A 49,115-nucleotide genomic window follows, 5' to 3' on the forward strand; every position below is an offset into this window, starting at 1 on the left:
CGTCTGTCCGCCCCCTTTCAACTCCGATTAGTGTGAGACGGCAACCACGGACAGGTAATCGAAACAGTTTCAAGCCTGGAATGGGGGAGAACTATGCCCGGACGGAATGAAAATCTTCGGTACAGGCCATGGTTTGTGTAGGAAGAACTACCTTTCCGATGCCTTCTGAAAGAAGGAAAGGCGGAATTTTCCCAAAAAGGAGTGGGCGGAACAACTTCGGCCGACCTTTTATTATTTATGCGTCAGCACTGATGAAAAACTTTCCGTATACCCAAATAATTTGAAATGTGATATACGTTTTGCATTAGCTTCAGCGCTTAGTCTGTAAATAAAATATCAAGGTGATACATTCACAATCCCCCTTGGGGCGCGGATGCAATGGGGGGCTGGTTTAAACACCGGAATCGTAAAAAGTAACTGAACATAAGATATAGTATCTTCAATAAAGAGAATTCGGAGTGTGAAGTGGATATCAACATAGACGACCATCCTGATGCACTTGTAGTTTCCGTTGCAGGGAAAATAGATGCATCTAATTCCCCAAAAATAGAAAAAGAGATTGCGACATACACGGCAACGGTTCAAAAAATTGTGATCCTGGACCTTCAAGGAATGGAATACATGAGCAGTGCAGGCCTCATGGTGGTTCTCATATCAGCCAAAAATCTTAAGACAAAGGGTCAGGAACTTTTTATTTCAGGTTTACAGGGATCTGTCAAAGAGGTGTTTGAACTGTCAGGGTTTTATTCCATTTTTAAAATATTTAAAACCGTTGAAGACGCCTTGAGCAATATTGGGTGATAATCGCCCGCAGCGGGTGCTCTGCCCCGTCAGATGATATTGCTAAGCTGATGATCAAATACCGAAGTTAGGGCTTCATTGAACAGGAAGAAGGACCCGGCCCCGGGATGTGAAAGAAGACCTTGAGCCGATCATGATGGTTTCCATGATCGGAGGATTAACTGAATTTTCAGATCGCCATTCAACAATGAAATTGGCCCCGGAACCGCCGGTTTTATCATCGTAGTCCACGACATAGCGTATGGATTCAAGGGCCTTGAGAAAAACAGATGAGGGCAGGTATTTTTTTATAAGGACTCCCTTGGTGTCATAGTAATCCACGGACACAATTTCAATGGCGTGGCGCATATCTGTATTGCGGATACTTAAAGTTACGGTTAAAAGCGAAGGGATTTGTCTATTGCCCGTGTAAATATGTGAATATGCCGGGACATAAATTTTTTGTCCTTTTGAAAGCGTTGGGCTTTCCTGGGTAAAAGCCGTACCTTTTGCCCATAATAACAGTCCAATCAACAACACCGGGTAACCTATCAAGTATTTTTTTGCCGTCATTCGTAACCACCTTTAAGAGAGCCGTTTTAAACAGGAACGCGTTTTCTCTGATTTTATGAAGACTAACCTGAGTGTGCGCATTTTTGCAAGCCTGGCCGGTAAAATTTCTCACCCGTTTTTCATTTTAGACTCAGCATACCCGATGAAACCAACCGGCCTGTTTGCCCTGTTCCTGCCGTGCAAAAAACGTAATTCGAGATGAAATCCTTGTAACCTATCCTTCGATCTCACCGGTATTGAATGTTAAATTATCTTTAATTTTAGTTGATTATCATTGTGGCATGGGGGTTGCTCTCTACTGGCATGGCAAGGACGCGGAAGAATTTGGTCTTTCGCCTTAACCTGAATTTTAAGAAAGGAAATGAACAATGAAATGCAACAGTGAAAAAGCAACACGTCCGGCTATGTTTTCAATTGCTTTGGCTCTGACGGCAGGATTTTTGGTTTTCACTCTCTGCGTACCCATCACAGCCACGGCAACCGATGCCGACGCCATTGAACGGCAGGACTCTTCAATCAACGTCGAGGCGCCCGTGCCATCTGAGGCCATTGCCACTGAAAATCAGAATATCGCCACACCTGTCCCTGAAGAACAGGATGCCGCCGCACCCGCCCTTGAAGCAGAGGCCTCTGAAACCGATGAAAATTTAGTTGACGAAAGTCCCATGCCAATGGATTCGGAACAATCCCCTTTGGACAAACAAAGGCAGCAGTTTTTGTCCAGGCAGATCTTTTTTGCCTTTAACAGCTGCCAACTGGATGAACAGGCCCAGGCACTGGCCCGGGAACAAGCCGCATGGCTGGCGGCCAATCCAGAGGTAAGTGTTGAAATCATCGGCTATTGCGATCAAAGTGGTCCCCAGGATTATAACATGGCACTGGGGGAAAAAAGGGCCAATGCAGTGAAGACCTTTCTTGTAAATCTTGGAATTGCCCCCCAGCGCCTGACCGAAGTCAGCTATGGGGAAAAATCTCCTATCCGCACCACAACGGATCAGACCGCCGCCCGGATCAACCGGCGGGTTGAATTTAGAATTCAGCCGGCAGCCTGATTTCCCGCCTAAAGTGGCCCGGACCTTTGACATCCTGTACAGGGGAGGGGGTGGAACCAATCATCCCCTGGCAGGAAAAGCGTTTTCCCACCTTTGTCAAATGTCCGGGTGCTTTTTTATGATTTGATGGTTTTAAGCCCGTTTTGAATGATTTCCATCTCATGGGCGAAACGTTCTAATCTCGCGTCATCAAAAGGCGCTCCTTCTTTCAGGTGCATCTCCAATTCCAAACTTGCAGACTGTAACGCATTGGCTCCCAGGTTCCCGGCAACGCCTTTAATCGAGTGTGCAAGACGCTGGGCATCTTCCATTTGCCCTTTTTCTATTAAGTCGCGGATATCTGCCGCGGCATCAGCATAATTTCGACGGACTTTGAGAAGCAGCTTCCGGTATAGTTGCCGGTTACCGGCAACACGTCGTAAACCATCCTCTATATCAAATCCTGGCAGTTCGGACGGAAGATCATCCAAGACGTTTTCCTTTGGCATTTTAGCGCCTGTGCCGGAATTGATTTTTTCTGAAAGTTCCCTGTTTACCGGCGGTATCCAACGGATCAGCGCATTGAACAGTTCCTTGGGGTCAATGGGTTTGGTAACATGGTCCTGCATACCTGCGGCAAGGCTTTTTTCCCGGTCGCCGGCCATGGCATGGGCCGTCATGGCGACGATGGGCAGCTGCCCGGCTGTTTTAAATTCACGAATCCTGGCCGTGGCTTGTATGCCGTTCATCTTCGGCATCTGAATATCCATGAGCACAAGATCGTATTTCCGGGTTTTTACCGCATCCACGGCTTCCCAGCCATTGTCGGCAACATCAACGACTAACCCTGCACTCTCTAAGATTTCCAATGCGATCTGTTGATTGATTTGGTTATCTTCTGCTAATAAAATACGTGCCCCCTGTCTGTCTTTTGCCTTGGTCAGGTAATCATCAAGTTTTTGTTTTCTGCTTGCCGCTTTGCGTCCGTAAGCCGCCATGATTGAGTCGTAAAGCGTGGATTGGGTCACAGGTTTGGTCACAAATCCGTCCAAACCTACTTTAAGGGCCTGATCCTGGGCTTCTGACTTGCAATAGGCTGTGGCCATGATGATTTTGGGCATCGGCACAAGGCCTGTCATGGCGTGTATACGGCGGCAGGTTTCCATACCGTCCATGACCGGCATTTTCCAATCTAACAGAATAATTTCAAAGGGATCAATCCCAATTGACGTTTCAAGCCTGTCAAGCCCGGACATGCCACTGACAACAGTTTCAACCCTGAATCCCATGTTTTCCAGATAAGATTGAAAAATTTTCCTGGCGGTTTCATTGTCATCTATTACAAGCACTTTTTTCTGGTGCAGATCATCGTCGGCCGTTACCTGCTTACGACCACCCTGATCGTTACCAACTGCCAACCGAACCGTAAAAAAGAATGTGGAGCCCTTGCCACGTTCCGACTTGACGCCGATGCCGCCACCCATTAACTCCGAAAGGCGTTTGGAAATGGTAAGCCCTAATCCCGTACCGCCATATTTTCGGGTAAAGGAATTGTCAGCCTGGGAAAAGGCATGAAACAGCCTCTCCTGCTGGTCCTGTGTCATGCCAATTCCGGTGTCCCGCACACAGAACCGCAGGACAGCCTTGTCTGCCTCCTGCCCATCCAATGTGCAGGAGAGCTCTACTTCACCCTGCTCGGTAAATTTACATGCATTACCTGCCAGATTAACCAGGATCTGCTTTAAACGGAGAGGATCTCCAATAAGGCAGCGGGGAACTTTCGGAGATATATGCACCAACAACTCCAGACCTTTTTCCGTTGTCTTGATGGTCGTCAAGTCTGCGGCAGCAGCCATGACATCGTCGATATCAAATTTCACGGATTCAATGTCCAGTTTCCCGGCTTCAATTTTGGAAAAATCCAGAATGTCGTTTATTAAACCCAACAGTGAATTGGCAGCCGCGTCTATTTTATTGATATAATCCCGCTGCTTGAAAGTCAAATCGGTCCTCAGTGCCAGATGACTCATGCCGATGATGGCGTTCATGGGCGTGCGGATTTCGTGGCTCATATTCGCCAGAAACTCGGATTTCGCCTTTTCGGCCTCTTCAGCGGTTTTCTTTGCCTTTTCAAGTTCAGCATTCTGGCTTCTCAGGGATCGGTTAAGATCATTCAACGCCTGGGTTTTTTCCTGTACGCGATTGTCCAATGAGAGGATCTGTTTTTTCAGCTTCTGTCTCATGAATTCAAAGGATTGGGACAGTTTGCCAAACTCATCATTGCTGAATGCTTTGACCGGCTCATCAAGCTCATTCCGGGCAATTTTACCGGAATGTTTTTCAAGATAATGGATCGGATTGATAATTTTATAACGGATAAATTTCAAAAATATAATGGAAGAGATTGCCAAGGGAACAATCAAGATTAAAATCGTAATACCGAAGATTTGAAAAAACTGGTCCTGAATATCATCACTGAAATCAACTTCTATCCTACCGATAACTCTTTTTTGATAGATCACATCCCGGCTTATTGTTTTGCTTTTTTCACTCGTCTTGTTACCGGAGGAATAATTTGAAAACGGCAGATTTTCAAAATCATATACCCTGATTGCCAGAACCCGTTGGTCATTTACCATATAATCAATCAACGGCAGATCAATTTGGGGGGTAAAATCATACAGCGGCTGCTGCATGGCTGATGCAATGATTTTTGCCGTATTTTCTTGAAACTTTTTATTTTTATTTTCTATTTTATTTTTATCAATTACCAATAGAGCCGTTCCGATCGTTGCCGTCGGGGCAAAGATCACAACGATCATCAAAAGGTAGACCGCACGGGAAATGGAAGAATGTTTCAGTGAGAACATGATGACGGTATCCAGCTTTTAACTGTATTCTGGTGACGGCTTATCCAAATTTGGGCAGCTTGATCATGGGTTTTTTTTTCTATATCTACAAGATAAGCCGCCTCTGCAATCATGCGGTTGGTCATTTTCATGTTTTTAAGTATCTGGTAGGCGCACGGCCACTCTTTTTCCACGCCTTTCCAAGCCCCTTTGAACAACCGCCCGTCTTTTGGATTACCACAGTCATGGGTGAACAAGGGATTTATACCCCACTCGGGATTTGTTTCGCACTTCTTTTCATACGCCGGAAATTCTACAAATTCGCCATCATAGGCAAAGTCTGTCCAGTTGGGTGTCCAGTTGAACATCAAAATGGGGTGTTTGTTTTTTACAGCCGCCTGGAGTACGGCAGTCAGTTCGTCAGAATTTTTGGCTAATTGAATCACAAAATTGAGTCCAAGCGCCTTTATCCTCTTGGCATCCGGTTTTTCCCAGGGGCCTCCCAGATAAACGCCCTTTCCATGACTTGTGGGTGTGGCAAATAGTTGTGCACATTTATTCAGTGCTTTGTAGTCAGGCAAACCAGGGCATAATTTTTTTACATAAGACGGATACCACCACTCTTCTCTTGTCTGAGCCGGATGCAGACCGACCTCAACAACGTTTTTTCGTTTAACGTTTTCAAAGGCATCAAGCATTGTGCCTTCCCAAATTTCTACCTGTATGTGAGCCCATCCAAGATTCATTGCCCCGAATTGCTTATCCGCAGCATAAAATGGGTACTCGACCTTATAACCGATGGATTCGTAAATGCGACCAAGAATTTTGCTGTTTACGATCTGACTTGTCCAATCATTGATTATTATTTTAATGGGTTCAGAAGATTTTACCTCTTCCGCCTCGATCGGAAAAATGTAAAAAAGGGAAAAAAGAATCAATACGGATGCTGTGAGTAATTGTTTTGAAATCATAAAAATTACCTCCTGTTCGGCTCCTTTCCCATAATGGTTTCTTTGTTTAAAAAACAGCAGTCAAAAAAGAGCGTGTCGGTTATCGCGCGCCAAAAGATTATGGATGGTACACTATCCCAGCTCTATTTACAGAATGATTAAGGAAGTTTTGTCAACGCATTAAATTTATCGGAAATTATAATAAAAATTTAACACAGTTTTTTCAGCCTGTCGACAGTTTGGTAAATTATAGTTAAATGGTTGAAAGGGATGGTAAAAATTGACGACAATGTCTAAGATCAGGACAGTTTTAATCCTTTTCTTCATGAATGGCCGCCTGCTTTAATCTTCGCTGGGATTCGGTCCAGTCAATGCGGCTTAAAAGTCCCCTGATGATTCTGACATCCCTGGATGACAACCCGGCGTTGGAAAAAATCCTGCGATAGGTGTGCAGCAGATGATCCGGGTTCTGGGGATCAAGATAATCAATATCCAAAAGCGTCTTTCTCATGTGGGCAAACATGGATTCAAGTTCTGCTCCCGGGGCAGGGTCTTTAACCTCCGGGTCATGGAAATTTTTTCCGGCACCGGATTTAAGGGATGCTTCGTAAAGCAGCACTGCCAGGGAGTGGCTCAGGTTCATGGACGGGTAGCTGTCGTGGGTGGGGATGGTAATAAAATACCGGCACAGGTCCAGATCCTTTGTCTCAAGTCCGGTATCCTCCGGTCCCATAACCAGGGCACTGTGATGTTCCTGTCTCTGGGCTTGGATCTGTGCCCCTGCCGTGGCAGGGGTTAAAAACCCTTTTCTGTATTTGCCGAACCTGCGGGTGGTGCCGTAGGCGGAATGGATGTCAACTAGTGCCTGTTCCAGGGTGTCAAATATTTGCGCCCGTTCAAGGATATGAAATGCAGACAGGGCCATTTTTTTTGCTTCAAGGGATTTGTAGGCACTGCAGGGGCTGACGAGACGCAGCCGGGTGCACCCAAAGTTCATCATGACCCGGCACACTGCACCAATATTGATGGGGCCTTGGGGACGGACCAGGATAATCGTGAGGTGATCCATATTATTTTTATCCTTGGGCATTGGATTTTAATTCCCGGGGGATTCCAGAATCAGGGTCACAGGCCCTTGGTTAATCAATGATACATCCATATTGGCCTGGAATTTCCCTTTTTTCACTGGAACGCCTAACGAGGCCGCCCTGTCGGCAAAGAAGCGGTAAAGCCGGCATGCAGGCTCCGGGGGTGCGGCATCCGTAAACGAGGGGCGCCGCCCTTTGCGGCAGTCTGCCATAATTGTGAACTGGGAGACCACTAAAAGTTCTCCTTTGACATCAAGCAGAGACCGGTTCATTTTTTCCTGGTCATCTTCAAATATTCTTAAGTTGATGATTTTGTCCACCAGGTATTGGGCATCTTTTTCCGTGTCCCCATGGGCCACGCCCAAAAGTACCACAAGGCCTGCGCCAATGCTGGATATCATTTTGTTGTCTACGGTAACATGGGCTTTTTTAACCCGTTGAACAATGGCTTTCATCGGTTTCCTTAAAATTTGTGGTCTGTTTTCAATTTGAGGATAAGAAATTTAGGCGGGCGTCATGCACCGGGGCCTGGGCCAGGTTGTGGGAAAGCCCATCTCTTTTAACGACCGGACTGCTGTGTTTACAAACATGCCTGCCTGTTCTTTGCTGTGTGCGTCGTCTCCGGGAACCACGGGAATGCCCAGCTCCTTTGCCCTGGCCAGAATTGCCGGGGTCAGGTAAGGTGTTTTTTCTCCTTTGGCAAGGGGCCGCAGGTTATAATCCAGCACCAGTCCCAGGTCCTTGATCGCAGAAAGATTGCGCTGGATGCGTTTGCTGATTTCAGGTTGGTCAAGCCGGGCTTCAAAGTCCGGATCATAAATGCGGATAAGATCAAAATGACCCACAACAAAGGGGTGCAGATCCAGGATCATTTCATACTGGGCGTCAAAATAGGCCATATACATGCGATCAAGACCGTTAAATTCCGCTGCAATGGCCTCATACTCCTGCCTGGAATAGTCAAAACATCTGTCCTTGAGATGATGGATCGAGCCCACAATATAGTCGGGATTAAATTCCCGGATCAACGACCGCACCAAGGCCGGGCTGCCAGTAACGGTTTCGGTCTCAAACCCCTTAAATATCCGGATATCTGACTTATATTTTTGTTTAAGCCTTTCCAGTTCCAAAAAATATTTTGAAAACCGATCCCCAAGATCCTTGACCGAAAGGCCTTGCTCAAGCTCATCCGGGTAGAGGAACCGGTGTTCGGGCGGGGGCATGTGCTCGCTGATGCCCACGGCTTTAAATCCTTTGCTGATATAGGCTTTTATCAGGTCTTCAAGACTGTCCTGGGCATGGCAGCAGAACTGGCCTGAATGGCCACCATGCAGGGATATGAGTTCAGAATCAATCATGGGGCGGACTTTACCATCAAGCCGGTAGTAAAATCAAGATCCGGATGATCCGGTTGCAGAAGAGAAGCACTACCAAAGGCGGATCACATTTGACGCGGAACGATCAAGGCGTCCAGAGCCATGGCTCCCTCACCCCGGGGAAGCACCAGAAACGGGTTCAAATCGAGACTTTCCAGACGATCGGCATTGGCTGCGGCAAAGGCAGATAGGGTCGTCAGCGCATGGATCAGGGCCTCGATATCCGCCGGCCTCTTCCCACGCACCCCTTCCAGCAGCGCAAAGCCATTGATCTCACGGATCATCTGTGCGGCTACGTCTTCTCCGAACGGCGCCAAACGCATGACTACATCCTTAAACACTTGGACGAAAATGCCGCCAAGGCCGAACAGCACCACCGGACCAAAGACGGGATCTCGCTTAACACCTAAGATCGTCTCCACCCCATCCGTTACCATCGGTGCAATCAAGACGCCTTCCAACCGGGCTTTCGGCGTTGCCTTCCGGGCTCTGCGCATCAACGTGTGAAAGCCGTTGACAACCGCCTTAGAATTATTGATATCCAGCAGCACACCGCCGATTTCGGTTTTGTGCAGGATGTCGGCAGAGGCGATTTTCATCACCACCGGGTACCCTAAGGCCTCAGCCGCGCTGCGAGCCTCTTGGGCAGAGCTGGTTAATCGCTCTGTAATCACGGGAATCCCTGCTTTTGCCAGCAGTTTTTTTGCCTCGTACTCGCTCATGGCGTGCTTCGGTACCAGCACTGTTGATTCCATTACTTTTGCCTGCTGCACCTGGGCGAAAGAACGGCCGTAGTTAAACAGCGCTGCCACGCTGCGCAGAGCCCGGGTCGGATCTTCAATGACCAGAAAACCCGCCTCTTCGTAAGGTTGTTTTTCCTCCGGCCGTTCGCTGCTGCACAATACCAGTACTTTGTCGGGATATTGCTGCCGTAACCGTTTCAATTCGGGAGGCAACATCTTTCGAAACTCAGGCGTACGGGCGGGAGGCAGGAAACAGACCAGAGAATCCAAGTTGTCTTGTCCCAGCACCACCTCTATGTAATCCTTTACCACCATCTGGTTATAGGTGGCCTGGGCGGTCATGTCCACCGGGTTCCGGGTGGCTGAAAACGGGATCAGCTGTTTCAACTTGGCCTGGGCCTCCTGGGATAGCTCCGGCGCTTCCAGACCAAAGCCGGGTGCCGTATCCGCCATCAGCACGGCAACCCCACCGGAACCGGAGAGGAGTCCCACACGGTTGGATTTGGGAAAGATACCGGCAGAACAGACGTAAGCCACATCCAAAAGCTCTTCAATGGAATTCACCCGGTGTACGCCGTATTGCCGGAATACGGCATCGTAGACCGCATCAGTGCCCACCAGCGACGCTGTATGAGATGCTGCAGCCATAGCTCCCAGCTGTGTGCGGCCCACCTTGAGCATGACCACCGGTTTACTGCGGCTACGGGCCATTTCCAGGGCATGAATGAGCCGATCGCGGTTACGGCAGCCCTCAATGTAACACAAAATGACTTTTGTCTGCTGATCAAGTGCCATGTACTCCAGGCATTCGGCCACGTCCACATCGACTTCGTTGCCTGTGGTGCACCATAGGTTGATGCCCAGGCCATGCTTTAAGCAGAGATACAAACCGTAGGAGCCAAAGGCGCCACTCTGGCTTGCAAAACCGATTACCCCGGGCGCGGGTAAGCCCTGATCAAAGGTCCGTGCAAACGTCCCCACCATGCCGTTATTGATGTTGATGACTCCCATACAATTGGGACCTAACACGCGCATGCCTGATTCGTGGGCGATATCGGCAATTCGTTGTTGTGCCGCGGTGCCCTCAGTGCTCATCTCGGCAAACCCGGAACTGAAAATTATCGCAGCCTTCACTTCACGTTCGGCAAGTTTCTCCATAATCTCAACCACGGCCGGTGCCGGTACCATGACATAGGCCAGATCCACACCGGCCGGCAGATCGGCAATGGAGGGTAACGTGGGCACCCCCTGTACGTTACGATGCTGAGCGTTGATTGGATACAGCGTACCGGCATAGCCGTTGTCTTTGGTATAGCGAAAGATACGGCCACCGATCTTGGAGGGATTGCTGGACGCACCCACCGCGACAATCGCCTTTGGTTTGAATAGAATATCCAGATTGTGTGAATTCATCATCATAGATATCCTTTCTCTTTAGCCGCGTAAAAGCAATGGATGAACTTTTATCTTGGCAGGATATGTATTGTCTTAACAAGTTAAATGCTGTTGAACAATATAGGTTATAATACCATAAGATTGCCATATTTTCAATGTCAATCCCATGCACCCTGAATCGGTGATTAAGAAAAGAACGATATGAAAAAAAACTAAGGTATGAGATAGTAGGCTGCCCAAGATCCAAAAAATTCATAACCAAAGAGGTGGATTACATCACACAAATATGCACTATGATGAGAAAAGATCAGATCCCAGTGTGAAATATAAACAGTGGATTACCGATAACACACTGAACTCTTTGTATGGTAATGCACCGGCCTCTATAATCGGCAGTCTTGCCGTATTTTTGGTTGTTTCCGGGTCCATATGGACTCAAATCGCCTCGCTGTCATTATTAGTCTGGTCGATTTCAGGGGTTTTGATTGGCGTCGTCAGGCTGGCATTGTGGCATGGATATAAAAACAAAAAAGAGCGTTTGACACCCAGGTTCTGGCTCAACAGTTATCGTCTGACGACTTTGGGTTCCGGAATTGTATACGGCATAGCCATGTGGCTGTTTTTTGACGATCTTTCGGTTGAATATCAAGCTTTGATATATTTTGGTATTGTTGGTTTGACTGCAGCCGCTTCCGGTACCCATGCGGTTGATTTCCAGACATTTCAGCTCTTCATGTTCTCTGCGTGTATGCTTGTAATCACAAAATTGATGTCCCATGGGGGCCCCACTTTTTTTTCGCTTGCCGTTATGTTTGTGTTTTATGTATTGGTTATGGACAGAATAGGGCGTAACAACAACAGGACGCTTCTGCATAATTTTAAGCTGACCTATACCATGCGTTATCGGGCGACCCATGATCCTCTTGTGGACTTGTTGAATCGAAGTGAATTTGAAAATCAGTTTGAAGTCAATACCCCTTTAACACATCACGGTGTTGCTGTTTTGTTTCTTGATCTTGATAACTTCAAACCTATAAACGACACGTTTGGTCATCAAACAGGCGATAGAGCGTTAAAACAGGTTGCGGATATTTTGGTGAAATCTCTCAGGTCGGATGACTCTGTCGCCCGCCTTGGTGGGGATGAATTTGTTGCCTGCCTCTTCCTTGATGATATTAATGAGGTTAAAGAGATCGCGGATAATATTCTGCAAGACATTGAAAAAATTTCTTTTCCTGGGTCACATCATTATACCGGCCTTAGTGCAAGTATCGGCATCGCCTTTCACCATGATAATAATGTGAAATATTCACAACTGTTGCACGTGGCAGATGCTGCCTGTTACCAAAGCAAGGAACAAGGGAAAAATCAGGTGACCATCCTATTCGTGAAAGATAATGTGTAGCTGAATCGTTTCAGGTGGATTTTTTGAAAATATTATTCCTTGAGCCTTTTTACGGTGGGTCCCACAAGGCTGTGGCAGACGGTTTTGCCGGCTGTTCCGGCCACCAGGTGGATATTTTATCCCTTGCTCCCAGATTTTGGAAGTGGCGGATGCGCGGCAGTGCACTGGCATTTGTCCGGCAGGTTGAAAATTTTAACGATTATGATCTTGTCTTGGCCACAGATATGGTAGATGTCACCGATTTCAAAGCCCTGGCCGGGCCGCAATGCCCGCCCGTGGCGCTTTATTTCCATGAAAATCAGCTAAGTTATCCCCTGGAGCCCGGTGAAAAAAGGGATTTCCATCTGGGGTTTACCAATATCATATCTGCCTTGGCTGCGGATGGCGTATTTTTTAATTCACAATTCCACAGGGATGACTTTTTCAGCGCTGCAAAACGTTTGATTCGTAAAATGCCGGATCTTCGCCCGGGATGGGTTCTGGATAAAATCCGGGATAAAACCCGTATATTGTATCCGGGTATTGATTTGGATTCCAGGTCTTGTGTTATTCCGGAGACGCAACCCAGCAGTCTTGACAGACCTTTGGTGATCTGGAACCACCGGTGGGAGTATGATAAAAATCCAAAGGCCTTTTTCAACGTACTGGAACGGCTGAAACGCCGTGGCATTCTGTTTTACCTGGCTGTTATGGGTGAACAGTATGACACCGTTCCAAAAGCGTTTAGGGGCATTGAGGACCGGTTTTGTGCTGAGTTGCTTGTCTGCGGGTACCAGGAACAGGCGGCGGATTATAGAAAATGGCTGGCCAAAGGCAGTGTGGTGATCAGTACTGCCATCCAGGAAAATTTTGGTATTTCAGTGATGGAGGCCGTGGCCCATGGATGTTTTCCCTTGCTGCCGAATCGTTTGTCATACCCGGAACTGATCCCCGGGCAGGTGAAACCTGATGTTCTTTACCAGGATGACGCTGACCTTGAAACCAGGCTGGAACATCTTCTGGTGCAGCCTGGTGCCTATCGGGATAAAACTGTGGCATTAGCGGCCCATGCCGCAGGGTTCGCCTGGGCGCATATGGCGGGAAAATGGGATAAGGCGTTATATCAGGTTATCGGGTCAAGCAGGAGCAGAAATTGACAAACATCTGCTTGCTGTATTTGCCTGCCATGACTTCGTTTTTTAAAATTTGCAGAGAATTATACGGTTTTTGGGGATCCGCATGGCGGCTGGTCCCCCGGTAGGCCAAAGGTTCGTAGCTGTTGATCAGCCCTATGAGTTCAGCTTCCTCTGATATATCGACAATACCCTTGGGGTAGCCCGAACCATCTAATTTTTCATGATGCGTCAGGGCAACCATGGCAATTTCCGGTTCAAAACAGGTGCTTTCTTTAATAATGCGGTGCCCCTTTACCGTATGAGTTTGAACTTCCTTGAACTGGGCATCTGATAGTTTGGTCTTGGTGTGGTTGATCTCGGAAGAAAGTTGTGTGCAGCCGATGTCATGGAGAATGGCACTGACCCCGAGCGTTTTGACCTTTGCCTCGGCATAGTGATGGAATGTGCAGAACTGCATGGTCAAGGACAAAATATTTACGGTGTGCTCCACCAGCTTGTCTGAAGAACCGGACAGTTTTGCCAGGGATTCCACCAGGGTTTTATTTTCGTTGTACCCTTGGAACAGGATCTCTATGGTTTCCGGCAGCATTTGTCCTGAAACATTCAACGGGCCTTCCAGGGCTTCCTGGACAAGGGTCGCCAACGCCTGCCGTATGGGAACAAGACCTTGGGAGAAAATGGTTTCCGCCAAATGTGCGTTCATGGTTTTGTAAAGGGCATGGGAGGCGTTTTCCCTGTCAGACGCGCGGATAAAAAGATCTGGAAATTGTTCGTCCTTGATCCGGGATGCCTTGATCCGTTCGCCTTCCTTTTTATAAAGCAGTGGTTCGTTTTCCTTTGAAAAATAGAAAAGAGGAAAACTTTTAAACAATGAAATTTGAGACTTTTTAACAGGAATGAAGTCTTCGTCCATTTTATTTAAATCGCCTTAGGGTTAATGGTATAAATTAACCATACCATTTTTTGCCTGCAAGGATAAAGTTAATTTGAAACAAGTCTTGACGATGATAAAACTGGCATTACTTTTACACTACAATGAATAAAAAGTAATACAAACAAAAAATGGAGATATATTATGAACTTTGATAAATTGACGGTAAAATCCCAGGAACTGTTCCAGCGGGCACACACGCTTGCTGTTGATAAGGGGCAGCAGGCCATTGAGCCCATCCACTTTTTAGGGGCCATGCTGGCTGATGACCAGGGCATTGCTGTCTCCATATTTAATAAAATAGGCGTCGCTCCCGGTGCTGCCGTACAGCGTGTCTCTTCTGCCCTGGACAATATGGTCAAGGTATCCGGCGGGCAGCCCTATCTGTCCGAACCCGGGCGAAAGATGCTGGATTTGGCCTTTAAGGAAGCCGCAAAGATGAAGGACCAGTATGTCAGCCTTGAACATATCCTGATCAGCTTGACCCAGGGTAAAGACAAGGCCGGCGAAATCCTTACAAGCTTGGGTGTTACAAGGGATGTGATCCTGTCCGTGCTCAAGGACATTCGAGGAAACCAGCGGGTGACCGACCAGAACCCCGAAGACAAATATCAGTCTTTGGAAAAATTCGGAAAAGACCTGACAGATCTGGCCCGCCAAGGGAAACTGGACCCGGTTATTGGCCGGGATGAGGAGATCCGGCGAATTGTCCAGGTTTTGTCCCGGCGCCGGAAAAACAACCCCGTGCTCATTGGTGAGCCGGGCGTAGGTAAAACCGCCATTGTGGAGGGCCTGGCCCAGCGGATTGTGGAAGGCGATGTGTCCGAAACCCTGAAAAACCGTCGAGTCATTGCCCTGGATATGGGGGCTTTGCTTGCCGGAGCAAAATTTAGGGGCGAATTTGAGGACCGTCTCAAAGCGGTGTTAAAAGAGGTTGAGGCTGCCGAAGGGGAAATCGTTTTATTCATCGACGAGTTGCATACGGTGGTTGGGGCCGGTGCTGCCGAAGGATCAGTGGATGCCTCTAACATGCTTAAACCTGCCCTGGCAAGGGGCAGTCTGCGCTGTGTGGGGGCCACCACCCTGGACGAGTATAGAAAATATATTGAAAAGGATGCTGCCCTGGAGCGGCGTTTTCAGCCGGTCATGGCCAAGGAGCCCACCGTGGAAGATACCATCTCCATCCTCAGGGGCTTGAAGGAAAAATATGAGGTGCACCATGGCATCCGGATCAAGGACTCTGCCCTGGTGGCGGCGGCTACGCTTTCCCACAGGTACATTGCAGACCGGTTTTTACCGGACAAAGCCATTGACCTCATTGATGAGTGCGCATCCCGGCTGCGTATTGAGATTGACTCCATGCCCCGGGCCATTGACGAGATCCAGCGGCGGCTGACCCAGGCGGCCATTGAGCGCCAGGCCCTGCTCAAGGAGAAGGACAAAGCCTCCAAGGAGCGCCTTGAACATCTGGAAAAAAATATTGCAGCTATGGAAGAGGAGATCCGGCCTTTGAAACTGCACTGGGATAATGAGAAATCCATTATCCGGGAGATTTCGGCCATGCGGGAAGATATTGACCGGTTCCAGACCGAGGCCCAGCTTGCCGAACGTGCAGGGGACTTTGAAAAAGTCGCCCAGATCCGTTACGGCACCATTGCGGAGCTGAACCGAAAAATTGAGGAGAAAAAACAGAGCCTTGAAACTTTGCAGCAGACCTGCAAGATGCTCAAAGAAGACGTGGAAGAGGCTGATGTGGCCGAGGTGGTTTCCACCTGGACCGGGATCCCCGTTTCCAAGATGCTTCAGGGTGAGCAGGAAAAATTGATCACCATGGAATCCTATATTGCCAAACGGGTGATCGGCCAGGAAAAGGCTATTGATGCGGTCTCCAATGCCGTGCGGCGCGCCAGGTCCGGCCTGCAGCCCGAAGACCGGCCCATCGGTACCTTTATTTTTATGGGTCCCACGGGTGTAGGTAAAACCGAACTTGCCAAGTCCCTGGCCGAGTTCATGTTTGATTCCAAGGATGCCATGGTGCGGCTGGATATGTCCGAGTACATGGAAAAGCACAGTGTGGCCCGGCTCATCGGCGCCCCTCCCGGATATGTGGGATATGACCAGGGCGGATACCTCACTGAGGCGGTGCGGCGCAGGCCCTACAGTGTGATCCTGTTTGACGAGATTGAAAAGGCCCACCCGGACGTGTTCAACATCCTGCTCCAGGCCCTGGATGACGGCCGGATGACCGATGGCCATGGCCGGACTGTGGATTTCAGGAACACCATCATCATCATGACATCCAATATCGGGTCCAGGATCCTGCTTGAAGCAGGGAAGGAAGGCATTTCCAATAATGAGGTGGAACAGGCAGTGCAGCAGGCGCTTAAAGCCGCGTTCAGGCCGGAGTTCCTAAACCGGATTGATGAGATCATCACCTTCCATGCCCTGGAACGCGAACATATCATGGATATCGCAGCCATCCAGATTGCTGCCCTGAACCGGCGGCTGGCCGGCAGGAACCTGGCGGTTCACCTGGATGATGATGCCATGACCTTTGTGGCCCGGAAGGGGTATGACCCTGGGTTTGGCGCTCGTCCGCTCAAGCGTGTGATCCAGCAGGAAATTGAGAACCCGCTGTCCATGGCATTGCTCAAAGGGGAGTATCTTGAAGGCGAGACAGTATACTTCCGTTTTGACAAGGACGAAGACCGGCTTGTGCTCGGCCATGGTCCCAAAAGTATGAAGGTTGCGGGATAACCTCTCCCGTAAGAAAAAAAGGAAAACAAACCCCCGGGGTTGCACCTAAGGTTTTGCAGCCCCGGGGGGTTTTGTTTGTTATGCGGCGGTTATCCCGATGGGATACCAAAAATAAACACCAAAAGGCAAACAAGGGCCAGCGATCCAAAAAGCCAAAGACGTTGTGTTGATCTGTTGAGACCGTTACGGTTCTGCCGGGCAACAATCCATGCAACACTGCATTGCAAGGTATAATAAAGGGCAAATGCCCTTGAGGCATAGGCAATAATTTCATTGACATTGGTTGCCCAGGTCAGTGCCACTGTGACAATAATAATCAACAGGTACGTGGCTCGAATGGAGAGCTTGCCCTCGAGGATATCCTGGATTAACCCGCCGGCCCCTGAGGTGTCTGCCACAGACGCACTGAATTGGCTGCCGATGGCAGCAACGGAAAGCAGCAGCGGCAGAACGGCAGCCACAGGCGTTGACATGCTGATGATTGCGGTTACATCCGATCCAAGATCTTTGTGAAACAGTATGGTTGCCAGGGCAATGAAGGCCAGATAAATGCCTGTGGAGATCAACTGGGCAGTCCGCATGGTGCGGATTCTTTGATCTGCAGTATGTTCCTGCCCAAGATAGCGGGAGGTTTCAAATCCCTGTACAACAATCAAAAGCCCGAGCAGCACTCTTAGATCATGAAAATTAATCGTGGATGAAACTTGGGGCAGTGCCCAAAGTCCGTCTGCGGCCAGTTGAAAATTATAAACGCAGAGACCGGCTAAAAGAGCCCCTATCATGCCGAGATTTAGGGCAATGGCATATTTTTCAACCTTTTCCAATTCATCCAGTCCCCGCCACATTCCGATTCCCCCGATGGTCACCAGAAGGGCTGTGGTGATGCTGTTTGCCGCGATTTCGTTTTTAATACTGAAAGTGTTGAGAAGAAAGGCTGCCAGCAACTGCAGGTAATAGGTGATTGAGATAAAATACGCACAGGTCAGAACGATCCTGGAGAAAAAAGCCACATCTTGCGCCAGGCCGCGTCCCTGGTTTTCAATGGGTTCAAAATGACGGATGTTGAACCGGATAGCCTCACCCACAAGGTATGCCGAAACAAGAAGCAATGCCATGCATATTACAGCCAGGTTGCCGACGATCCCGGCCAGAAGCGGTGCACTGATCAAAAAACCGCTTCCCATGATTGACGCCAAAGGCGTGACCGTGGCTTTCCAATTTAAAGATTGGGACAGCCGTTTGGAAAAGGCAAAATAGCCGCCTAAAATTAAAGCAATAATGATGATGATGCCGTTTAACAAGGGTTTAGATCCAATCTGTCTATTCGATGATTTTGTAAGAACACGTTAACATTCTGATCTTATGTATTGAGATTAAATATTTCAATTAATGTTCAGTCCGACCTGTTCGGTGGATCAATTATGATAACCAAGTTGTTTTCTCACGTTTTTTCTCCTTCAGTCAAGCCGGCCAATGGAAATTGTCAAAAAAATCATTTTTTGACGAGTGTTGTCAAAATTATTTTATACATTGGGTTTTTGGTCCGTTATAAGTAATCTCACACATACAACCCAAGGAGAGATTTTGCCGATCAGGGTTAAACATGACCCCCCATGGATCCTGGTGCCTCATTTCTATTTTTGGCAAGGTCCACAGAGGGGGTCTCGGCCGTAGAACCTTCCATCCCCAATTTATTAATTTTTTCTTGCTGTCTTTTTTCCAGTTCCGCAAAGCAAGATACGGTGGCCTGCCACAGATGAAACAGATATTGGTGAGACATAAGTGCTTTTATGTCTCAGGCCGATTTGATTTAGGGATATATTTCTTTTTTTGCCGGTGGTTAGATGCAAAGAATGAATCTTTAAAACGGTTCTTCTTTGTATTTTAGATTCAGCACATTATAACAAGCATCCCGATATAGTAAAAGAATTGATAAAACTTGTTATGATAAATTACTATGGTATAGTATCTGCACCAGTAAAATAACGCGCAATTAGCGTTGCAAAAAAGGCAATTAAACCGGAGCCTAATAATCATTTTTTGTTGTGGGTTGAGCCTGGGTGTTGATAGACCAGGTCGGCCCATGGCCGTTAGTTCAGGCTTTGGGTCAATGTATTTATCAAATATAGTTCGGGCGTAAGACTTATGATTTGGATTTTTAAGTATAAAAAAGGTCGCAAATGGTTGGGGATCTCTGTTGTACGCATGATGACGGCAATTTGCCTGTACTGCGCCGTGCCGCATCTTCCTTGGGCTTTTGCCCAGGAACCCGTACCGGATGTGTGGACAGGCCCTGACGCGGTCCGATTTGCCCTGAAGAACAATCCCGATGCACAGATTGCCTTAAAGCGAATTGCCTCGTCTGCAGCCGCCATAAAAGAAGCCAATGCAGCGTTCTATCCGCAGTTGGGGGTGCAGGCAGGATATTCGCGCACCGACAATCCCATGTACTCATTTGGGAACATCCTTAACCAGGGCGTGTTTACCAACAGTATTGATTTTAACGATCCCGGTGAAACAGACGATCTTCAGTTTGTTTTGCAGCTGACATACCGGATTTACAACGGCGGGCGAAGCCAGGCCGGTGTGGATGCAGCCAATGCCCAAAAAGAAGCGGCCATGCTCCAGGAAGAAGCGGTTAAACGCAGCCTTGGCTTTGCCGTGGTAAACTCCTTTTTTAATATTGTCCAAGCCGGGGAGAATGTCAGTGCCAGACAAGCGGCAGTTCAGGCAATCGACGCGTCAATACAGGTGGCCAGGGCCCGGTTTGAGGAAGGGGACATGCTCAAACAAGAGCTGTTGAACCTGGAAGTACAACAATCCCTTGCCGGCGAGGATTTGATTCAGGCACAACATGGCCTTGCTCTCTCCAAACAAAGCCTTTTAAATGTGCTGGGGTTGACCGGAAATCAGGTGGAGATCAACCTTGCCCATACCCCTTTACAGCCTGTGCCGAATCAGCCCGATTTTAAAGACAGGTCGGAAATCAAAGCCATGCAGTTTCTGATTCAGGCCAGGCAGGCAGGACTCCGCCAGGCCAAAAGTGGTTATTACCCCACGGCAGATGCCTTTGGGTCCTATCAGGTGGACAAGGGATTTGAGATGGGCAGCGGCTCCGGGGACTCATGGATGGGCGGCATCCGTGTTAACATGACACTGTTTGACGGCAAACAGACAGACGCCAGGGTTCAACGGGCCAACATCGCATTGGCCCAGGCAAAGGATGAACTTAGGAAAATGGAATTGGCCTATGGGCTGGAGATCCGGCAGGCTGTTCTGAATCTTGATCAGACGGAAAAAAGGTGCCGGGTGACCAAAAAAATGGTGACATCTGCCCAGGAGTCGGCCCGCCTTTTCCGGGAACGATTTAAAGTAGGCCTTGTGCTTTCTTCCGAACTGATTGATACGGAAAACCGGCTGACGGAAGCCCAGGTACGCAACGCAATGGCCAATGCTGAACACCGCATCGCGGTTGCCAATTTAAGGCGGGCTTGCGGGTTATTGCAATACGCTAATTAATTTTTTTTAAAATGGTTATCCCAATGAAAATTCGTACACACCTTATGTTTGTTTTGATGATGATCCTGGTGCCGGGCGTTGGTGCCCAGGCACAGGAGGCCTCCGCAGCCCTGCCTGCAGCAGCCGTGCAGACGTCCACAGTAATTGAACAGACCGTGCCCACCCTTGTTGAGGTTGTGGGAACCTTGCAGGCTGTCGAACGTGCGGCCATTGCCGCAAAATTGACCGGGGTTGTGACTGACGTTCCGGTGGTCCTGGGCTCCCGTGTAACCAAAGGTGACCTGCTGGTTGAAATCAGCGCCCGGGAGATCGCCGCCCAGCTCAATCAGGCCCAGGCCCGGTTCAATCAGGCCGAACGTAATCTTTTTCGTGAACGAAGACTTTTAAAAAAAGATGCCACCACGGCTGAAACCGTCAAATCCATGCAGGATGAGTATGCCGTGGCAAAAGCGGCAGTGCAGGGGGCCCGGACCATGCTCGGGTACGCCACCATCACCGCACCTTTTTCCGGCGTAATCACGGCAAAAAATGTACATGCAGGGGATTTGGCCACACCCGGTACGGTATTGCTGCGCATGGAAAATGATCAGAAGCTGCAGGCGGTCTGTGCCGTACCCGAAAGTCTGGTGCTGCAGGTCGGGCCGGGACAGACTCTTCCGGTCACAATACCCACGGCCGGACTGACCATCAACGGCAAGGTGGCGGAAGTAGCGCCTTCGGCTGATCCTGTCTCCCGGACAGCACCGGTCACCATAGATTTATTGTACGACGAGAAATTGCGCACCGGGCAGTTTGCCCGGGTCAAGCTGCCCGGACAGATAAAGACATCTCTGTTTGTGCCCGACAGCGCCGTGTTACCCCAAGGTCAGATGGAACGTGTCTTTGTAGCTGCGGACAATAAAGCCCATCTTCGCCTGGTACGAACCGGCATGCGTCAGGACGGCCTGACGGAGATTGTCGCCGGCCTGAATCCCGGTGAAACGGTGATTGTTAGAAACAATGAACATCTCGTGGACGGACAGCCCATAAAAATGCAAATAGAGAAATCCCATGAATGAACAACATAAGTTGCCCGAACACCAGGGATTTGCCGGCCGGTTAGCCGCGACCTTTGTAGAATCAAAACTGACACTGATCGGTATTTTTGCCTCGCTTTTGCTTGGGGTCATGGCCATTACCATGCTGCCCAGGGAAGAGGAACCCCAGATTAAGGTGCCCATGATTGACGTCATGGTTGCCATGCCCGGGGCCGGTGCCAAAGAAGTGGAACAGCGTTTGAGCATCCCCATGGAAAAGCTGCTCTATGAACTGCCCGGCGTGGAGTATATCTACTCCACCTCCATGCCCGGCCAAAGTATGCTGATCGTCCGATTTTATGTGGGTGAGGATTTGGAAACTTCCATTGTCCGGCTGAACCAGAAGCTGCAAACCAATTTTGACCGGATTCCCCACGGCGTTTCCAAACCCTTGATCAAACCGCATACCATTGATGATGTGCCGATTCTGGCGTTGACCTTTCACTCCAAAACCTATGACCATTTTATGCTGCGACGGCTCGCCGCCCAGGTGGACGATGAGGTGAAATCCATCTTTGAGGTCTCTGAAACCAAATTAATTGGGGGGACCCGGCGTCAGGTGCGTGTGCTGTTTGATCCGTTGCAGTTGGCAGCCCGGAATCTGACACCCTTTGATCTGATAAATCATCTCAAGCAGGCCAACCGTCAGTGTTTTTCCGGTACTACCCAGGCCAATAACCGGGAAATGTTCGTCCAGACCGGCACCTTTCTGGAATCAGCCGAAGATATCGGGAATATCGTCATCGGTGTCCACAGCGGCAATCCGGTCTATCTGCACCAGGTGGCAAAAATTGTTGACGGACCCGAAGAACCCAAATCTTATGTGCTGTTCGGCAGCAAGGACCACAACGACCCCGAAGCGGCGGTGACCCTTTCCGTGGCCAAACGGCCCGGGGCCAATGCCGTTGATGTGGTGGAACAGGTGTTGACCAAGGTGGATCAGCTCAAGGGCAGCCTGATCCCCGGCGATGTAGAAGTTACCGTCACCCGGGATTATGGGGAGACCGCCGCTGAAAAATCCAATGAACTGCTGTTTCACATGGGCATTGCCGTTTTCGGGGTGGCCCTGCTCATCTTGATTTTCCTGGGATGGCGGGAGTCCATGATCGTCATGTTGGCCATCCCTTCCACTTTGGCTTTAACCCTGCTGCTGTTTTATTTACACGGCTATACCCTGAACCGGATCACCTTGTTTGCTCTGATTTTTTCCATCGGTATTTTGGTGGACGACGCCATTGTGGTGGTGGAGAATATTGTCAGACACATGCGGCTGCCTGAGAATCGGTCCCGTTCCTTTAAGGACATTGCCATCATTGCAGTAAGCGAGGTGGGCAATCCAACCATTCTGGCCACATGGGCCGTGATTGCAGCGATCTTACCCATGGCCTTTGTGGGCGGACTCATGGGGCCTTACATGCGACCCATCCCGGTGGGGGCATCTGCCGCCATGGTCTTCTCCCTGATCATCGCGTTTACCATTACCCCCTGGGCCGCCACCCATATTTTAAAGCGCAAACAGGCGGTGGCCTCCGGGGACACGGCAGCCGTAGAAAAGGGGCATGATCCCGACCACGCTCCGGATGATTTTTTTACGCGGTTTTATCACCATATTATGGATCCGCTGCTCTCCCACGGCGGTTGGCGGGTTCTGTTTTTCTGCACCATCATTGCCATGCTGTTGGGGTCTTGTGCCATGGTTGTGCTGGGCCTGGTTAAAGTAAAGATGCTGCCCTTTGACAATAAATCGGAATTTCAGGTAATTCTGGACATGCCCGAAGGCGGTACCCTGGAGCAGACCACCCGGGTGGCCATGGAGATGGCCCAGGTAATCAAGCATGAACCGGACGTCACCGATTACCAGATTTACGCAGGTACGGCTTCCCCGTACAATTTCAACGGGTTGGTCCGCCACTATTTTATACGTTCGGGTCCCAGTGTGGCAGACATTCAGGTTAACCTGGCATCCAAGCAGGATCGTGACCGGCAAAGCCATGAAATAGCCAAAAACGTGCGTCCGGCGCTTGCGGCCATTGCCAAAAAATACGGGGCCACCATCGCCGTTGCCGAAGTGCCGCCGGGTCCGCCGGTTCTCCAGACCCTGGTTGCCGAGGTTTACGGACCTAACCAGGCCTCTCGCCTGGCGCTGGCCAAAAAGGTCAAACAGATTTTTGCCCAAACAGATGGTGTGGTGGATATTGACTGGTACCGTGAGAATGACCGCGAAAAGACCATTATCACGGTGGACAAGGAAAAAGCGGCGCTGCACGGCATTAGTGAAAGCGATATCACCCAGGCCGTGAATATGGGACTTTCCGGATTGTCCGCGGATCTGTTCCACCAGCCCCGGGACAAGGAAGAAATAGATATTGTATTTCAACTGCCCAAAGCCGAACGTGCCCGGATTGACTCTCTCCTGAACATCGGGTTGCGGAATCCGCAGAATCCGGCTTCGGCCCTGACGCCGTTGCGGGAACTGGTGACCTTGAGCCACGCCCCCGTGGACCAGCCCATCTATAGAAAAAATCTGAAGCCGGTGATCTACGTAACCGGCGATGTGGCAGGCGCTGCGGAAAGCCCGGTATACCCCATCCTTGAGATGAATAAAGCTGTTAAAAAGCTGTCAGGCACCGATTTTGGCGGAAGCCGGGATCATCTCACCATTTATAATTTAAAACAGCCGTTTAACCAGGCCGAGCCCGCCATCAAATGGGACGGTGAGTGGCATATTACCCTGGAGGTGTTCCGGGATCTGGGACTGGCATTCTGTGTGGTCATGGTGCTCATTTATATGCTCATGGTGGGTTGGTTTAAAAGCTATGTAACGCCGCTGGTGGTGATGGCGGCCATTCCGTTCTCTTTGATCGGTATCCTGCCCGCGCACTGGGCACTGGGGGCCTTTTTTACGGCCACCTCAATGATTGGATTTATGGCGGGTGCCGGAATTGTGGTGAGAAATTCCATTATTTTGGTGGATTTTATTGAACTGCGTCGAAGCCATGGACTGCCGCTGGCGGAAGCCGTGGTGGAAGCCGGTGCCATCCGGTTCCGGCCTATGTTGTTGACGGCCCTGGCGGTTGTTGTGGGCGCTTCGGTGATCCTGGCAGACCCGATTTTTCAGGGCCTTGCCATTTCGCTGATGTTTGGTGAGATTGCCTCCCTGCTGATTTCCAGGATGGCGGTGCCGGTTTTGTATTACATGGTCCAGAAAAAAGTATAGGTAACATATGTCACCTTTTTTCTATAACCTCCCGGATTTTTTTGAGCATGGCTGACCTGGAAAGGGGCTTTGCCAGTAGTCCATTTATTCCGAGCTGCTTTGCTGTTTCATTGTCTATTCTTTCACTGAATCCTGTACAGATGATTATCGGAATATCAGGTCTTACGGATTTAAGCTCAACAGCAAGCTCATCCCCGGCCATACCGGGCATGGCCATATCCGAGATGACCAGATCAAACGACCGGTGATCGGTTTTGAAGGCTTCTAAAGCCTCGACGCTGCTTTGATGCGGTGTAACTTGATACCCCATTCTCTTAAGCATTTGCGAACCCAGTTTTAAAATCGGCATTTCATCATCAACCAGGAGAATATGCTCTTTTCCTCCAATAAGCTCTTCTGATCTGTCGGTTAATTCAACGCTGCCCGATTGCTTCATCAACGGCAGATAGACCTTAAAGGTTGTGCCTTTACCAATCTCACTATCAACTTTTATTGTCCCTTTGTGATCCTCGACAATGCCATACACCACTGAAAGTCCAAGGCCGGTTCCTTTTCCCTGTTCTTTTGTTGTAAAGTATGGTTCGAAAATTTTGTTGATCAGCTCTTGGGGCATTCCGTGTCCATTATCTGAAATGGATAAAAGCGCATAGGTCCCGGCGTTAATCTCAATTCCTTCCGGGCTTGAGGATCCTATCGTGACTTGTTTTAAAGCAACAGATACCCTCCCTCCTTTTTCCGACACAGCATGATAGGCATTGGTAATGATATTCATGCCCACTTGATGGATCTGGGTTGGGTCGGCCATAACCATGCCGCAGTCCTGCTGGATATCTTGCTCAATATCAATATAGGCGGGAATGGACGATCTGGAGAGCTTCAGAACTTCTTTCAGGATATTCTGAATTCGGGTGGGGATCATTTTATGTTCGGACTGCCTGCTGAACGCAAGAATCTGTTTCACCAACTCGCTGCCCCTTTTTCCCGCTTTAAGGATTTCCTCTACGTTTTCTCTTAAAACACTGCCTGGCTGCAGGTCTTCGAGAAGCAATTCCGACATGCCGACAATGGGAAATAAAATATTATTAAAATCATGGGCAATGCCGCCGGCAAGGCTCCCGATGGATTCCATCTTGTGGGCCTGGTTCAATGCGGTCTCCAGTCTTATTCTTTCCTGCATCGCTTTTTTAAGGGCTTTTTCTGCTTTTTTGCGCTCAGTAATATCCATATGTGTGCCAACAAGTCTTACCGCTCTCCCGTTTTCGTCGAAAACGGCATTTGCACGACTTAAAATATCGACCCAGTGCCCCTTTTTGTGCTTCATTTTAAATTCGATTTCAAAACGATCCCTCTGTCTTTTGATCAGTTCGTTTTGCATTTTCCGGATTCGTTTTAAATCCTCCGGGGACGTTAATTGTTCCCAGATGGAAAGTTCATTGGGCAGTTCATGGTCTTCATAACCAAGCAGGCGCTTCCAGACCGGAGAGTGGTAGATCTCTTTGGTTTCCAAATTCCAATCAAACAGGCCGTCATTGGCAAATTCCATTGCAAGGGCAGATCTTTCCTGACTTTCGGCCAGCTTTGTATTAGCCCGCGATAATTCTCTGGTTTTCACGGCGACCTGCCTTCGCAAAAGCCAGACTATCAGAAACGATCCCAGGACCAGGATCGGTATCAGAATATAAGCAAGGTATCTTAATATGTCCGAAAAAGAGGCTTTGGGTTTTGGTAATATCGGCCCAAACCACTTGTTATAAAGTGCTTCATAGGTTCCGTTGGCGATGGTTATTGTCAGCCCTTCATTCAGCAGTTCCAACAAATCCCTGTTTCCCTCATGAACAGCAATGCAAAATTTTTGTTCAAACCCGGATATGGGTTTAGCCGCAGGCTTAAGGCTTTGCTCCCTGATCCTTTCAATATCTATCACATTGTCGATATTGAGTTTTCGAAGGATCTGGTATCCCACCAGTTGCTGGATCATAACGGCATCGTGCTTTCCCGAAGATAATAACCGCATTGCATCTTCAAAGGTTTCTGTCAGCATTAACCGGGTTGTCAAGCTGTTTTTAACCGCATATTCGTGTGCCGTATCTCCCTCCATGACAAGGACTTCCTTGTTTTTCAAATCAGCCTCTTTATGGATGGAAGTCTCTTCCTTACGGACAAAAATTGTACCATGCATTCTCAGGTATGGTGCGGTAAAGTCAAACACCTCATCCCGTTCTTTAGAATACGAAACAAGGGGGAGTACATCGAGCTTGCCGTCAATAAGGTCCTGTTTGATTTCATGCCACGGTCCGACCTTAAATTTCACTTCCAGGCCAACGGCTTTTGTGACTTCGTTTAACAACTGGACGGAAAAACCATCTGCTGAGCCATCCGGTTTTATGATGGAAAAAGGCGGATAATTCAATTCGCTTGCAGATTGAAGAAGAACTGTGTTGTTCCTATAAAAATTGCCCTGTTGAGTTGCCTGGCTTGTCAATGCGTTTAACACAATGATCAGGTTCAAGGCCGCGATGTAAATCAAATTGAGGGATGTTTTTTTCATAAACCCAAATTATCGACAGAACCATTGGCAATGGCCGTCAGTTCTTTTACGAACTCTTTCATTTGCTCTGATTGTGAACTCAGTTCCTGTGACGCGCTTGCGGACTCTTCAGCGCTGGCTGCGTTCTGCTGAACGACTTTATCCATTTGTGCAACAGCAATATTGACCTGTTCTACACCCTGGGCCTGTTCATCAGATGCCCCTGCAATTTTTTCTACAAGATTTTGCACTTTTCCCGTACTTTGGCTTACTTCCTTGAATGTAGCATTGGTCCGTGTGGCAATCTCACTGCCGGTTTTTACTTTTTCAATGGTTTCCCGGATCATTTGGGCCGTATTTTTTGCGGCCTCTGCGGCTCTCATGGCAAGAGTCCTGACCTCGTCCGCAACCACGGCAAACCCGGCACCCGCCTCTCCGGCCCGGGCAGCCTCAACTGCAGCATTCAATGCCAAAAGGTTGGTCTGGAACGCAATTTCATCAATTGTTTTGATAATTTTAGAAATTTTTTGGCTTGCATTATTGATTTCATCCATGGATTGCGTCAGCTCGTCCATTGCCTGATCTGCTTTTTCAATAACATGGCTGGTCTGCGCCATTAAACGATTGGCTTCTTTTGAATTCTCAGCATTACTTTTGGTCATAGAAGAAATCTCTTCCAGGGAAGCTGACGTCTCTTCAATTGATGCTGCTTGTTCGGTTGCCCCTTCTGCAAGGGAGATACTGGCCTCGGACACCTGACAGGAAGCATCGGATACCTGGTTTGAACTATCATCCAAAGTTTTTATAACACAATCAAGGGGGACGGTAACCCCCCTTACAATGAACCACACTGGTGTGGCGATGCCCAGAAGAAGAATCAGGCAAAGGATTGCTGTGCCCCATTTAAGATTGGATAGACTCTTAAATGATGTAGATGCATCATTTAAATAGACAAGGACCCCGATTTGCTGACCGTTGAAGCTTTTCAAGGGGACAGCCGCCACCATATAGTTACCTGATCGCTCCTTGTGGACAGACGTTTTGCCTGATATCAGGATGTCAGATGAGACCACTTTATCCGTAATCTCTTTGCGGGTTGAACTGACAAAAACAAAATCATTGCCTATAATCGGATTTTTTTCCGGGTTCTGCAGCCGGGTGGCAATGGGTAAGAATTCTTTGTTCATATAAACAGCAATAAGCTCATTTTTATTGGATACACTGTATTTAACAAGGGGATCAAATGTCGAGAGGACCTCCACAGAACCTAAGTACTTATTGTCATCTGAAAAAATTGGTGCAAGCCCTCTGATGGCAAATCCACCTCTTCCTATCTCAATGCCTTTGATCACCTTGTGGCCGCCTTGACTGATTGTAAGGATGGTATCCCTAAAAGACCTAAGATCATCACTGCTTTTCTGGTTGGGTTTCCAAAGCCGTAAAAGGCTTCGCGCTGGTGGAAGATGAAAATGGATTCTGAAACTGCCGGATTTTAATGCCTCTTTATACCCTTGTTCCAATGATGCGAAAAACGACCTCAGCGATTTTCTCGCCTTTTCCATTTCCGGATCGTTTTCATTTGATATATCTCCTGAATAGGCAATGCCATATGCATGCTGGACGGCATCCGCCCTGCTGAAAAGTGATGCCAGGGAGAGCATTTTACCTGATATCCTGTTAATGCTGGTATTAATATCCGAAACTTTTGACGAGATGGTGGTGTCAAGGTTGGTGTAGATCATTTTTTCAACTACGGAATTACCTAAAATAAAGAGGATGATTGAAAAAATGGCGATAATACTGATAACGGGGAATAATATTCGGGTACCGAGTTTATATTTTTTTAGCATGGCTATTTCCCTTTTTTTGTAGGCCAACGTTATTTATTAATTAAAAAAACAATTTTATAATGGGCGATACACGAAGAATCTCCATGTAGCTAAAAATTTAAATTATATAATGGTAATAATATGTTATGGCTCGATCAGATGCTTGTATAATAGCGAAAAACTTTAGGTTATTATAGCATAATATGAATTTTGGGCACAATTATTTGTTCCTGTCATTGCGAATTTTTCGCAAATCCCGCCAGGTAAGTCTGCTTTGACCTTGCGGGTAACGGGATTGGCTGAAGATGTCAAAAACAGTGATCGGGCAATGACGGGTATTGCCTCCGCCGTGGAAGAACAAAACGTTTCCACCCGGGAAATTTCCCAAAGCATTCATAAATATGGGGTAGGTTTTTAATGGGAATTAAGAGGATGGCACAAAAATTGTATTGAAAATATGTATGATTAACACCCCAATCATAAGGAGAGAATCATGACGAAAAAGGAAACAAAGAAACACAGAATTAAAGGCATTTGCCCACAGTGCGGCTGCAGCCATTTATCAACAATGACAGAAGAAGAGATCAAAGAGAAATTTCCTGATCTTGAGAATGCTACATTGGAATGTTCAGAGTGCCTGGCCACCGTGGAATTGGGTTTCGAAGAAATTGATTAAAAATTAGGGAACCATTCGGTTTTTCAAGAAATTAAATCCCACCCTTGACATTTTTTGGGGAAAGGCGTCATAAAGACACTCTATGGCCGTTTCCCCAATTTTTATTTAGCCGTCGGTTGGACTTTTTACGGGTTCATCAATTTTGGAATTCAATGATAAAAAAAAAGCTTCACATCAACCTGGCCTCGCTTGTTTTCGTTTTCCTGATTTTCATCGGGGCTGTGCCTATTCTCATCTTTTTTCTTTTAACACAGCAAAAAGTGGTTGCTGAGTTGACGGCTCTTGAAGAGGAACAGCAACTCAACCATTTTCAAAATGATTTAGACCAGCTCAAATCCAAGATTAAATCCTATGAAAATATGATTGGGTTTGTATCTCAACTGCCGGCTGCCCTTGAAATCCTTGATCATGGAAGCAGCCTGTCTGGCGCCATTGATAAAACTATTGCCCGGCAAAGATACCAGGGCGTCTTGTCCAGGGCATTCCGGATGTATAACGAGGTTATTAATATACACATATTAGATATGGATCTCCAAGTCAGATTTTCTCTGATAAAAGATCCCGACACCCGGCAATACCGGTATGCGACTGTAAAAAAATTTGATGTAATGCCTTCCTTGCTTGAGCAGACGGCCAGGATGTCCGAAAAAGATTTTTATCTGAGCCCTTTGATAGCGCAAAACAGGGATGATGGAAACGGCCATAAACTTATTTTTCGGATTTTAACGCCTATTTTTTTTAAAGGGAAAAAAGTCGGTATTTTCTGCAGCGATATTGATATCAATATCCTGACTGCCACCGGTCATGAAATTCACTGGGTCTGCGGAAACGGGGAATATCTGTCTTTACAGAAAATTCGGAAAAACGGATTTGATACTTTTCCGAAACTGGAAGCACTGTTTCAGAAAGGCGAACCGGGGATCTGGAAAGAAGGCCCGACCCATATGGTGTGGGTGCCTGTGTTCAAAGGCGGTAATTGCCCCCTTTTCCTTTGGGCTGGAAAAGAGATCACGCTTCATATCGTTCAAACCACCATCCACAATATTATGATGAACGCTTTGAAGGTGTTCCTGGCGCTTCTGCTAGTGCTGTCGCTCATTTCGCTGGTATTTGCACGGGGGGTTAAAACATATTCAGCCCAATTTCTGGGCAAACTGAAACAGTCCATCATTCAAAAGCAGAATACCTTTCCCGGCGCAAAGGGATGGATACGGGAATTTCATGCATTTTTCGAAAACCTGTCCTTGATTTTGGAACAAAATAAAAAGCTGGAAAGCGAACGTCAGCAGACACTTTATTTATTGGAGCAAAAAGAGACGCAGCTTCTTGATGCGAATAGGCGGCTTGAGGAGATGGCCTCCCTGGATGCCCTGACAGGAATACCCAACCGCAGGATTTTTGATGACTACATCAAAAAGATATGGGGACTTCAGGCAAGAAGCAAAAATGAGCTATCCGTGATATTCTGTGACATAGATTATTTTAAGAAATATAATGATATATATGGACATCCGTCCGGAGACAAGTGTCTTAAGCTGATCGCTAAGTGTCTGGAATCAACTGTTAAACGGTCTGGGGATCTCATTGCCCGGTACGGTGGAGAGGAGTTTCTCGTAGTTCTGGCGGAAACAAAATCAGAAAATGCCCTGTTCGTTGCCCAGAGCCTGCGGGATGCTGTTGAGCAGCTTCGACTTCCCCATTCAGGCTCTCTTGTCTCAAACCATGTCACACTGAGTATCGGGGTTGCATCGGCAATACCCAATACTAAAGTGTCCCACGAAGTTTTGATAAAACATGCTGATATGGCCTTATATCAGGCCAAAGAAGAGGGTCGAAACAGAATTGTCATGTATCATAACTTGTCTCAAAGCCGGTAATAATTGCACGCAAAAAAAGACAAATTCTCTCTGTGTATCAGGTGGTTCGCGTCGTTAAAAGCTGCTCAATATCTTTTGTTATTTTTTCTGGCCTGGTGATTGGTGCATATCTTTTTACCGGGTTGCCCGAAGAGTCAATGAGGAATTTAGTGAAATTCCATTTAATAGCCTTCCCGGCGAATCCGGATTGCTTCCCTTTTAAAAAACGGAACAACGGATGGGCATTTTTGCCGTTCACATCTACCTTCTGGAACATGGGAAAGGTGACACCGTAATTGATGGCGCATACCTGCCGGATCTCTGCCTTTGATCCCGGTTCCTGACCGGCAAACTGGTTACATGGAAATCCCAGTACATAGAACCCTTTGTCATGGTAAGTCTCATACAGGGTTTGCAACCCTGTGAACTGGGGTGTAAATCCACATTTGCTTGCTGTGTTGACAACCAGTAAAACCTTTCCTCTAAAATCTGCCATGGAGATGGTTTTGCCTTGAAGCGTTGTCAGGGCGATGTCATAAATATCCATACAAATCATTTTCCTTTTTGGTGACACGTTTTATATCATTGATTAACTTTTTTTGGCCAATTCTTTTGCCTTGGCTTCAACCTCCACAGTAATGTCCATATTCAGCCGAATCTGATCATTATCGTTCCTTGGAAAATTTTAGATTAGCGTTCAAAATATGATGATTTTATCAAAGATCCACACGTGGTTCAAACCCTCACTCTTAAGTTTAGAACTTAAAATGATTCCTATTCATTTTCTGATTTGATTTTATGAGAGGGGGGTCTTACTTTATATGAACAAAAGAAAGATAGTTTCGGCAAACACACCAATGTCGATACTATCTTTTATTATGATTAAGATAAACGGAGATGACAGCATGAAGAAAATTGGAATAATCGTTGGCAGCCTGAGAAAAGAGTCTTTTAATCGCTCTGTGGCAAAATATCTGGCCTCAGTCGCTCCGGAAAGCTATTCGATCAGCTTTCCCGATATCGGCAATTTGGAACTTTACAACCAGGACCTGGATGATACGCCCACCGATGCCTGGGTTAAATTTAGAGATGAAATCAAAGCATTGGACGCCTTTTTATTTGTTACACCTGAGTATAACAGATCCATTCCAGGCGTTTTGAAAAATGCCCTTGACGTTGGATCGAGACCTTATGGACAAAGCGTCTGGACCGGAAAGCCGGGAGGCATCATTAGTGTCTCCCCGGGTGCTGTCGGTGGGTTTGGTGCCACCCACCACCTGAGACAAGTACTCTCGTTTCTAAATGTTTATACAATGCAGCAGCCAGAAGCCTATGTGGGAAACATTACAGAGGCGTTGGATGATGCGGGGCAGGTTGTTGCAGAAAGAACCCAAACCTTTCTGAAGCAATATATGGATGGTTTTGTTCAGTGGATCGAACGGTTTTAATTTTTAAAAAAATGATTTTTTGAAGCATGGCGGCAAAAATAGAAGGGATGCTGGATGCCTTGTAAAAAGGGCTTTGGGTTACCAATAACCAATCAATCATCAGATATCATTAAGGGTGCTTTCCGGTAAAAGCTGTTTCCGGCAAACACCCTTGACATCTATGTAATGGTCGTTGACAAATCAGCCACACGCCTACTCAGCTGCAGTTGTGGTGCCCGGCAGCAGTTGGGGTTGGCGTTGCCCCAATTCCTGGTCCAAAAGATACATTCCCTGGGCGGAATCCTTAACCCGCTTAATTTTTCCCAACACCATTCCCACACTTTCTTCTTCTTCCACTTGTTCGGTCACAAACCATTGCAAAAAGATCTGGGTGGCATGGTCTTTTTGGTCAATGGCAATCTCCATGAGATCATTAATCATGGCAGACACCTTTTGTTCGTGGGCCAGTGTATCTTCAAAAACCGCAAGGGGAGTCTCCCATTCGACCTGGGGAGCGTCAATGCCGGCCAGTTTAACACGTCCTCCCCTTTGGATGATAAAGTTATAGAATTTGGCGGCATGGGTCATCTCTTCCTGGGCCTGGGTTTCCAGCCAGGCGGCAAAGCCGTCCAGATCGTCAGCCTTGCACTGGGCAGCCATGGACACATAAAGATATGATGAATAAATTTCAGCATTAAGCTGTTTGTTCAGGGCATTTTCAACTTCAGGTACCAGCATTTTTATACCTCCATAGCTTTAGCAATACTATCAAAAAGTTTGTATTTATAAGTTTTCCGTTGTGTTGCCGTTAGAACCTCCTTATGTGTTGGGTAAAAATACATATGAGGGTTTTTTGCCTTGCATGTTCGGCACTCCATATAAGATGAGAGTTGCCCGGGAAATGTCAATTCTCTTTTTGTAAGAAAGATCTGTGTTATCTACACGGATTTTTCAATTTTTGTTGTGGGTTGTGCCTGGGTGTTTGATAGACCCGGTCGGCCCATGGCCGTTATTCAGGGCCAAGCAGCAGCAGCGGAATACTGATTTTTTGCTTAAGGGTTTTTGATACACTGCCGAACAGGATCTGACCGAATGTTGAATGGCCGTGGGTGGCCATGGCCACAAGGTCGTAGTGGCCGTCTTCAATTTCTTTGAGAATCTGTTCATCCGGTTCGCCGCTGCGCTGCAAGACTTCGGCATCAATGCCCCGGTCAACGAGTTCTTGGCATCTTTCGGCCAAAAATGTGTCTGCATTCCGGGTCAATGCCCGGTGTTCATCCAGGGTATGGGAATGAACCACGTGCAACAAAAAAACTTTGGACTGATTTTGCAAGGCAAGTCGTGCCACATGTTCAAGTATCCGGTCATCCACCGGTGAGCAGTCCATGGTAACCAGTATGTTTTTGTATATTTGCATGATATCAACCTCCTGTGACCGTGGTATAAAGCAGGTAAATATTTAAAATAATGACTATGGCTGAAATCACAATGGCCGCCGTAAATTCGATGGGTCCCGAGGCGAATTTGCCCATGCGTTTTTTATCCCTGCACAGCATCAAAAGCGGAATCAGGGTGAACGGCAGCTGGATGCTTAAGACCACCTGGCTGAAAATCAAGATTTTATAGGTGTCCATGGATAGAACGATAATTAAAAACGATGGGATGGCTGTGGCAAATACGGAAAATCGGTATAAAAGGGTTCTGGGGTCCTCGGGCTTTCCTAAGAATCCTGTGATGACATTAACCTCGGCCATGGATGATGTTACCGAAGACCCTACACCGGCAAATACCAGGGCCACGGCAAAAAGAAATCCCGCCAAAGGACCTGCCAGGGGCGTCAGGGTGGCAGATGCCTGTTCAATACTTGTGACCGCAGCCTGATTTTTTGCAAATACGGCTGCCGCCACAATGATCATGGACGAATTCACTACCCATCCCATGACCATGGCTGCCAGGGTGTCGACTTTTTCGTAATTAAGCTGGGACATTTTTTCATCTTCCGAGATCCCCCATTTACGGGAATGAATAACGTTGGAATGCAAAAAAATATTATGGGGCATCACCACCGCGCCTAAAATAGCCATGGCAACATAGATACTTTCCCGATCCAGATGGGGGATCACCGTGGCCGGAAGGGCTGCGGACCAGTCCGGTTTGACAATGTAAATTTCAATTAGATAGCAAAGGGCGATGATGGCCAAGAACCCCATAATAATGGTTTCAAGGCGGTGGTATCTCTGACTGACAATTAAAAAAGTTTCAAGGCCCACGGTCACAAGCGCCCCCATCCATAGAGGCATACCGAAAAGCAGATTGAACCCGATGGCGCCCCCCAGAAGTTCAGCCACATCCGTGGCAACGCAGGCAAGCACAATGGTCAGGCCCAGCATAGCTGAAACCGGCCTTGAAAATCGATCCCTGATATTAACGGCCAGGGATTTGCCTGTGGCAATCCCAAGTTTTGCCGCCATGTTCTGAATCACAATGAGCATAATCGTACTCAAGGTGATGACCCATAATAAAGAGTACCCGAACCTTGAGCCGCCTTCGATGTTCGTCGCCCAGTTGCCCGGATCAATAAATCCTACTGTCACAAGAAATCCGGGCCCCAGGAATCTAAGCAGGATTTTGAACCGGAACCTTTCCAGAATATTTAGCATATATGCTCCTTCCTTATTTTTTTATATGAAGGTTTCCAGCAAGTAGATGGATTCTTTCTATTTTTGTTGTGGGCCGAAGCCTGGGTGTAGATAGACCAGGGACGGCCCGTGGCCGTTATAAGAAAGTCTTTGTAGGCCAAACAGATCTTTCAACATTCGTTGTAGGCTAAGCCTGGGTGTTGATAAGCCAGGTTGGCCCATGGCTGTTAGAAGGTATCTGAAAAGGCTTTGACCTCGGGGTGGTCACTTAAAAAGCGGTACAGGGTTGCTCTGCCTACACCTAACACACGGGCGGCTTTGGATTTGTTACCTCCGGTTTTGACCAGGGCGGCTTGGACATTTTCCTGATTAAGCTTGCCCCGGGTGGATGGCACTGCAGGTCCTGAGGGCTCATTTGACTCTGCAGGCCGCATGGGCGGCTTGTTGGCTGTAAAGGGAAGATCTGTGGGCAGAATCACGCTGCCCCTGGACCGGACCACGGAAAACTGGATCACATTTTTTAGTTCCCTGACGTTGCCGGGCCAGTGGTAGTCCATCATTTCCCTGATGGTGTCAGGGGCAAGTTCCGGTACGGCTTTTTGGTTTTCTTTTTCCGCTTCCCGCAGAAAATGTTCGGCTAAAAGCGGGATATCGTTTTTTCTTTCCCGCAGGGGAGGCAGGTGGATGGGAATGACGTTGAGCCGGTAGTAAAGGTCTTCCCTGAAACGCTCTTGCCGGACCTCTTCTGCCAGATCCTTGTTGGTGGCTGAGATAATTCTGACATCCACGCTGACCTTTTTTTCTCCGCCTACTTTTTCAAAGGATCCCTCCTGGAGGAATCGTAAAAGTTTTACTTGGGTTTTCAACGGTAGTTCCGCCACTTCGTCAAGGAACAAGGTGCCTTTATGGGCCAGTTCAAACCGGCCTTTACGTTCCTTAACCGCCCCTGAGAATGCGCCTTTGACGTGACCGAACAGCTCGCTTTCCACAATGCCTTCGGGGATGGCCCCGCAGTTAACCGGGACAAAACTGCCGTTGCCGTAAGACGAGATGTCATGGATGGCATAGGCTACCCGTTCTTTGCCTGTACCGGTTTCACCGGATACGTGAACCGGGTAGTTGTACAGGGCCACATCCCGGATCTGCCGGAAAATGTCCTGCATGGCTTTGTCCTTTCCGATGATGCCGGCAAAATTGGAAAGATCTTCGGCTTTCAGGGACAGACGTATGGAATCTGTCATATCCCGGAACGAGGCCACCACCCCCCGGATTTTACTTTCATGGTCCTGGATGCAGTAAACGGTCATTTCCAGATGACGGGTTTCCCCTGTTTTGGTGACTATGGTAATCGGGTATTCTTTGGTTCCACCGGAAAGTTTCGGGGAATCTTCGCAAAAGGAACATTTTGAGCCGCAGAACGGCGCCTGGAAGACTTCGTGGCAGTCTTTGCCCAGGACTTCTTTTTTACTATAGCCGGTAATTTTTTCTGCTTCCTTATTAAAAACAGTGATGATTCGCTCCGTGGTATGTGCCATGACGCCAACTTTAAGATTGTCCACCACGAGGTTGAGATTGTGCAGATCCAGCAGAGAATGTGTAAATTTTTCCATTTTTGATTTCCAGGCAACGCGCTTTCAGTAATCGATATCAAACTGTTTTTGAATCGGTCTCTTAAATGGCACATTTGTGTATCAGGTGCAATGTTTTTTTGCTTCTGTAAAAAGAAAAATGGTGGATATGGGATGATGTATGGAAAAAAGGATAAAGGCGTTTGGAATAAACATCCTGTATTTGCTTTACAGAACATTTTATAAAGCCCTAAATTATGGTAAAATTTTTTTATTCCCCGGTTCTGTTTTTAAATGATTTAATGCGCTCGGATTTTTTAATTTTCGTTGTGCGCAGAACCACGGTAAAAAAATCAGGTCGGCCTCCATGGCCGTTATTTAAAAAGTAGTTTCTTGGGTGGGAAAAGGAGTCTATATGCCTGAAAATAAGTATTTTAAAGCCCTTGATGCGTTATCCATACTGATTGTTGATGATATGAAAAGTATGCGGCTCACCATTCGGAAAATGCTTCAGAATCTTAATATCGGCAGCAAACTCAGGTTTGCCGAAAATGGAAAAGAGGGATTGGAAGTTCTCAATGAAGGTACGTTTGATCTTGCCGTTATTGACTGGAATATGCCGGTTATGAACGGGATTGCAATGCTGGAAAACATCAGGAAGAATCCTGAGCTTAGGGACCTGCCGGTGATCATGGTGACAGCCGAGGCTGAGCGGGATATTGTTTCTGAGGTGGCTGAATCTGAAATTGACGGTTATTTGCTCAAACCCTTGACGCTGGAGGCACTGGATAAAAAAATCAAGGCTGTCATCGACCGGGTGCACAATCCTGATCCGTTCACACTTCACCGGAATAAGGCCAGGGAGCTTGAGGAGCAAGGGTTGTTTAAAGAGGCGATCGAAGAGGTTAAAAAAGCACTGGCTCATAAACCGTCCGCTTCTCGTATGCTGCGCCGGATGGGACTGCTTCATTTTAAAATCTGCAAAAATACTATTGCTGAGAAGTGTCTTCTCAAAGCCGTTGCGGTGAATGATCAGGATACCATTTCAAGGGTTTACCTGGCAGATTACCATCTGAAGAAAAATGAGTTGGAAAAAGCGGGTGTTCATTACTTGAAAATTCTTTCTTTGAGTACACGTTATAATGATAAAGCCATTGGCATCGGGGCAAGGCTTCTAAAGGCCGGGTTTCGAAAGCCGGCCCTGGATATTTTTTCACAGGTGATCGAACGATCGAGAAAAACCAATGCGGTTCGCAATCAGGTCATCGACATCTGCATGGGCCATGGAGAAGTTGACTTCCCGCAGTCTCTGATAGAGCAGGCGATTCAAGAAAACCCTGCCAATTACAATATAGTATATAAGGCCGGTGTGATTTTCCTTGAATCGGGGGACAGGGACAAAGCCATGGCGCACTTCATAAACGTAGACAGGCATGTGAGGGGACATCTGGATGCCAAACTCCAGATCGCCAGAATCCTTTCTGCGAATAAAAGGGTGCTCCAGGCAGACGATTATTTGAATCAGATTCTTAGATTGGATCCGGGACATAAAGAGGCTATTGAACTGCGAAAGAAAATTTAGAAATATATTTTTTAAATTTAAATGACATTGATTAGGTGGAATACGGGTTTGGAAAATCGAAGTATTGATATTAAAGAACAGAATTTGCTCAGACTGGCCCTCAAGTGCCGGTTAATCTCCTCAGAGCAGGAAAAAAAAATTTTATCATACTATATTGGACAAAAAGAACAGCATCCGGATATTTCCATGGTCCGGATTTTCAAAGATCATGATTTCCTTTCAGATGAACAGATCAGTTTTTTGTTCGCGGTAAAAAATCATCTACAGATGAAGATGCTGGACAAGCGGTTTGGTGAACTGGGCATTGCCAATAAATTTATTGAGCCGGAAAATGTAAAAAAGGCCCTTAAGCAGCAGAATGAAATTTTTAAGAAGACCCGGGAGAGCGTATTGATCGGCGATATTCTGCTTGAGAAGAATGAGATTTCAAAGGCCAATAAAGCCGCGATTCTTCTAACCCAGGACCGTATTGAGGACGAATTCCTGGCCGCGTCATTTAATGACATCGCCTCTACCGAGATGGAGCGGCTTAATATCAACATGCGATTCGGGGCGATTGCCGTCAAAAAAGGCCTTGTCTCCCTGGCCCAACTGAATCAGGCATTGAAAATTCAAAAAGCCCAAAACGACAAGATGCGGGAAAAAGTTTATCTGGGACAAATCCTCCAAGAACAGTTCGGGTTGTCGGATGCAAATTTGACAAAGATCCTCAGAACACAAAAAGAGCTTGAAAAACAGCGTCTTGCCCTTGAAAAGGCCCTGAGCTTATACAACCGGGAAAACCAGCTTGGCAAAGGGCTGTCCCGGTTTTTTGGATATCGTTTTTCAAAAAATAAATTATCCGCCTTTATTACAGTCAAAAAAAACGTTCCTGAAAATCTGACGGTATCCGGCTTTCTTGCTTGGCTTAAAACCATCGGTATTACGTATGGCATCTGCGGTGAACAAGAGATTCAAAAAATTTTAAAAACAGCGGCTGTGGGAAATGAATTCAAAGTTGCCCAGGGCAAGGCACCGGTAAATCCTGTTGACGGCACCGCAGAAATTTTTTTTGATACTTCTCAAAAACCTACAAGCAAAGAAGATTCCAATCAGACCGCCCACGGATTTGTTAAAAAGGGTGATGTTTTGGCCAGAATTCTTCCGGCAAAGGCCGGCGTTGCAGGCAAGAATGTTTGCGGATTTACAATTGCCCCCCCTGAAGGGCAGATGGTCCATCTATCCACCGGTGCAGGTGTGACCAAGAAGGGCAATCTGTGTATTGCGGATATTGATGGTAGACCCACTCTGTTTAAAGGACGGACTTTGTTTGTCAAACATGCTGATTTTTCATATCCGACCCGCTACCTGTCCGGAAATATTTCAGGAGAGTTGGGAGAGGAATATCTGGACTGCAATCTCAAAGTGGAGGGAGATATCGGACCCGACGCACTGGTGCAGTGCCACGACATTGTGGTGGACGGTGATGTCCGGGGGCGGATACACGCCTCGGGGAAGGTTCAGATTCATGGCTGTGTTGAATATCGTATGGACCAGGCAGAAGAGATGCGCACGATCCGTTCGGATGATGAGATTTATATCAACAGAAAAATCGTCAATGCGGTGATTATGAGTTCCAAAAGATTAATAGCGCTTAATTCCGATCTTATCTCTTCAAAGGTATATGCATTTGACGAAATTATGCTGAAAAATGTTTATACCCAAGGGCATGCGCCTGCATTTCTGCAGGTAGGGAAAAATCCAAATCCTGAACTAAGGGCCATTAACGAGGCGGTTAAAATTAAAAAAAAACGTCTGCAAAAGTTACTTCATAAGACAGAACTGGGGGAGATTGAGCGTTGGTTTGATGGGAAAATCCAGATACAGAACAGTTACTTGGAACAGCAGGTCATCCTTCAACATCTTTTGAAGCAGATGGACAACAAGGCTGTTATGCAACTGCCGGGGGCTCAAAAGAGAGCTGCTGCCGTGCTCAAAGATCTTAAATCCGCGTCAGAAAAAACAGATGCCGACCCCATGAATTGGCATGCGGCGGAATCTTTCCTATATGATTTTTTCACGGATTTGGAGAAAATCCGGCCGGATGCCGGAAAAGCGCATTTGCTTAAAATTATTGATATGAAATATCGCATGTATAAGGCATCGGTTAATACGACAAAGCGGTATAAGAATGAATACAAAGTTAGGAAAGAGCTGGTAATGAAGAAAGTAGGAAAAAATGCGGATGAGATAAAGCGGCTTCGTCTGGAGGTTGACGGACTTCTGGTAAAAAAAGATTATCTGAAGCTGAATAAGGCCGGCCGGGCCTCGTCGGCCAATGCCTTCATCCGGGTGAAAAATCAGGTGGGGGCCGGGACCCTGATAAAGGTCTGTGCGTCTACATTAGTGGTGGAGCCAACGGTCTATGGTGTTAAATTCAGCAAAAAACAAAAAAAGGATGGCCCTGGACCTGATATTATTATTGAAGGACTTTATGAATAGCAGTCATGGGCTGAATGGGTTATCAAGACCCGGATTCAGCCCACAACAAAAGTAGTTACAGAGAGTTTCTTATAAAAATAAATGTCTGGGAATCAGTGTGTTATTCCCATGCAATACAGTCTTTGGGGCAGTTTTTAACCGCCTCAAGAATATCTTCGTCATCCTCATAGCTGTCAAGGGGGCGTATGTCCACATAACCTGCGTCGTTAATTTCAAAGGCGTGGGGGGCCAGATCAATACAGACCCCGCATTCAATGCAGCAGCCAAGATCAATTACCGGTTTTTTTTGTACACTCATCAAATTGTTCCTTTGTCAATGGATTCAACCCACCAGCCTTTTAAAATATGCGCCTGTTTTTCTTTTTCCGCCAGATCAAGAATCTTGTATCCTGAATCCAGCAAAATGCCGTAAAGCACCCCGCACCCCGGGTCATCATGGTGTTCGTATCCGGTCTGAGCCAGTTCTATCATCTTATGGGCCAGGTCAATGGTGCGCGCGATGTTTATGTCACATTTTTTTTTCAGCATGGCAGATTCTCTTTAATCGTCTCACACCAGGGTAAATAAAGTTGGTGGTTATTCATTGCCGGCCAGGGCTCGTTCCGGGGTGCAGGCCCAGACCATATCAAATATCTGCGTAGGCATAAAATTCCACCCGGTGTAAATATCAATGGTTGTTTTGTCTGCCTGGATAAAATCGGGCAGAGCCATACAGTCTAAAACATGGGCATTGGACAGTGCCCTGACGGCATATCCGCGCTTTACAGGGTCTTTCGAAGAAAGATGGTCCTGGAGCTGTTCTTTGGTGACATCAGTGATATCTTCGGGTGTTGTCCCAAGATATGTACCAATACCCCACAAAACGCCGCGCTGGAGCATTGTATGTTCAATGTGGTTGCCCCTGTGATCCAGGTAGGAAAATAGGATGCTTTTAAATTCCCGTGCCAGGGCCGGGCTTTTGCTTAAAATTTCCCCCATGGCCTCTGGTGACCCCCAGCCGATGCCGCCTGATTCGTCATTCAAGTTCCACATGAGCCGTCTTAAAATTATTCTGGCTTTTTCCATGGAATTATCCGCAATCCTTGCAGCAAGCTCGCCCATGGCGGTGACGCTGCGAAACTTGATCAATTCATCCGTGTTATAAAAATAAGAGAACAGATGCCCGGTGAGCTGGGCATCCGGAATCTGCGCCAGTCTGTCCAGAGCCTGGCTGCGACTGCCGATGGAAAGGATTTCGCCCACCTGCTTTTTGGTCTTTCTGCCGTATGGTTTCATGGTTGTTCTCTTTCATGTATTTATTTTAGGGTGACTGTTTTTGGAATTTTCCTATGTAGCCGCCTTAGCTTTAGTAAAAGCACAAATTATGCCAGGTCGCTGTATACCGGTTTTTGGGGGTTATTCTACGAACTGCCTCAGAGCACTGAATTTGACCTTCAGTTCATGGATGTGTTTGTCATAATTGCTCATTTTGATGACGGACCGGGTGATCAGATAGCAGCCCAGAACAATCAATCCAAGGTTGAGAATTCCAAAGGGAATAACCAGATGCAGCACGTTGAAAATATTGTAATATTTTGAGGTCGCGATCAACAGTCCGATGACGGACAAAGGCAGGGCCAGAACCGCAATCCCGGTTCTCATGACAGCCAGGGATGTTCGCTTTTCGGCCAAAAGCAGTTGCACTTCGTTGATAACAATGGAATCAAATTTTTCCGAATTACCGGCGGTCTTACTTTGTTGTGTCAATGGTTTTCTCCATTCTTAGTTTGATTGTAGCTCTATTAAAGATTAATTAAACAAGATTCATTCCAGAACAATGGCCCTGCCCATTTTTTTGGGGAATCGGGAAAAAGAGTATAGTATCCCAATAAAATGATTTGCCAATGGATGTGTCAGGCGTTTTGAAAGTGCGGCCATGGCTTGTTTGTCTCAAAATTTGGCACACAAATGTGTCTCGATACAGGTGTGGCTATTGATTTCAGGGCCGGGAACAGGTATAGCACACATATGATGCAACCTCCCACTTGGGTATATGACTAATTTTCAGGAAAAAATATAACGATGAACCAGTTCTCCTTGTATTGTGCACCGACCTTTTTCATTGATTCGGATCATGAAAAGATCATTGCATTTTCATCCCTGCATGCAGGATCTTCGGATAACCCGGTGAAAAAGGCAGTAAACATTTTTTACGCTGTCAGGGATCAAATTCGCTATGATCCCTATGAGATTCCTAAAGACAAAGAGGGCTTTAAGGCAAGCCGGGTACTGACCCATGGCAAGGGATTCTGCGTGTCAAAGGCTGTGCTCTTGGCCGCCTGTCTCAGGGCCCAGTCCATACCGGCCCGTTTGGGATTTGCAGATGTAAAGAACCATTTGACAACGCCTAAGCTAAGGGCAAAGATGGGTACGGATCTTTTTGAATGGCACGGGTATACCGATATATTTCTGGGCGACAAATGGGTCAAGGCGACACCGACATTTAACTTGAGCCTGTGCCGGAATTTTGGCGTCCTGCCCCTGGAATTCGATGGACAAAAAGACAGTGTGTTTCACCCCTTTGATGCCAAAGGGCAGCGGCATATGGAATATGTTGAAGACCATGGGCATTTTGCGGATTTGCCCTGGGGCGGGATTATGGCTGCCTACCGGGCCTCCTATCCCCGTTTTTTTGAATCGGATCGGATTGCAGGCGATTTCCATGCCGAGGCAAAAGAACTGCGTAACCTTAAATCTTCCTGATTAAGCTTGGCAGGTCCATTATCAGCATTTGCCGGGCCCGGCTTTCAACACTTCGGCCGCATACTTGACCTGGGTCTGGTCCAGTAGCCGTCGGGCATATGTGCTTGCCAGGGAAAAACTTGTCTCCATGACCGCGGCCTGGACCGTGGGCAGAAATTTGGGGTCCACACTGAGGCTGGTGATACCCACGCCGATCAGAAAGGGGATGTGGTCAGGAGCATGGGCCATCTCTCCGCAAACGGATACATCAATGCCGTGATCCGCCGCTGCCGCTGCAATCCTTGCAATACCGCGGTTTACAGCAGGATGATAAGAAATATAGTGCTCAGCCACCAGTTTGTTGCCCCGGTCCGCACCCAGCATATACTGGATAAAGTCATTGGTGCCGATGGAAAAAAAATCCGCCAGCTCCGCAAATTCATCTATGGTGGCAAGCACCGAAGGCAGTTCAATCATCATGCCTATCTCAGGATCATTTTTGTGGGCCACCCCCTCCTGCTCCAGTTGACTGATACATTGCGCCATGACCTGTTTTGCCGCCAGAAATTCGTCAATGGAGGATATTAATGGAAACATCAGGCGAACCTTTTCCCTGCCATGGGCCGCCCTTAAAATGGCCTTGATTTGGGCACGGAAAATCTGGCGGTGCTTTAAAGAAAAGCGAATGGAGCGCAAACCTAAGGCCGGGTTGGCCTCCTGGATAAAATCAGTGTCTTTTATGACTTTGTCCCCGCCGGCATCCAGGGTGCGCACCGTGGTAACGGTTCCCGGTTCAGTCTTGTCAAACAACCCTTTATAAATGAGGTATTGTTCATCTTCCGAAGGAAACTCCGACCGGATCAGAAACGGAAATTCCGTACGGTAAAGGCCGATTCCTTCAGCTTTCAGTTCCCGTGCCAGGTGTATTTCGCTGAGCAGGTTGATATTGGCAAGCAATCGAATACGTCTGTTGTCAAGGGTGTAAGTGGCAGGCAGCATTTCCCGGGCCTTTGCCCGGTTCTCAGCCTCCTGTTTGCCTTGGAATATGGAGAGGGTGTTGTCGTCCGGATTGATGTAAATGTTGCCCTGGCCGGCATCCAGCAGCAACCGGGTGGTGTCGGGCAGATCTATAAAGACAGGATCATCGGCAATGATCAAAGGAATGGACAGGGATCGGGCAAGGATTGTGACATGGGAGGTTACGCCGCCGCCTACCAGGACAATGCCCCGGATGCCGTCTGCGGTGAGTTTCATCATGTCCGAGGGGTAAATGTCCTGGGTAACAAAGATCGTTCCCCTGTCAGGGGCTTTGGGCGTATGCACGGCCTTGAGATGGGACAAAAGACGTATGCCCAAGTCCTCAACATCCACGGCTTTTTCCTGCATATAGGCATTGGGATTGTCCGAAAAGACTTTTATGTATTTCAGGACGACCTGCTGGATGGCAGCCACAGGGGATATGCCCTGTTCTATCAGCGCTTTCATTTTTCCAGTGAAGTTTTTGTCCTTGAGCATCATGAAATGGGCCGTGAAGATCAACGATTCGCTTTCCGGAAGACTTGCGGCAAATTTATCCTGCAGCGCTTTTAACTCATCAATGGTTTTTTCCACGGCGGTTTGAAAATCAGCCAGGGAATAAGTTGCATTGGATGTGTCCGCCTCAAACAGGATGGCTTTGCGTTTTCTTCTCGAAGGCCGGATTGTGCCGAAGGCCAAGCCGTATCCGTCGGATTTGCCTTTGATATAGGTGGGGAATTTTTTTGAAATTGTGCCTTCATTTTCGTCTATATCTGTTGGGTCAGGTTCCAGGGCGATGAGCAGTCTTGCATTTTCAACGGCCCCGGCCAGCTGGGTGGCGGCCGTTCTCAATGCACGCTCATCAAGCAGGGTAAAGTGATCCATCTCCCGGTGCTGGACCACCAGAACGCCGATTTTCACCACCCCACGCCGGATAGGCACACAAAGAAAAGAATTAAAGGGGTCTTCTCCGGCATTGTCAAAATATTTGAATCCCGGGCTTATTCTTGCGTTTCCCACCCGCAGCACCTGGTCCTGGGAAAAGCATTGACCCACCAGGCCTTCTCCGGGCAGCATCCGGATCCGGTCAACGGCTTCGGGTTTCAGACCCCGGGTGGCTTTCAGAACCAGGTCTCTGGAGCGGGTGTCAAAAAGGTAGATGGAGCAGACATGGGCTTGGAGATGCTTGGCCACAAGTTCGCTGGCACCGGTTAGAAACGCTTCAATGTCTGATCCGCTGGTGATGATGGACGCAAGTTCCCCCATGTCGAACAGCAGGTTAAGATGGTCTGGTTTTTTTCTATTCATATTTTTTTAGTTGCTCTACAGGCCTTACACCTGCCTCCAATGCAATTTTATTTAGATGCCCGGCTCTAATTTAATTTGAAACAGTCCAAGATTCAACGAAAAAAGAGCGGCCCAAAATAGTTTGGGAGAACTGCTTTTAATCCTAACCTAATAAATGAATGGTAAAAAGTTGTTGGCTGATAAAAATTTATAATGAGCTGATACCAAGTCAATTATTATTCCGGATATTGAAACCAAGCGGGTGTTGCGCATTAGAATGCTTCAATATTTTTTAAACAAGGGGGGAGGGCTTACCTTTGAGTATCGTTGGAAATTTGCGGCTGCGTTATGTGTTTGGTTTAAGTGCCATTGCCATTCTGGTGACCACCTCGTTTTTTGCCATGCAGCATCTCATTTCAAAACAGCGCGATTTTTCCCAGCTGATTAATCTTGCCGGGCACCAGGCCGGCCTTACCAACCGCATTGCCTATTTTGCAAGCCTGATGGCTGCCACCAATGATGAAACCGAGTTCAACCAGGCTCGAAGCCAGGTGGGGCTGACCATCCATAAAATGCAGGCGGCCCACAAGGCCCTAAGGGAAGGCGATAGTGAAAACCGGATTCCCAAAGTGACCAATGACGCTTTGGAAACCATTTACAAAGACCCTATGATGGGACTGGACTCTGCCTTACAACGGTTCCTGGAACGGGCCCGGCAGGTGTATGAAACGGATAACTGTGTCAGGGACACAGATACCGTGGCCCGCCTTGGCGGGGATGAATTTGTTGTGCTTCTGGAGTGTCTGGACAGTGATGAAGCAATAAGTAATGACAAAGCCATGGCTGTGGCCGAAAAAATCAGATCGGAACTGAACCGGCCCTATATTTTGGGAGATGACCGGCATGTGCACCATACCAGTGCCTCTGTTGGCGTGGCCATATTCCACGGCAGGGACCGGGATGCAATCGAGGTGCTCAAGCATGCTGATGTGGCCATGTACGAGGCTAAGGACCTGGGACGTAACCGCATCTGTTTTTATTCCAAGGCCCGCCAGGCCATTGTGGATACCCGAAGCGCCATGGCCCTAGATATGCAAATCGGCCTGGATAACGGCGAATTCTGCCTGTATCTCCAACCCCAGGTGTTGGCAAACGGTCTGCTGTGCGGGGCAGAGGCCCTGCTCAGATGGCAGCCCCGGGATAAATCGCCTGTCAGCCCGGAATTTTTTATCCCTGTGACCGAAAGTGCCGGCCTGATTCTGCCTTTGGGAGAATGGGTCCTCAAACAGGCTTGCACCATTGTCATGGATTTGGAAAAATATCAGTTACCCGAAAATTTTGCCCTGGCCGTCAATATCAGTGCCCTGCAGTTTGCAGAAGAAAAGTTTATTCAGACCGTTAAACGGGTGTTTCAGGAAACCGGTGCCACACCGTTCCGATTGAAATTTGAACTCACCGAAACCTGTCTTGTCCAGGATATGAACCGTGCCGGAATCGTTATGAAAGAGCTTCGCAGCATGGGGCTGCAGATTGAGCTGGATGATTTCGGAACCGGGTATTCTTCGTTGAACTCCATTAAAAATCTGCCCCTGACCGCCTTGAAGATAGATGCCTCCCTGATCCGCGGGATTGAGAAGGATGAGACCGGCAGAGCCATGGCCCGGGCCATGTCGCTGCAAACCATTGCCGAAGGCGTGGAAACCCAAAGCCAGATGGATTACCTGTCTGCAGAAGGCTGCGATATGATCCAGGGCTATCTTTTCGCTAAACCCATGCCCTATGAGGATTTTATCTCCTACCTTGGCCGGAAAGTAAAAACCGCCTGAACTGGATGGGCATACCCTTAAAAAACATTGTGTCCCAGGCCTGTGGCAACGGAACCCTAGTTTTTGCTTCCATGATCCAGGGCGTTGACGGGCCGGCCCCAAGGCAGTTTACTATGCCCGGGGCCGGCAGGTACTCAATTAATCAATTTGTACAAACTTGGATTGTTTGGCCGAACAGATCGGACATTTTTCCGGCGCGGCACCCAGTTCAATGTAACCGCAGACCGGACACAGGTAAAATTCGCTGACATCCAGATCTACACCGTTTTTAACGGCTTCCAGGGCCTTTGTGTAGAGGTTGGCATGCACTTCTTCGGCACCCAGGGCAAATTTAAACATGATTTTGGCTTTGTGGCCGTCCGCCACTGCCTGTTCCAGCATGGGCGGATACATGTTTGTGAACTCATCGGTTTCGCCGTCAATGGCGGCCTGGAGGTTCTCGGCGGTTGACGCGATCATGCCCAAGGCGCCCAAGTGCCCCTCGGCATGAATTCGTTCTGCTTCGGCAGTGGTTTTAAACAGTTTGGCAATATTTTTAAACCCGTCTTTTTCGGCTTTCTTGGCAAAAGCCCTGTATTTCTGGTTGGCCTGGCTCTCACCGGCAAACGCCTCTTTTGGCTACCGATTTAAGCCGGGACACTTTTTGTAACAGGTCATTCTTTTTTGATTAAAAACTGGACATTTGATTCCGTCTATTAAATAGAACTCTCACAGATATTAAAATAATAAGCTAATTGTGGAGTTCTGATATTTCATTACGATTACGAAGTCAAAAAGTTGTTTCTTTTTTCGAGTGCAGTCCGGTCAAAGTTTCTCTAAGAAAACTTGCTAAATGTGTAAAGATATCAAAGAGTAGCGCACATCGAATTGTTAT

37 protein-coding genes and 1 pseudogene are annotated in these 49,115 nt (G+C 47.6%); 15 read left to right on the forward strand and 23 right to left on the reverse strand.

The features are described 5' to 3' along the window. The first annotated feature begins 465 nt into the window (after positions 1-465). Entirely contained in the window at positions 466-801 is a 336-nt protein-coding gene (locus B147_RS0114895) for an STAS domain-containing protein (protein WP_020587997.1), read from the forward strand. Positions 802-876: 75 nt separating this feature from the next. On the opposite strand, the gene B147_RS0114900 is transcribed toward B147_RS0114895, so the two are convergent. Next, positions 877-1,353, reverse strand: coding sequence for a DUF3124 domain-containing protein (locus B147_RS0114900; RefSeq protein ID WP_020587998.1), 477 nt, complete (start codon positions 1,351-1,353; stop codon positions 877-879). Positions 1,354-1,721: 368 nt separating this feature from the next. On the opposite strand from B147_RS0114900, the gene B147_RS30380 reads away from it, so the two are divergent. Then, entirely contained in the window at positions 1,722-2,405 is a 684-nt protein-coding gene (locus B147_RS30380) for an OmpA family protein (RefSeq protein ID WP_020588000.1), read from the forward strand. Positions 2,406-2,521: 116 nt separating this feature from the next. Here the strand turns inward: B147_RS30380 and B147_RS28540 are convergent, their stop codons facing one another. From B147_RS28540 to B147_RS0114945, 6 genes are all read right to left on the reverse strand, one after another. Beyond that, positions 2,522-5,254, reverse strand: coding sequence for a response regulator (locus B147_RS28540; RefSeq protein WP_020588001.1), 2,733 nt, complete (start codon positions 5,252-5,254; stop codon positions 2,522-2,524). After that, positions 5,242-6,204 (reverse strand): ABC transporter substrate-binding protein, encoded by a 963-nt coding sequence (locus tag B147_RS0114925; protein ID WP_020588002.1) that lies wholly within the window; start codon positions 6,202-6,204, stop codon positions 5,242-5,244. Before B147_RS0114925 ends, B147_RS28540 begins: the two co-directional genes overlap by 13 nt. A gap of 289 nt (positions 6,205-6,493) precedes the next feature. Continuing rightward, positions 6,494-7,252, reverse strand: a complete 759-nt coding sequence (locus B147_RS0114930; protein WP_157237898.1) for an RNA methyltransferase — start codon at positions 7,250-7,252, stop codon at positions 6,494-6,496. A gap of 27 nt (positions 7,253-7,279) precedes the next feature. Continuing rightward, positions 7,280-7,726 carry a D-aminoacyl-tRNA deacylase gene (gene dtd / locus B147_RS0114935; protein ID WP_020588004.1) on the reverse strand — a complete coding sequence of 149 codons (447 nt, stop codon included), beginning with the start codon at positions 7,724-7,726 and terminating at the stop codon, positions 7,280-7,282. 48 nt (positions 7,727-7,774) lie between these two features. Continuing rightward, complete coding sequence (locus B147_RS0114940; protein WP_020588005.1) at positions 7,775-8,629, reverse strand: histidinol-phosphatase; 855 nt, start codon at positions 8,627-8,629, stop codon at positions 7,775-7,777. An 83-nt stretch (positions 8,630-8,712) separates the two neighbouring features. Continuing rightward, positions 8,713-10,809 (reverse strand): acetate--CoA ligase family protein, encoded by a 2,097-nt coding sequence (locus B147_RS0114945; protein WP_083927913.1) that lies wholly within the window; start codon positions 10,807-10,809, stop codon positions 8,713-8,715. A 586-nt stretch (positions 10,810-11,395) separates the two neighbouring features. Between B147_RS0114945 and B147_RS30385 the strand changes: the two genes are divergently transcribed. Next, complete coding sequence (locus B147_RS30385; RefSeq protein WP_157237899.1) at positions 11,396-12,190, forward strand: GGDEF domain-containing protein; 795 nt, start codon at positions 11,396-11,398, stop codon at positions 12,188-12,190. Positions 12,191-12,204: 14 nt separating this feature from the next. Next, entirely contained in the window at positions 12,205-13,326 is a 1,122-nt protein-coding gene (locus B147_RS0114955; protein ID WP_425387033.1) for a tRNA-queuosine alpha-mannosyltransferase domain-containing protein, read from the forward strand. On the opposite strand, the gene B147_RS0114960 is transcribed toward B147_RS0114955, so the two are convergent. After that, complete coding sequence (locus B147_RS0114960; protein WP_020588009.1) at positions 13,298-14,218, reverse strand: HD-GYP domain-containing protein; 921 nt, start codon at positions 14,216-14,218, stop codon at positions 13,298-13,300. The genes B147_RS0114955 and B147_RS0114960 overlap by 29 nt on opposite strands. A 162-nt stretch (positions 14,219-14,380) precedes the next feature. Here B147_RS0114960 and clpB point away from each other — a divergent pair, with 162 nt between their 5' ends. After that, the gene (clpB, locus tag B147_RS0114965; protein WP_020588010.1) at positions 14,381-16,993 is read left to right on the forward strand and encodes an ATP-dependent chaperone ClpB; all 2,613 of its coding nucleotides are present in this window, start codon (positions 14,381-14,383) and stop codon (positions 16,991-16,993) included. 89 nt (positions 16,994-17,082) lie between these two features. On the opposite strand, the gene B147_RS0114970 is transcribed toward clpB, so the two are convergent. Next, complete coding sequence (locus B147_RS0114970; protein WP_020588011.1) at positions 17,083-18,294, reverse strand: hypothetical protein; 1,212 nt, start codon at positions 18,292-18,294, stop codon at positions 17,083-17,085. Positions 18,295-19,138: 844 nt separating this feature from the next. Between B147_RS0114970 and B147_RS0114980 the strand changes: the two genes are divergently transcribed. Genes B147_RS0114980 through B147_RS0114990 form a run of 3 tightly spaced genes read left to right on the forward strand, consistent with a single transcriptional unit; the run spans position 19,139 to position 24,805 of the window. Then, entirely contained in the window at positions 19,139-20,512 is a 1,374-nt protein-coding gene (locus B147_RS0114980; protein ID WP_020588013.1) for a TolC family protein, read from the forward strand. 23 nt (positions 20,513-20,535) lie between these two features. Further along, positions 20,536-21,570 (forward strand): efflux RND transporter periplasmic adaptor subunit, encoded by a 1,035-nt coding sequence (locus B147_RS0114985; RefSeq protein ID WP_020588014.1) that lies wholly within the window; start codon positions 20,536-20,538, stop codon positions 21,568-21,570. Then, entirely contained in the window at positions 21,563-24,805 is a 3,243-nt protein-coding gene (locus tag B147_RS0114990) for an efflux RND transporter permease subunit (protein WP_020588015.1), read from the forward strand. The genes B147_RS0114985 and B147_RS0114990 overlap by 8 nt, the downstream gene beginning before the upstream one ends. 10 nt (positions 24,806-24,815) lie before the next feature. Here the strand turns inward: B147_RS0114990 and B147_RS30390 are convergent, their stop codons facing one another. Next, positions 24,816-27,353, reverse strand: coding sequence for a transporter substrate-binding domain-containing protein (locus B147_RS30390; RefSeq protein WP_020588016.1), 2,538 nt, complete (start codon positions 27,351-27,353; stop codon positions 24,816-24,818). Continuing rightward, positions 27,350-29,182: a methyl-accepting chemotaxis protein gene (locus tag B147_RS32930; protein WP_020588017.1), complete on the reverse strand. Its 1,833-nt coding sequence runs from the start codon at positions 29,180-29,182 to the stop codon at positions 27,350-27,352. The genes B147_RS30390 and B147_RS32930 overlap by 4 nt, the downstream gene beginning before the upstream one ends. Before the next feature lie 472 nt (positions 29,183-29,654). Here B147_RS32930 and B147_RS0115010 point away from each other — a divergent pair, with 472 nt between their 5' ends. Next, a complete protein-coding gene (locus B147_RS0115010; protein WP_020588019.1) occupies positions 29,655-29,837 on the forward strand; it encodes a hypothetical protein in 183 nt (60 codons plus the stop codon). 152 nt (positions 29,838-29,989) lie between these two features. After that, positions 29,990-31,714: a GGDEF domain-containing protein gene (locus B147_RS30400; protein WP_020588020.1), complete on the forward strand. Its 1,725-nt coding sequence runs from the start codon at positions 29,990-29,992 to the stop codon at positions 31,712-31,714. 37 nt (positions 31,715-31,751) lie between these two features. Here the strand turns inward: B147_RS30400 and B147_RS0115020 are convergent, their stop codons facing one another. Further along, positions 31,752-32,240, reverse strand: a complete 489-nt coding sequence (locus B147_RS0115020; RefSeq protein WP_020588021.1) for a glutathione peroxidase — start codon at positions 32,238-32,240, stop codon at positions 31,752-31,754. Positions 32,241-32,598: 358 nt separating this feature from the next. On the opposite strand from B147_RS0115020, the gene B147_RS0115025 reads away from it, so the two are divergent. Then, positions 32,599-33,141 carry an NADPH-dependent FMN reductase gene (locus tag B147_RS0115025; RefSeq protein WP_020588022.1) on the forward strand — a complete coding sequence of 181 codons (543 nt, stop codon included), beginning with the start codon at positions 32,599-32,601 and terminating at the stop codon, positions 33,139-33,141. A gap of 192 nt (positions 33,142-33,333) precedes the next feature. Here B147_RS0115025 and B147_RS0115030 read toward each other — a convergent pair whose 3' ends face one another. The 4 genes from B147_RS0115030 to B147_RS0115045 form a co-directional block, all read right to left on the reverse strand. After that, positions 33,334-33,858, reverse strand: a complete 525-nt coding sequence (locus B147_RS0115030; RefSeq protein WP_020588023.1) for a ferritin — start codon at positions 33,856-33,858, stop codon at positions 33,334-33,336. 271 nt (positions 33,859-34,129) lie between these two features. Continuing rightward, positions 34,130-34,537 carry a universal stress protein gene (locus B147_RS0115035; protein WP_020588024.1) on the reverse strand — a complete coding sequence of 136 codons (408 nt, stop codon included), beginning with the start codon at positions 34,535-34,537 and terminating at the stop codon, positions 34,130-34,132. 4 nt (positions 34,538-34,541) lie between these two features. Beyond that, complete coding sequence (locus tag B147_RS0115040; RefSeq protein ID WP_020588025.1) at positions 34,542-35,780, reverse strand: Nramp family divalent metal transporter; 1,239 nt, start codon at positions 35,778-35,780, stop codon at positions 34,542-34,544. A gap of 206 nt (positions 35,781-35,986) precedes the next feature. Then, positions 35,987-37,369 (reverse strand): sigma-54 interaction domain-containing protein, encoded by a 1,383-nt coding sequence (locus tag B147_RS0115045; protein WP_020588026.1) that lies wholly within the window; start codon positions 37,367-37,369, stop codon positions 35,987-35,989. A gap of 373 nt (positions 37,370-37,742) precedes the next feature. Between B147_RS0115045 and B147_RS30405 the strand changes: the two genes are divergently transcribed. Together B147_RS30405 and B147_RS0115060 are read left to right on the forward strand one after the other, a co-directional pair. Continuing rightward, positions 37,743-38,909, forward strand: a complete 1,167-nt coding sequence (locus B147_RS30405) for a response regulator (protein WP_020588028.1) — start codon at positions 37,743-37,745, stop codon at positions 38,907-38,909. A gap of 48 nt (positions 38,910-38,957) precedes the next feature. Further along, on the forward strand, positions 38,958-41,390 hold the full coding sequence (locus B147_RS0115060) for a flagellar assembly protein A (protein WP_020588029.1): 2,433 nt from the start codon (positions 38,958-38,960) through the stop codon (positions 41,388-41,390). A 100-nt stretch (positions 41,391-41,490) separates the two neighbouring features. On the opposite strand, the gene B147_RS0115065 is transcribed toward B147_RS0115060, so the two are convergent. The 4 genes from B147_RS0115065 to B147_RS0115080 form a co-directional block, all read right to left on the reverse strand. After that, positions 41,491-41,688 carry a ferredoxin gene (locus B147_RS0115065; protein WP_020588030.1) on the reverse strand — a complete coding sequence of 66 codons (198 nt, stop codon included), beginning with the start codon at positions 41,686-41,688 and terminating at the stop codon, positions 41,491-41,493. Next, positions 41,688-41,918 (reverse strand): hypothetical protein, encoded by a 231-nt coding sequence (locus B147_RS0115070; RefSeq protein ID WP_020588031.1) that lies wholly within the window; start codon positions 41,916-41,918, stop codon positions 41,688-41,690. Before B147_RS0115070 ends, B147_RS0115065 begins: the two co-directional genes overlap by 1 nt. A gap of 48 nt (positions 41,919-41,966) precedes the next feature. After that, on the reverse strand, positions 41,967-42,665 hold the full coding sequence (locus tag B147_RS0115075; protein WP_020588032.1) for a DVU0298 family protein: 699 nt from the start codon (positions 42,663-42,665) through the stop codon (positions 41,967-41,969). A 120-nt stretch (positions 42,666-42,785) separates the two neighbouring features. Next, positions 42,786-43,136, reverse strand: a complete 351-nt coding sequence (locus B147_RS0115080; RefSeq protein WP_020588033.1) for a hypothetical protein — start codon at positions 43,134-43,136, stop codon at positions 42,786-42,788. A 315-nt stretch (positions 43,137-43,451) separates the two neighbouring features. Here B147_RS0115080 and B147_RS0115085 point away from each other — a divergent pair, with 315 nt between their 5' ends. Continuing rightward, positions 43,452-44,132: a transglutaminase-like domain-containing protein gene (locus B147_RS0115085; RefSeq protein WP_020588034.1), complete on the forward strand. Its 681-nt coding sequence runs from the start codon at positions 43,452-43,454 to the stop codon at positions 44,130-44,132. A gap of 21 nt (positions 44,133-44,153) precedes the next feature. Here B147_RS0115085 and ptsP read toward each other — a convergent pair whose 3' ends face one another. Continuing rightward, positions 44,154-46,436 carry a phosphoenolpyruvate--protein phosphotransferase gene (gene ptsP / locus B147_RS0115090; protein WP_020588035.1) on the reverse strand — a complete coding sequence of 761 codons (2,283 nt, stop codon included), beginning with the start codon at positions 46,434-46,436 and terminating at the stop codon, positions 44,154-44,156. A 296-nt stretch (positions 46,437-46,732) separates the two neighbouring features. Here ptsP and B147_RS0115095 point away from each other — a divergent pair, with 296 nt between their 5' ends. Further along, positions 46,733-48,241: an EAL domain-containing protein gene (locus B147_RS0115095; protein WP_245569025.1), complete on the forward strand. Its 1,509-nt coding sequence runs from the start codon at positions 46,733-46,735 to the stop codon at positions 48,239-48,241. A gap of 138 nt (positions 48,242-48,379) precedes the next feature. On the opposite strand, the gene B147_RS33335 is transcribed toward B147_RS0115095, so the two are convergent. Further along, complete coding sequence (locus B147_RS33335) at positions 48,380-48,550, reverse strand: rubredoxin-like domain-containing protein (protein ID WP_342662117.1); 171 nt, start codon at positions 48,548-48,550, stop codon at positions 48,380-48,382. Further along, positions 48,536-48,841, reverse strand: a pseudogene (locus B147_RS28570) (rubrerythrin family protein); the annotation flags it as partial. The gene B147_RS33335 and the pseudogene B147_RS28570, both read right to left, overlap by 15 nt. Positions 48,842-49,115: the final 274 nt, after the last annotated feature.

Origin of the sequence: Desulfobacter curvatus DSM 3379 (assembly GCF_000373985.1) — a bacterium.
Taxonomy (GTDB): Bacteria; Desulfobacterota; Desulfobacteria; order Desulfobacterales; family Desulfobacteraceae; genus Desulfobacter; species Desulfobacter curvatus.

Coding starts and splice junctions, on each gene's coding strand:
- B147_RS0114900 (WP_020587998.1), bottom strand. CDS start 1,353: ATGACGGCAAAAAAATACTTGATAGGTTACCCGGTGTTGTTGATTGGA.
- B147_RS30380 (WP_020588000.1), top strand. CDS start 1,722: ATGAAATGCAACAGTGAAAAAGCAACACGTCCGGCTATGTTTTCAATT.
- B147_RS28540 (WP_020588001.1), bottom strand. CDS start 5,254: ATGTTCTCACTGAAACATTCTTCCATTTCCCGTGCGGTCTACCTTTTG.
- B147_RS0114925 (WP_020588002.1), bottom strand. CDS start 6,204: ATGATTTCAAAACAATTACTCACAGCATCCGTATTGATTCTTTTTTCC.
- B147_RS0114930 (WP_157237898.1), bottom strand. CDS start 7,252: ATGGATCACCTCACGATTATCCTGGTCCGTCCCCAAGGCCCCATCAAT.
- dtd (WP_020588004.1), bottom strand. CDS start 7,726: ATGAAAGCCATTGTTCAACGGGTTAAAAAAGCCCATGTTACCGTAGAC.
- B147_RS0114940 (WP_020588005.1), bottom strand. CDS start 8,629: ATGATTGATTCTGAACTCATATCCCTGCATGGTGGCCATTCAGGCCAG.
- B147_RS0114945 (WP_083927913.1), bottom strand. CDS start 10,809: ATGATGATGAATTCACACAATCTGGATATTCTATTCAAACCAAAGGCG.
- B147_RS30385 (WP_157237899.1), top strand. CDS start 11,396: ATGTGGCTGTTTTTTGACGATCTTTCGGTTGAATATCAAGCTTTGATA.
- B147_RS0114960 (WP_020588009.1), bottom strand. CDS start 14,218: ATGGACGAAGACTTCATTCCTGTTAAAAAGTCTCAAATTTCATTGTTT.
- clpB (WP_020588010.1), top strand. CDS start 14,381: ATGAACTTTGATAAATTGACGGTAAAATCCCAGGAACTGTTCCAGCGG.
- B147_RS0114980 (WP_020588013.1), top strand. CDS start 19,139: ATGATTTGGATTTTTAAGTATAAAAAAGGTCGCAAATGGTTGGGGATC.
- B147_RS0114985 (WP_020588014.1), top strand. CDS start 20,536: ATGAAAATTCGTACACACCTTATGTTTGTTTTGATGATGATCCTGGTG.
- B147_RS0114990 (WP_020588015.1), top strand. CDS start 21,563: ATGAATGAACAACATAAGTTGCCCGAACACCAGGGATTTGCCGGCCGG.
- B147_RS30390 (WP_020588016.1), bottom strand. CDS start 27,353: ATGAAAAAAACATCCCTCAATTTGATTTACATCGCGGCCTTGAACCTG.
- B147_RS32930 (WP_020588017.1), bottom strand. CDS start 29,182: ATGCTAAAAAAATATAAACTCGGTACCCGAATATTATTCCCCGTTATC.
- B147_RS0115010 (WP_020588019.1), top strand. CDS start 29,655: ATGACGAAAAAGGAAACAAAGAAACACAGAATTAAAGGCATTTGCCCA.
- B147_RS30400 (WP_020588020.1), top strand. CDS start 29,990: ATGATAAAAAAAAAGCTTCACATCAACCTGGCCTCGCTTGTTTTCGTT.
- B147_RS0115020 (WP_020588021.1), bottom strand. CDS start 32,240: ATGGATATTTATGACATCGCCCTGACAACGCTTCAAGGCAAAACCATC.
- B147_RS0115025 (WP_020588022.1), top strand. CDS start 32,599: ATGAAGAAAATTGGAATAATCGTTGGCAGCCTGAGAAAAGAGTCTTTT.
- B147_RS0115030 (WP_020588023.1), bottom strand. CDS start 33,858: ATGCTGGTACCTGAAGTTGAAAATGCCCTGAACAAACAGCTTAATGCT.
- B147_RS0115035 (WP_020588024.1), bottom strand. CDS start 34,537: ATGCAAATATACAAAAACATACTGGTTACCATGGACTGCTCACCGGTG.
- B147_RS0115040 (WP_020588025.1), bottom strand. CDS start 35,780: ATGCTAAATATTCTGGAAAGGTTCCGGTTCAAAATCCTGCTTAGATTC.
- B147_RS0115045 (WP_020588026.1), bottom strand. CDS start 37,369: ATGGAAAAATTTACACATTCTCTGCTGGATCTGCACAATCTCAACCTC.
- B147_RS30405 (WP_020588028.1), top strand. CDS start 37,743: ATGCCTGAAAATAAGTATTTTAAAGCCCTTGATGCGTTATCCATACTG.
- B147_RS0115065 (WP_020588030.1), bottom strand. CDS start 41,688: ATGAGTGTACAAAAAAAACCGGTAATTGATCTTGGCTGCTGCATTGAA.
- B147_RS0115070 (WP_020588031.1), bottom strand. CDS start 41,918: ATGCTGAAAAAAAAATGTGACATAAACATCGCGCGCACCATTGACCTG.
- B147_RS0115075 (WP_020588032.1), bottom strand. CDS start 42,665: ATGAAACCATACGGCAGAAAGACCAAAAAGCAGGTGGGCGAAATCCTT.
- B147_RS0115085 (WP_020588034.1), top strand. CDS start 43,452: ATGAACCAGTTCTCCTTGTATTGTGCACCGACCTTTTTCATTGATTCG.
- ptsP (WP_020588035.1), bottom strand. CDS start 46,436: ATGAATAGAAAAAAACCAGACCATCTTAACCTGCTGTTCGACATGGGG.